General features: G+C 63.6%; 44 protein-coding genes and 2 pseudogenes (1 of these 46 running past the window's edge). 14 read left to right on the plus strand and 32 right to left on the minus strand.

Annotated features, from left to right (window positions below; genetic code table 11):
* The 8 genes from waaA to rfbB form a co-directional block, all read right to left on the minus strand.
* Positions 1–441, minus strand: the 5' end (the start) of a protein-coding gene (waaA, locus tag BMZ70_RS15040) for a lipid IV(A) 3-deoxy-D-manno-octulosonic acid transferase (RefSeq protein ID WP_092275749.1). It extends 840 nt beyond the left edge of the window; 441 of the gene's 1,281 nt are visible here — the first part of the coding sequence; it begins with the start codon at positions 439–441; the stop codon falls past the left edge of the window.
* 2 nt (positions 442–443) lie between these two features.
* Positions 444–1,430 (minus strand): lipopolysaccharide heptosyltransferase I, encoded by a 987-nt coding sequence (gene waaC, locus BMZ70_RS15045; RefSeq protein ID WP_092275752.1) that lies wholly within the window; start codon positions 1,428–1,430, stop codon positions 444–446.
* A 3-nt stretch (positions 1,431–1,433) separates the two neighbouring features.
* Complete coding sequence (locus BMZ70_RS15050; RefSeq protein ID WP_092275754.1) at positions 1,434–2,816, minus strand: phosphomannomutase/phosphoglucomutase; 1,383 nt, start codon at positions 2,814–2,816, stop codon at positions 1,434–1,436.
* A 54-nt stretch (positions 2,817–2,870) separates the two neighbouring features.
* On the minus strand, positions 2,871–3,965 hold the full coding sequence (locus BMZ70_RS15055) for a glycosyltransferase family 4 protein (protein WP_092275757.1): 1,095 nt from the start codon (positions 3,963–3,965) through the stop codon (positions 2,871–2,873).
* A gap of 111 nt (positions 3,966–4,076) precedes the next feature.
* Positions 4,077–4,934 carry a dTDP-4-dehydrorhamnose reductase gene (rfbD, locus tag BMZ70_RS15060; RefSeq protein WP_092275760.1) on the minus strand — a complete coding sequence of 286 codons (858 nt, stop codon included), beginning with the start codon at positions 4,932–4,934 and terminating at the stop codon, positions 4,077–4,079.
* Positions 4,931–5,479 (minus strand): dTDP-4-dehydrorhamnose 3,5-epimerase, encoded by a 549-nt coding sequence (rfbC, locus tag BMZ70_RS15065; RefSeq protein ID WP_092275763.1) that lies wholly within the window; start codon positions 5,477–5,479, stop codon positions 4,931–4,933. The genes rfbD and rfbC overlap by 4 nt, the downstream gene beginning before the upstream one ends.
* Entirely contained in the window at positions 5,476–6,369 is an 894-nt protein-coding gene (gene rfbA / locus BMZ70_RS15070; protein WP_092275766.1) for a glucose-1-phosphate thymidylyltransferase RfbA, read from the minus strand. The genes rfbC and rfbA overlap by 4 nt, the downstream gene beginning before the upstream one ends.
* A complete protein-coding gene (gene rfbB, locus BMZ70_RS15075) occupies positions 6,369–7,436 on the minus strand; it encodes a dTDP-glucose 4,6-dehydratase (protein WP_092275769.1) in 1,068 nt (355 codons plus the stop codon). Before rfbB ends, rfbA begins: the two co-directional genes overlap by 1 nt.
* Positions 7,437–7,556: 120 nt before the next feature.
* On the opposite strand from rfbB, the gene BMZ70_RS15080 reads away from it, so the two are divergent.
* Complete coding sequence (locus BMZ70_RS15080; RefSeq protein ID WP_092275772.1) at positions 7,557–8,414, plus strand: symmetrical bis(5'-nucleosyl)-tetraphosphatase; 858 nt, start codon at positions 7,557–7,559, stop codon at positions 8,412–8,414.
* On the opposite strand, the gene BMZ70_RS15085 is transcribed toward BMZ70_RS15080, so the two are convergent.
* Genes BMZ70_RS15085 through BMZ70_RS15110 form a run of 6 tightly spaced genes read right to left on the minus strand, consistent with a single transcriptional unit; the run spans position 8,411 to position 13,002 of the window.
* On the minus strand, positions 8,411–9,151 hold the full coding sequence (locus tag BMZ70_RS15085; RefSeq protein ID WP_092275775.1) for a lysophospholipid acyltransferase family protein: 741 nt from the start codon (positions 9,149–9,151) through the stop codon (positions 8,411–8,413). The genes BMZ70_RS15080 and BMZ70_RS15085 overlap by 4 nt on opposite strands.
* A gap of 9 nt (positions 9,152–9,160) precedes the next feature.
* Positions 9,161–10,465, minus strand: a complete 1,305-nt coding sequence (locus BMZ70_RS15090; RefSeq protein ID WP_092275778.1) for a dihydroorotase — start codon at positions 10,463–10,465, stop codon at positions 9,161–9,163.
* Positions 10,462–11,427, minus strand: coding sequence for an aspartate carbamoyltransferase catalytic subunit (locus BMZ70_RS15095; RefSeq protein ID WP_092275781.1), 966 nt, complete (start codon positions 11,425–11,427; stop codon positions 10,462–10,464). Before BMZ70_RS15095 ends, BMZ70_RS15090 begins: the two co-directional genes overlap by 4 nt.
* A gap of 16 nt (positions 11,428–11,443) precedes the next feature.
* A complete protein-coding gene (gene pyrR, locus BMZ70_RS15100) occupies positions 11,444–11,956 on the minus strand; it encodes a bifunctional pyr operon transcriptional regulator/uracil phosphoribosyltransferase PyrR (RefSeq protein WP_092275784.1) in 513 nt (170 codons plus the stop codon).
* Between the two features lie 2 nt (positions 11,957–11,958).
* Positions 11,959–12,348, minus strand: coding sequence for a Holliday junction resolvase RuvX (gene ruvX, locus BMZ70_RS15105; RefSeq protein WP_175500777.1), 390 nt, complete (start codon positions 12,346–12,348; stop codon positions 11,959–11,961).
* On the minus strand, positions 12,349–13,002 hold the full coding sequence (locus tag BMZ70_RS15110) for a YqgE/AlgH family protein (RefSeq protein WP_092275787.1): 654 nt from the start codon (positions 13,000–13,002) through the stop codon (positions 12,349–12,351). It abuts the gene before it with no gap.
* 152 nt (positions 13,003–13,154) lie between these two features.
* On the opposite strand from BMZ70_RS15110, the gene BMZ70_RS15115 reads away from it, so the two are divergent.
* Positions 13,155–14,591 (plus strand): cryptochrome/photolyase family protein, encoded by a 1,437-nt coding sequence (locus BMZ70_RS15115; RefSeq protein ID WP_092275790.1) that lies wholly within the window; start codon positions 13,155–13,157, stop codon positions 14,589–14,591.
* Here the strand turns inward: BMZ70_RS15115 and BMZ70_RS15120 are convergent.
* From BMZ70_RS15120 to BMZ70_RS15145, 6 genes are read right to left on the minus strand one after another with little or no spacing between them, the layout of a single operon-like run.
* A complete protein-coding gene (locus BMZ70_RS15120; RefSeq protein WP_092275793.1) occupies positions 14,575–20,001 on the minus strand; it encodes a hybrid sensor histidine kinase/response regulator in 5,427 nt (1,808 codons plus the stop codon). The two genes, BMZ70_RS15115 and BMZ70_RS15120, sit on opposite strands and share 17 nt — an antisense overlap.
* 14 nt (positions 20,002–20,015) lie before the next feature.
* Positions 20,016–22,334 carry a methyl-accepting chemotaxis protein gene (locus tag BMZ70_RS15125; RefSeq protein WP_092275796.1) on the minus strand — a complete coding sequence of 773 codons (2,319 nt, stop codon included), beginning with the start codon at positions 22,332–22,334 and terminating at the stop codon, positions 20,016–20,018.
* A gap of 35 nt (positions 22,335–22,369) precedes the next feature.
* Positions 22,370–22,876 (minus strand): chemotaxis protein CheW, encoded by a 507-nt coding sequence (locus BMZ70_RS15130; RefSeq protein ID WP_092275799.1) that lies wholly within the window; start codon positions 22,874–22,876, stop codon positions 22,370–22,372.
* 2 nt (positions 22,877–22,878) lie between these two features.
* Positions 22,879–23,244 carry a response regulator transcription factor gene (locus BMZ70_RS15135; protein WP_092275802.1) on the minus strand — a complete coding sequence of 122 codons (366 nt, stop codon included), beginning with the start codon at positions 23,242–23,244 and terminating at the stop codon, positions 22,879–22,881.
* Positions 23,245–23,262: 18 nt separating this feature from the next.
* Positions 23,263–23,658 carry a response regulator gene (locus tag BMZ70_RS15140; protein ID WP_092275805.1) on the minus strand — a complete coding sequence of 132 codons (396 nt, stop codon included), beginning with the start codon at positions 23,656–23,658 and terminating at the stop codon, positions 23,263–23,265.
* Between the two features lie 26 nt (positions 23,659–23,684).
* On the minus strand, positions 23,685–23,837 hold the full coding sequence (locus BMZ70_RS15145) for a rubredoxin (RefSeq protein WP_092275808.1): 153 nt from the start codon (positions 23,835–23,837) through the stop codon (positions 23,685–23,687).
* A gap of 95 nt (positions 23,838–23,932) precedes the next feature.
* On the opposite strand from BMZ70_RS15145, the gene BMZ70_RS15150 reads away from it, so the two are divergent.
* Positions 23,933–24,823: a bifunctional hydroxymethylpyrimidine kinase/phosphomethylpyrimidine kinase gene (locus BMZ70_RS15150; protein WP_092275811.1), complete on the plus strand. Its 891-nt coding sequence runs from the start codon at positions 23,933–23,935 to the stop codon at positions 24,821–24,823.
* Positions 24,820–26,106, plus strand: coding sequence for a glutamate-1-semialdehyde 2,1-aminomutase (gene hemL, locus BMZ70_RS15155; RefSeq protein WP_092275814.1), 1,287 nt, complete (start codon positions 24,820–24,822; stop codon positions 26,104–26,106). The genes BMZ70_RS15150 and hemL overlap by 4 nt, the downstream gene beginning before the upstream one ends.
* Positions 26,107–26,220: 114 nt before the next feature.
* Here hemL and BMZ70_RS15160 read toward each other — a convergent pair whose 3' ends face one another.
* Together BMZ70_RS15160 and BMZ70_RS15165 are read right to left on the minus strand one after the other, a co-directional pair.
* On the minus strand, positions 26,221–27,537 hold the full coding sequence (locus BMZ70_RS15160; protein ID WP_092275817.1) for an ABC transporter ATP-binding protein: 1,317 nt from the start codon (positions 27,535–27,537) through the stop codon (positions 26,221–26,223).
* Between the two features lie 10 nt (positions 27,538–27,547).
* A complete protein-coding gene (locus tag BMZ70_RS15165; RefSeq protein ID WP_092275820.1) occupies positions 27,548–29,278 on the minus strand; it encodes an ABC transporter permease in 1,731 nt (576 codons plus the stop codon).
* 137 nt (positions 29,279–29,415) lie between these two features.
* Between BMZ70_RS15165 and BMZ70_RS15170 the strand changes: the two genes are divergently transcribed.
* Positions 29,416–29,916: a hypothetical protein gene (locus BMZ70_RS15170; RefSeq protein WP_092275823.1), complete on the plus strand. Its 501-nt coding sequence runs from the start codon at positions 29,416–29,418 to the stop codon at positions 29,914–29,916.
* Here the strand turns inward: BMZ70_RS15170 and corA are convergent.
* The 8 genes from corA to mpl are packed head-to-tail and all read right to left on the minus strand — an operon-like array spanning position 29,909 to position 37,926.
* Positions 29,909–30,877, minus strand: a complete 969-nt coding sequence (corA, locus tag BMZ70_RS15175; protein ID WP_092275826.1) for a magnesium/cobalt transporter CorA — start codon at positions 30,875–30,877, stop codon at positions 29,909–29,911. The genes BMZ70_RS15170 and corA overlap by 8 nt on opposite strands.
* Positions 30,878–30,927: 50 nt before the next feature.
* On the minus strand, positions 30,928–31,641 hold the full coding sequence (mtgA, locus tag BMZ70_RS15180) for a monofunctional biosynthetic peptidoglycan transglycosylase (protein WP_092275829.1): 714 nt from the start codon (positions 31,639–31,641) through the stop codon (positions 30,928–30,930).
* Positions 31,638–32,456 (minus strand): shikimate dehydrogenase, encoded by an 819-nt coding sequence (gene aroE, locus BMZ70_RS15185; protein WP_092275832.1) that lies wholly within the window; start codon positions 32,454–32,456, stop codon positions 31,638–31,640. The genes mtgA and aroE overlap by 4 nt, the downstream gene beginning before the upstream one ends.
* Positions 32,457–32,461: 5 nt before the next feature.
* Positions 32,462–33,346, minus strand: coding sequence for a TonB family protein (locus tag BMZ70_RS15190; RefSeq protein WP_092275835.1), 885 nt, complete (start codon positions 33,344–33,346; stop codon positions 32,462–32,464).
* 17 nt (positions 33,347–33,363) lie between these two features.
* Positions 33,364–35,379, minus strand: coding sequence for an RNB domain-containing ribonuclease (locus BMZ70_RS15195; RefSeq protein WP_092275838.1), 2,016 nt, complete (start codon positions 35,377–35,379; stop codon positions 33,364–33,366).
* On the minus strand, positions 35,376–35,978 hold the full coding sequence (locus BMZ70_RS15200) for a chorismate--pyruvate lyase family protein (protein WP_092275841.1): 603 nt from the start codon (positions 35,976–35,978) through the stop codon (positions 35,376–35,378). The genes BMZ70_RS15195 and BMZ70_RS15200 overlap by 4 nt, the downstream gene beginning before the upstream one ends.
* Positions 35,975–36,553 (minus strand): YqiA/YcfP family alpha/beta fold hydrolase, encoded by a 579-nt coding sequence (locus BMZ70_RS15205; RefSeq protein WP_092275844.1) that lies wholly within the window; start codon positions 36,551–36,553, stop codon positions 35,975–35,977. Before BMZ70_RS15205 ends, BMZ70_RS15200 begins: the two co-directional genes overlap by 4 nt.
* Positions 36,553–37,926 (minus strand): UDP-N-acetylmuramate:L-alanyl-gamma-D-glutamyl-meso-diaminopimelate ligase, encoded by a 1,374-nt coding sequence (gene mpl / locus BMZ70_RS15210; protein ID WP_092275847.1) that lies wholly within the window; start codon positions 37,924–37,926, stop codon positions 36,553–36,555. The genes BMZ70_RS15205 and mpl overlap by 1 nt, the downstream gene beginning before the upstream one ends.
* Before the next feature lie 184 nt (positions 37,927–38,110).
* On the opposite strand from mpl, the gene BMZ70_RS15215 reads away from it, so the two are divergent.
* The 9 genes and pseudogenes from BMZ70_RS15215 (at position 38,111) to BMZ70_RS15255 (ending at position 45,391) form a co-directional block, all read left to right on the plus strand.
* Positions 38,111–38,749 (plus strand): hypothetical protein, encoded by a 639-nt coding sequence (locus tag BMZ70_RS15215; protein ID WP_092275850.1) that lies wholly within the window; start codon positions 38,111–38,113, stop codon positions 38,747–38,749.
* Positions 38,746–39,294, plus strand: coding sequence for a TlpA family protein disulfide reductase (locus tag BMZ70_RS15220; RefSeq protein ID WP_092275852.1), 549 nt, complete (start codon positions 38,746–38,748; stop codon positions 39,292–39,294). The genes BMZ70_RS15215 and BMZ70_RS15220 overlap by 4 nt, the downstream gene beginning before the upstream one ends.
* Positions 39,295–39,378: 84 nt before the next feature.
* Positions 39,379–39,816, plus strand: a complete 438-nt coding sequence (gene aroQ, locus BMZ70_RS15225) for a type II 3-dehydroquinate dehydratase (protein WP_092275855.1) — start codon at positions 39,379–39,381, stop codon at positions 39,814–39,816.
* A 53-nt stretch (positions 39,817–39,869) separates the two neighbouring features.
* Entirely contained in the window at positions 39,870–40,340 is a 471-nt protein-coding gene (accB, locus tag BMZ70_RS15230) for an acetyl-CoA carboxylase biotin carboxyl carrier protein (RefSeq protein ID WP_092275858.1), read from the plus strand.
* 108 nt (positions 40,341–40,448) lie between these two features.
* Complete coding sequence (gene accC / locus BMZ70_RS15235; protein ID WP_092275861.1) at positions 40,449–41,828, plus strand: acetyl-CoA carboxylase biotin carboxylase subunit; 1,380 nt, start codon at positions 40,449–40,451, stop codon at positions 41,826–41,828.
* 3 nt (positions 41,829–41,831) lie between these two features.
* Positions 41,832–42,764 carry a 50S ribosomal protein L11 methyltransferase gene (gene prmA, locus BMZ70_RS15240; protein WP_092275864.1) on the plus strand — a complete coding sequence of 311 codons (933 nt, stop codon included), beginning with the start codon at positions 41,832–41,834 and terminating at the stop codon, positions 42,762–42,764.
* 8 nt (positions 42,765–42,772) lie between these two features.
* A pseudogene (locus tag BMZ70_RS29110) lies at positions 42,773–42,841 on the plus strand (MJ0042-type zinc finger domain-containing protein); the annotation flags it as partial.
* A 108-nt stretch (positions 42,842–42,949) separates the two neighbouring features.
* Entirely contained in the window at positions 42,950–44,443 is a 1,494-nt protein-coding gene (locus BMZ70_RS15250) for a DUF3426 domain-containing protein (RefSeq protein ID WP_092277878.1), read from the plus strand.
* A 9-nt stretch (positions 44,444–44,452) separates the two neighbouring features.
* Positions 44,453–45,391, plus strand: a complete 939-nt coding sequence (locus BMZ70_RS15255; protein ID WP_092275867.1) for a carbohydrate kinase family protein — start codon at positions 44,453–44,455, stop codon at positions 45,389–45,391.
* Positions 45,392–45,428: 37 nt separating this feature from the next.
* On the opposite strand, the gene BMZ70_RS15260 is transcribed toward BMZ70_RS15255, so the two are convergent.
* Together BMZ70_RS15260 and BMZ70_RS28360 are read right to left on the minus strand one after the other, a co-directional pair.
* Complete coding sequence (locus BMZ70_RS15260) at positions 45,429–45,941, minus strand: YggT family protein (RefSeq protein ID WP_092275870.1); 513 nt, start codon at positions 45,939–45,941, stop codon at positions 45,429–45,431.
* A gap of 100 nt (positions 45,942–46,041) precedes the next feature.
* Positions 46,042–46,600 (minus strand): annotated as a pseudogene (locus BMZ70_RS28360) (transcriptional regulator); the annotation flags it as partial.

Consider the following 46,600-nt stretch of genomic DNA (forward strand, 5'->3'; position numbering starts at 1 on the left):
GCAGACGGCGATCAGGTTAGGCCACACCTCGGTCTCCATCAGAATGCAGACGCTTGGCTGGAAGTGGCGGATGAAGCGCGACACCATGCTGCCGGCGTCGTACGGCAGGTAAGATTGCACCAGCCGCTCGCCATGCCTGGCGAACAATGCTTTGCCGGTGGCGCGGCCGGTCGGCGTCATGTGGGTGAGGATGATGCGGCTTTGCGGATACTCGGCCAGCAAGGCGTCTACCAGAGGTTCGGCTGCGCGCGTTTCGCCGACGGAGACGGCGTGGACCCACAGCACCGGAGAGAACGACGATGTCGCCGTCGCGCGCGGATAGAAGCCGAGGCGCTCGGCCCAGTGCTGGCGGTAGCCCGGCTCTTTGCGGCCGCGCAGCCACAGGCGCGTAAGCACCAGCGGCAAGGCCAGCCACCACATCAGGGAATAAAACAGTCGCATGATCAGCCCAGCAGACTCCGGGCCGCCGTCAGCACGTCCGCCACCGAAGGCGGCGTGCCCTGGTCGCCCAGGTTGATAATGCGCGGCGACCAGTTGCCCTCGGTCTTCCAGCGCGGCGAATCCGCGTAGATCTCCACCGTCGGCCGCACGAAGGCCGCCGCGATGTGCACCAGTCCCGTGTCGACGCCAATCACCAGCGAGGCGCGGCGCGCCACCATGATGGCATCGGCCATCGACAGCTTGGGCAGCACACGTGCATTCGGCAGGCCGGCGGCGATCTGCTCCGCTTCGGCTTTTTCTTTCGGCGATCCCCAGGGCAGCAATATCGGCATCGGCGCCAGCTCGCGGCCGAGCGCGATCCAGTTTTCAATCGACCACTTCTTGGCGTCGCGCGCGGTGCCGTGGAAGTAGACCGCATACGACTCCGGCATCCACTCGGGACGCGGCGTATCGTCCGGCACCGCCGGCAAACCGAAATCGGCCGGGGTGTCGACCGCATAGCCCAGCGCCGCACCGGCGACGATGCGCCCGCGCGCCACCGCGTGCGTGCGCGGATCGGTCGGAATACTCAGGTTGTGGAAGATGCGCGAGATACCCTCGTAGCCGGAGCCCTCGCTGCCATTGGCCAGGCCCACTTTGCGACCGCCCTTCACCACGCGCGCAGCCCCCATGATGATGCCGGTCTTGAGCAAGCCCTGGGTGTCGAACACGTAGTCGTACTCCTGCTGGCGCAAGGTGCGGAAGAAGCCCTTGATCTCGGCCCGCGTCTCCGCCTTGCCGAGGCTCTTGCGCCAGCGCCGCAATGCGAACGGAATTACATTGCGCACGCGCGCGTTCATGCGCACCAGGCTGACAAAGCCCTCCTCCACCACCCAATCGATATTCGCATCGGGGAAGTGGCGGGCAATGTCGGCCACCATCGGCAGGTTATGCAGCACGTCTCCCATCGAGGAGACACGCACCAGCAGGATATTCAGCGGTCGCGCCATTACTTAGAACGGCAGTTCCGCGTCCGGCTTGGCGGCCAGGATGACGCTCTTGAACTGGCCCTGGATGCGCTCCAGCGCGGCAGGGGTTTCCGCTTCAAAGCGCATCACGATCACAGGCGTGGTGTTGGACGAACGCGCCAGGCCGAAGCCGTCGGCGTACTCCACGCGCAGGCCGTCGATGGTGATGATGCGCTCATTGCCAGGGAACTTGGCGTCGGCGCGCAGCTTGTCCATCACGGTGAAGTTCTCGCCTTCGCTCAGGTGCAGGTGCAGTTCCGGCGTGCTGTCCGACTGCGGCAGTGCGTTCAGCAGCGCCGATGGATCCTTCTCCTTGGTCAGGATCTCCAGCATGCGGGCGCCGGCGTACAGGCCGTCGTCGAAGCCGTACCAGCGGTCCTTGAAGAAGATATGGCCGCTCATTTCGCCGCCCAGCGGTGCGCCGGTTTCTTTCAGCTTGGCTTTCACCAGCGAGTGGCCGGTCTTGTACATCAGCGGCACGCCGCCCGATTTTTCGATGTACGGCGCCAGGTGGCGGGTGCACTTCACGTCGTAAAGGATTTGTTCGCCCGGATTGCGCGACAGGACGTCGGCCGCGAACAGCATCATCTGGCGGTCCGGATAAATGATCTGGCCATCCTTGGTCACCAGGCCGAGGCGGTCGCCGTCGCCGTCGAAGGCCAGGCCGATTTCAGCGTCGGTCTCCTGCAGGCAGCGGATCAGGTCTTGCAGGTTTTCCGGGTGCGCCGGATCCGGGTGGTGGTTAGGGAAATTGCCATCCACTTCGCAGAACAGCTCAATCACTTCGCAGCCCATGCCGCGATACAGGTCGCCCGCGAACGCGCCGGCCACACCGTTGCCGCAGTCGACGGCAATCTTGATCGGACGCGAAATTTTCACGTCCCCGATGATGCGCTGCAGGTACTCGGCGCGGATATCGTAGGTGCTGTAACCACCCTGCACTGCCGCCGGCGAACCGTCGTGCGCGAGGATGCTGTCATACAGGCCGGTAATCGCCTCGCCGTGAATCGCTTCGCCGGCCAGCACCATCTTGAAGCCGTTGTAGTCCGGCGGATTGTGGCTGCCGGTGACCATGATGCCGGACGCCGCGCCCAGCACATTGGTGCCGAAGTAGACCATCGGCGTGGCCACCACGCCCAGGTCGATCACGTCCACGCCGGCCGATTGCAGGCCTTCCGCCAGCGCCTTGATCAGCGATGGGCCGGACAGGCGGCCATCACGGCCGATCACTACTTTTTTCTCCCCCTTGGCCAGCGCGGCGCGGCCAAAGGCGGCGCCGATCTGGCGTGCCACGCCGGCGTCCAGGGTTTTATCGATAATGCCGCGAATGTCGTAAGCTTTGAAGATCGTTTTGGATAAGGTAACCATAATGTGGGATATCAGCGAGGAAAGGATGGGATAGTGTACATCATGACATCAAAATCAATGTTTCTTGTGACGGATCATCCAGCGCGGCGCCTTGAAGCGCACGATACGCACGTAAATCCAGATATAGCTGCCGATGAACAGAATGCAGGACAACATCAGTACCCAGGTGTGGCGCCAGAACACCGTGGCCGGAATCACGGCCATCAGCGAGAACAGCCACAGGTACGGGGACGTCAGCGAATTGCGGCGGATCAGCGCGCGCGCTTCCTTGCGGCCCACCGCCCACTGCACCACGCGGCGGAAGATCAGGCTGTGCAAGTGAATCCCGTCCGGCATGGCCGGCGACTTGCCGCGCACGAACATGCGGCGATACACCGAAAATAAGGTTTCAAACGCCGGATAGATCAGCAGCAGCAGCGCATACCAGGTCGACACCTGCGGATTGCGCATCACCAGCAGCAGCGCCAGCTCGCCCAGCATGAAGCCGATGAAGTAGGCGCCGCCGTCGCCGAGGAAGATCAGGCCGACCGGATAATTCCAGATCAGGAAGCCAGCAGTGGCGCCGGCCACCATCAGCGCGGCGATCAGCACGAACATATCGTTGACCTGCAGCGCCACGTAGCCGAGCGACAGCAGCATGCAAATCACCACCACGCTGGCCAGGCCGTTGAAACCGTCGATGATGTTGACCGCGTTGGCGATACCGGCCACCGCCAGCACCGTCAGCGGCAGCGTGACCCACATATACGGCAGCGCCCACACCGAGAACGCCCAGTCCAGGCGGTCGATGCGGGCATCGAGCAGGAAGTAGCCGAGGGTGGCGGCGGCCATCGTCAGCAGCAGGCGGCGCAGCGGGCTGACGCGGCCGGTATAGTCTTCGACGATGCCGCCGACAAAGGCCACGGCCGAGCAGAACAGCAGCGACAGCAGCCACTGGCTCATCACCGGCACGCGCCAGATGGATATGGCCGAACTGAGCGCCACCGCCAGGAAAATCGACAGGCCGCCGATGCGCGCCACATTATGCACGTGCACTTTTTGCACGCCGTCGAAATTGGAGTCCAGCGCGGGGCCGTGCAATCTCGCTTCTTTGATCACCAGCAGGGTCAGCAGCGCGGAAGCGATAAAGCTCAGTAGGAAGGAAAACATATTATTTTAAGTTCTGCGTTGTATCGCAACACGAAGCATTATCAGCATGCCAACTGCCGATTGTACCAGCACCGGCGCACGCCAGAGGGAATGCTTACCAATCGATACAACTCAGCGCATACAGAGATGCAATGCTTCTTTCCAGTCTGGCAAGCGACAGAAACGCGCCATCAGGCGTTCCGACGACATCACGGAGTATTGCGGACGCCGCGCCGGCGTCGGATAGTCCGCCGTGGTAATCGGCAGCACTTTGCACGACAAGCCCGCCTCCGCGATGATGGCCTCGGTGAATTCGTGCCAGGTAGTCTGGCCCTGCGCGCTCAGGTGGTAGACGCCGCTGTTCTGCATCCACCACTCGCGTCCACCCGCGTGGGCCTGCGACAGCACCTGCGCCGTGGTGTCGGCGATGGTGCGGCTCCAGGTCGGCGCGCCGTGCTGGTCGGCCACCACGCGCAGCTCGTCGCGCTCCTTGGCCAGGCGCAGCATGGTCAGCAGGAAGTTCTTGCCGCGCATGCCGTAGACCCAGCTGGTGCGGAAGATCAGGTGCGGAATGCCGGCCGCCGCGATGGCCTGCTCGCCGGCCAGCTTGCTGGCGCCGTAGACGTTGAGCGGGCCGAGCGGATCGTCCTCCACGCGCGGCGTGGCGTGCGCCCCGTCGAATACATAATCGGTGGAGTAATGCACCAGCGCCGCGCCCAAGGCCTTGGCCTCCTCGGCCATGACGCCCGGCGCTTCGGCGTTGATGCGGAACGCCAGTCCGGGCTCGCTCTCGGCCTTGTCGACCGCCGTGTAGGCGGCCGGATTGACGATCAGCTTGGGCTGGACGCGGCGGATCACCTCGCGCACCTGGTCGAGGTTGGACAAGTCCATTTCGCTGCGGTCCACCGCCACGACCTCGCCCACGCCCTGCAGGCTGCGCGCCAGTTCGTAGCCGACCTGGCCAGTGCTGCCGGTCAGCAGCACTTTCATGCAAACACCTCGGCGTCGGCCAACAGCAGCGCGGCCTGGTCCTTGCCCGACAACAGCGGCGCCGCGTCCAGCGCCGGCCATTGGATGCCGATGGCCGGATCGTTCCACAGGATGGCGCGCTCGTGCTCGGGCGCCCAGTAGTCGGTGGTCTTGTACAGGAATTCGGCGCTGTCGGACAAGGTCACGAAGCCGTGCGCGAAGCCGGCCGGAATCCACAACTGGCGCTTGTTCTCGGCCGACAGCTCGCAGCCATACCACTGGCCAAAAGTCGGCGAGCTTTTGCGGATATCGACCGCCACATCGAACACGCTGCCGGCGGTCGCGCGCACCAGCTTGCCCTGCGCTTGCTGGATCTGGTAGTGCAGGCCGCGCAGCACGCCTTTCGACGAGCGCGAGTGGTTATCCTGTACGAACTCGGCGCTGACGCCGGTCAGTTCGGCAAAGCGCTTGGCGTTGTAGCTCTCAAAGAAAAAACCGCGGTCGTCGCCGAACACGCGCGGCTCCAGCACCAGCAAGCCTTCCAGCGGCGTTTTAATCACGTTCATCGTGGCACAACCTTATCTTCCAAAATTTGCAGCAGGTACTGGCCGTACTGGTTTTTCTTCAGCGGCTCGGCCAGCTTGCGCAGTTGCTCGGCGTTGATGTAGCCCTTGCGGTAAGCGATCTCTTCCGGGCAGGCGACCTTCAGGCCCTGGCGTTTTTCAATGGTGGCGATGAACTGGCCCGCCTCCAGCAGCGATTCGTGGGTGCCGGTGTCGAGCCAGGCCATGCCGCGCCCCATCACTTCGACGTTGAGCTGGCCCTTGTCCAGATACACCTTGTTGACGTCGGTGATTTCCAGCTCGCCGCGCGCGGACGGCTTGATGCTGGCGGCGATGTCGCACACCTGGTTGTCGTAGAAATACAGGCCGGTGACGGCGTAGTTCGATTTCGGCTGCTGCGGCTTTTCCTCGATCGACACGGCGGTACGGTTGGCGTCGAACTCAACCACGCCGTAACGCTCGGGATCCTGCACGTGGTAGGCGAACACGGTGGCGCCGTCGGTCTGCTCGGTGGCGTGGCGCAGCAGCGCGTCGAGGTCGTTGCCGTAGTAGATGTTATCGCCCAGGATCAGCGCCGACGGCGAATCGCCAACGAATTCCTTGCCGATGATGAACGCTTGCGCCAGGCCGTCCGGCGAAGGCTGCACCGCGTAGCTGATGTTGATGCCCCACTGGCTGCCGTCGCCCAGCAGATCCTTGAAGCGCGGCGTGTCTTGCGGCGTCGAGATCAGCAGGATGTCGGTCATGCCGGCCAGCATCAGCACGGTCAGCGGATGGTAGATCATCGGCTTGTCGTAGATCGGCAGCAGTTGCTTGGAGACGCTCATCGTCACCGGATACAAACGGGTGCCGGAGCCGCCCGCCAGGATAATGCCTTTGCGCTTGTCGCTCATTACTGCCCCTCGCGATTGAAGTAATTGGTTTCGACCCACTTGGCGTAGCTGCCCGACTGCACGTCGGTGACCCAGGCCTGGTGATCCAGATACCACTGCACGGTCTTGGCGATGCCGGTCTGGAAGGTCTCGGCCGGTTTCCAGCCCAGTTCGCGTTCCAGCTTGCGCGCGTCGATGGCGTAGCGGCGGTCGTGGCCCGGACGGTCTTTGACGAAGGTGATCTGGTCGCGGTAGCTGCCGGCCGCTTTCGGCTTCAACTTGTCGAGCATGTCGCACAGGGTATGCACCACGTCCAGGTTGGCCATCTCGTTCCAGCCACCGACGTTGTAGGTCTCGCCCAGGCGGCCCGCTTCCAGCACGCGGCGGATGGCGGCGCAGTGATCGCTGACGTACAGCCAGTCGCGCACTTGCTGGCCGTCGCCGTAGATCGGCAGCGGCTTGCCCGCTTGCGCATTGGCGATGATCAGCGGGATCAGCTTTTCAGGGAAATGATACGGGCCGTAGTTGTTGGAGCAGTTGGTGGTCAGCACCGGCAGGCCGTAGGTATGGAAGTACGAGCGCACCAGGTGGTCCGAGGCCGCTTTCGATGCCGAATACGGGCTGTTCGGCGCGAACGCGGTGGTTTCGCTGAATGGCGCATCGTCCGGCCCCAGGGTGCCGTACACCTCGTCGGTGGACACGTGCAGGAAGCGGAACGCGGCCTTCTCGTCCTCAGGCAGGCCGGACCAGTAGGCGCGCGCGGCTTCCAGCAGGCTGAAGGTGCCGTTGATGTTGGTGTTGATGAATTCGCCGGGGCCGAGGATGGAGCGGTCGACGTGGCTTTCGGCCGCAAAGTGCACCACGGCGCGCGGCTTGTGCTGCTGGAACAGCGCCAGCACCTGGGCCTGGTCGCAGATGTCGCCGCGCACAAAGGTGTGGCGCGCATCGTTCTTGAGCGAGGCCAGGTTGTTCAGATTACCGGCATAGGTCAGCTTGTCGTAGTTGATGACAGGCTCATCCGACTGCGCCAGCCAGTCGAGGACAAAATTTGAGCCGATAAAACCAGCACCACCTGTTACAAAAATCATTTAGTATCCCGCAGCAAGAGTCAAATTAGTCGTATGCATGATTTTATGTGATGTGCCCCGTAACGGGGCAAAAATTCAGGGTAATTCAGCCCCTAAAGCAACGAACAAGTGAGTATCCATATGAAAACCTATGTAATCGGGGATTTACAGGGCTGCCATGAGCAGGCCGTGGCCCTCCTCGACCGCATACGCGCGCACGCGGCCGCCGACGGCGTGGCCGAGCCCGCCATCCTGCTCGCAGGCGACCTGATCAACCGTGGCCCCGATTCGCTGGCCACGCTGCGCCATGTGCGCCAGTTGGCCATCGCCAGCGGCGGGCTGGTCGATAGCGTGCTGGGCAACCATGATTTGCATCTGCTGGCGGTGGCCTATGGCATCCGGCCCGAGCACAAGTCCGATACGCTGGCCGAGATCCTGCATGCGCCGGACCGTGACGAGCTGATCGACTGGGTGCGGCAGCGGCCGCTGGCGATACGGGTGAAAGATCACGTACTGGTGCATGCGGGCCTGCTGCCGCAATGGAGCGGCGAGCAAGCGATGGCGCTGGCTGGCGAGGTGCAGGCCATGCTGCGCGGCGACGGCATCGCCGAGTTCTTGGCGGAGATGTATGGCAACCAGCCGGACCGCTGGTCGGATGACTTGCAAGGTGCGGACCGGCTGCGCTGCATCATCAATGCGATGACGCGGCTGCGGTTCTGCAATGCCGATGGCGTGATGGATTTCAAAATGAAGGAAAGCGGCACGGCAGATCCATCGACTGGCTTGATGCCGTGGTTCGAGGTGCCCGGCCGGCGCAGCGCGAAGCAGACGGTGGTGTTCGGCCACTGGTCGGCTTTAGGTTTGAAGCTTGAGCCGAACCTGATCGGCCTGGACAGCGGCTGCGTATGGGGCGGGCAGCTGTCCGCCGTGTGCCTGGAAGACCGCAGCCTGCTGCAAGTGCAGTGCCCGGAATTCCAGACGCCGGGCAAGAAAGCTTAAACCGTTACACCCAGCGCGGCGGCGACGGCTTTGTGAGACGCTTCCGCCAGCTCGCGACGGTGTGCGCCGATGGTGTCGATCGCCGGCAGGATCGCCAGTTTGGCTTTCACCGGCGGGCCGTTCAGGATCAGCATGATGCTCTCCGCGAAGCTGGTCTCACCGATGAAATCCACCGATGGATGTGAGCCGCCGTTCACGTCTTCATAGGTCAAGGCGAACGGCTGCACCGGCACCTTGGCGTCAATCGCCGCCTCAAACAGATTCGCATGGAACGGCAGCAAGCTGCCCTGCGCGGCCGTGGTGCCCTCCGGGAAGAAAGCCACACGCTCGCCCTGCTCCAGGCTGTGCACCAGCCCTTTGAAGATATGCCTTAAATCGCGCCGGTTGCCGCGTGCGATGAATACCGTACCGGCCTTCTCCGCCAGCCATCCCGCCAGCGGCCACGAACGAATCTCGGCCTTGGCCACGAAATGACTAGGATGCAGGCTATGCACTACGAAGATGTCCAGCCACGAAACGTGATTGGCCACCACCACGCAATGCTCCAGCGCCGGCACGCTGCCCGGCGCCTGCTCCACCGTCACGTTGCACATCGCCAGCAGTTTGGTGGACCAGCGGCGGATATGGCCGTTACGCTTTTCCTGACCGATCCACGGGAACACCGTGGCGCAGATCGCCATGCCCTTGAACACATGCAGCATCACCCGCACCAGGCGGAATATCGTCGACAGTTTCATGCAGGCGGATCAGCGTTGGTAGGCGACGTGGCCAGCCACGATGGTGGTTTGCACTTGCCCGGCCAGGTTGTAGCCGAGGAATGGCGTGTGCTTGCCCTGGCTGGCCAGCGCCGATCGCTCCACCGTCCAGTGCGCACCTGCGTCGAACAGCACCACGTCTGCCGTGGCGCCGACCGACAGCGTGCCGGCGTCCAGACCGGCCACACGCGCCGCTTCCGAGGTGATGCGGGACAGCGCGCGCGACAGCGGACGCTGCGAGCCAGTCTCCTGCGTTGCAGCGTAATCGTCGGCCCACTTCAGGGTCAGCGACAGCAGCAGTTCCAGGCCGGTCGCGCCCGGCGAAGCTTCGCCGAACGGCAGCAGTTTTTCATCATCGTCGACCGGCGTGTGATCCGAGCACAGCGCGTCGACCGTGCCGTCCAGCAGGCCAAGGCGGATCGCGTCGCGGTCGCGCTGGCTGCGGAATGGCGGGTCCATGCGCGCATTCGAATCGAAGAAGCCGATGTCGGCGTCGGTCATGTGCACGTGGTGCACGCCAACGTCGCACGTCAGCGGCAAACCTTCCGCCTTGGCCTTGCGGATCAGGTCCAGGCTGGCGGCGGCCGAAATGCGGCACAGGTGCACGCGCGCGCCGGTCGAACGCATCAGTTCAAAGATGGTGTGCAGGGCGATGGTTTCCGACATCACCGGCACGCCCGACAGGCCGAGGCGCGAGGCCAGCGGACCCGAGGCCGCCACGCCGCCACGGCCGATGTGCGCGTCCTGCGGACGCAGCCACACGGTGTAGCCGAAGGTCTTGGCGTACTGCATGGCGCGCAGCAGCACGTTGGTGTCTTCAATAGGCTGCTCGGCGTGCGAGAAGCCGATGCAGCCCGAGGCGGTCAGCGCCGACATTTCGGTCAGTGCCTGGCCTTTCAGGCCGACGGTCAGCGCGCCCAGCGGGTGCACGTGCGCCTGATTGAGTTTTTGTGCGCGGTGTTTCAGCATTTCCACCAGACCCGGCTCGTCCAGCACCGGATCGGTGTCCGGCGGGCACACCAGCGAGGTGACGCCGCCTTGCATGGCGGCCTGCATTTCCGATTCCAGCGTGGCCTTGTATTCAAAGCCCGGCTCGCGCAGGCGCGCCGACAGGTCGACAAAGCCCGGCGCCACGATCAGGCCGATGGCGTCGATGGTTTCGTCGGCGGTAAAACCGGCCGGCGCTGCGCCCACCGCCAGCACTTTACCGTCGGCGATGTAAAGGTCATTGAGGCCGTCGATGCCGTTGGCTGGATCGATGACGTGGCCGTTTTTAATGTGAATGTTCTTCTTCATGCTTGCGTTCCTGCCACGATACTCATCACCGCCATGCGGACTGCGATACCAAACGTCACCTGCGGCAGGATCACTGCCTGCGCGCCATCCGCCACGGCGGAGTCGATCTCGACGCCACGGTTCATCGGGCCCGGGTGCATCACGATGGCGTCCGGCTTGGCCAGCGCCAGGCGTTCCGGCGTCAGGCCGTAGCTCTTGAAGTATTCGCCGGCCGACGGCAGCAGCGCGCCGCTCATGCGCTCGTTCTGCAAGCGCAGCATGATGATCACGTCGACGTCCTTCAGGCCTTCATCCATATTGGTGAAGGTGCGCACGCCCATTTGCTCCAGGCCGCCCGGCAGCAGAGTGTGTGGGCCAATGGCGCGCACTTCCGGCACGCCCAGCGAGGTTAGCGCGTGGATGTCGGAACGGGCCACGCGGCTGTGCAGGATGTCGCCGACAATCGCCACGCGCAGGTTGGTGAAGTCCTTCTTGTAGTGGCGGATGGTGTACATATCCAGCAGGCCCTGGGTCGGGTGCGCATGGCGGCCATCGCCCGCGTTCACCACGTGCACGTGGTTCTGGCCGGTTTCCATCAGGTGCTTGGCGATCAGGTACGGTGCGCCCGATTGGGCGTGACGCACCACGAACATGTCCGCGTGCATGGCGGCCAGGTTGTCGATGGTGTCCAGCAGCGATTCGCCTTTGCTGGTGGAGGATGCCTGGATGTTCAGGTTGATCACGTCGGCCGACAGGCGCTTGGCGGCGATTTCAAACGTGGTGCGGGTGCGGGTCGAGTTCTCAAAGAACAGGTTGAACACCGATTTGCCGCGCATCAGCGGCACTTTCTTCACATCGCGGTCGGAGATGCCGACAAACGACGAGGCGGTGTCCAGGATGTGATTGAGGATGCCCTTCGGCAGGCCCTCGATCGACAGCAAGTGCTGAAGTTCGCCGTGTTTATTCAGTTGCGGATTAAGCATAGTTTTGGTCGAAGCGTTATTCGATAGTTAGCGTAAATTTTCCATCATCGGCGCGCTTTTGCAGCACCAGCGCCTGCCCCTTCGGCACGGCCACGTGGCCGGCGACGAAGTCCGCTGCCACCGGCAGCTGGCGTTCGCCGCGATCCACCAGCGCGGCCAGCATGATGCGCGCCGGACGGCCGTAGTCGAACAACTCGTTGATGGCGGCGCGCGTGGTGCGGCCGGTGTACAGCACGTCGTCCACCAGCAGGATGTTGGCGGCCGCCACATCGAAGGTGATGTTGGTCGGCTTCACTTCCGCCGGCAGGCCCTTCTTGGCGTAGTCGTCGCGGTAGAAGGACACGTCCAGCACGCCGCAGCGGGCCGACAGGCCGAGGTCGGCCGCAAGGCGCTCGGCGATCCAGGCGCCGCCGGAGTGGATGCCGACAATCGCGACATCGGGCACGCCGGCCAGGCCGGCTTTCACATCGGCCAACAGCGTTGCATACAGCGCTTCGGCATCGAGTTGGTTGGGATTGAGAGTAGACATGATCAAAGGGAGTCGAAGTATTGTTGCAGAATGATGGCGGCGGCACGGTCATCAATGACCTCGCCGCGCTTGGCCGAAATCACGGCCGAGGAATAGCGTTCGTCGACCAATTCCACCGGCAGGTTGAAGCGGCCATTCAATTGATTAGCAAAACGGCGCGCCCGCGCCGTCATTTCGTGTTCATTACCGTCCGGGTGCATCGGCAGGCCGACCACCAGCCTGGCCGGGGTCCACTCGTCGAGCAGCTTCTGGATATCGGCAAAACGGGTGGCGTTGTCCTCGGACTTGATGACCTTGAGCGGTTCCGCCTGCAACAACATGGTGTTACCGATCGCCACGCCAATTCGTTTAATGCCGAAATCGAAAGCAAGAATGGTGTCGATACTGCTCATTTAAGCGTGGCCCGCCTCGGAAGTGAGCATCAGCGGGTCGATGCCCAGCAGGCGCATGGCGGCGGTGTAGCGTTCTTCGATCGGCAGGTTGAACAGGATGTGCGGATCGGCGCCCACAGTCAGCCAGCCGTTGCGGCTGATCTCTTCTTCCAGCTGGCCCGGGCTCCAGCCCGAGTAGCCGATCGACACCAGCATCTGCGGCGGGCCTTCGCCGGCCGCCACGGCCTCCAGTACGTCGATGGAGGTGGTAAACGCCACGTCCTTGGTCACCGTCAGCGAGGACGAATAGCGGTGGCCGGGCGTGTGCAGCACGAAACCGCGATCATCCTGCACCGGGCCGCCGAACATGATCGGTTCGTCGTCATGGCCTTCGAGGCCGTGGTCGACCTTGAGGTCGATGCGCTCGAACAGGGTGTGCATGGTCATGTCGGTCGGCTTGTTGATCACCACCCCGAGCACGCCGTTTTCATTGTGTTCACAAACATACACCACCGTGCCGCCGAAGACCGGATCTTGCATGGATGGCATTGCAATAAGGAAATGATTCGCCAGGTTCAGCGTGCCGGTGGCGGCGCCGGTTGGCTCCAAAGGGTCGCCGGCGTCCTGCATCAGGCCGGGAACAGGTAGAGTTTTGCTTATTTTGCTCTTCTTCATACAAGTTGCTCTCTCTGCTGGGTGCGTGTTCTCTCTGTGCTGCTGACAATTACTGTAGTATCGCGCGGCTAGCAACTCTGTTTAGCCCATAGTTTACACTGAATTGAGGGGACAGCCACGATTGCATCCCCCACAAGCTTGATACAAACCGAATGAAACTAACTTCTTCCCTCGTTTGGCTGCGCCGCGACCTGCGCGTTTTCGACCATGCGGCCCTGCACCAGGCCTTGCTTGCAAGCGAAAAGGTATATTGTGTTTTTATCTACGACACCACCATCCTCGACGCCTTGCCGCGCCGTGATCGCCGGGTCGACTTCATCCACGCCAGCATCGCCGAGGTAGCGGCGGAACTGGCGCAACTGGGCGGCCATCTGATCGTGCGGCATGGCGACCCGGCCCACGAGATTCCGGCGCTGGCGGCGGAACTGGGCGTGCAGGCGGTATTCTGCAATCACGATTATGAACCGCAAGCGATGGAACGTGACGCCACGGTGGCCAGCACGCTGCAGGCGGCCGGGCGCAAGTTCCACAGCTACAAGGACCAGGTGATTTTCGAGCGCAGCGAAGTGCTGTCGCAGACCGGCGGCGTGTTCTCGGTGTTCACGCCGTACAAGAACGCCTGGCTGAAAAAGCTGGCGGCCGACCTGTCGGTGCTGGCGCCGTACAACATTGAGCCGCATGCGGCGCGCCTGGCGCCGCCGCCGGCCTCTTTGCCGCCGCTGCCGACGCTGGCCGATCTCGGCTTTGAGCCGAGCAACCTCGCCGAGTTGAAGATCCCGACCGGTATGTCCGGCGCGGCCCGACTGTTCGACGATTTCCTGTCGCGCATCGCCAACTACAACGTGGCGCGCGACTTCCCGGCCGTGAAAGGCCCGTCCTACCTGTCGATCCACTTCCGCTTTGGCACGCTGTCGGTGCGCCACATGGTGCGCACGGTGCTGGATTTGCAGGAGCGCGGCGCTGGCGGCGAAGGCGCGGCGGTATGGCTGTCGGAACTGATCTGGCGCGAGTTCTACGCCATGATTTTGTATCACCACCCGCACGTGGTGGGCGCTTCGTTCAAACCGGCCTACGATGCGATTGAATGGGAGACCGGGCCGGAAGCCGACGAGATGTTCACCGCGTGGTGCGAGGGCCGCACCGGCTACCCGCTGGTGGATGCGGCCATGCTGCAGCTGAACCAGACCGGCTATATGCACAACCGCCTGCGCATGGTGACGGCGTGCTTCCTGATCAAGGACCTCGGCATCGACTGGCGGCGCGGCGAGGCGTATTTCGCGCTGCATTTAAACGACTTCGATCTCGCCTCCAACAACGGCGGCTGGCAATGGGCTTCGTCGTCCGGCTGCGATGCGCAGCCCTACTTCCGCATCTTCAATCCGATTACGCAATCGGAGAAGTTCGATGGCGACGGCAAATTCATCCGCCGCTACCTGCCGCAGCTGGCGCAGCTGAGCGCGAAGGAAATCCATGCGCCGTGGCTGGCGCCGCGCATGCTGGCGCCGGACTATTGGCCACCGATCGTGATGCACGACGAAGCGCGCAAGCGTACGCTCGAGCGCTACGAGGTGGTCAAGAAGCAGGCTTGATCAAGCCTGCAATCGCCTCCAGCAGCACGTCTTCCTGGAACGGCTTGCCGAAGTAGGCGTTTACGCCCAGTTCCAGCGCCACGTTGCGGTGTTTATCCGCGCTGCGCGAGGTGATCATGATGATCGGGATCTCGCGGGTGCGCTCGTCACCGCGCACATTACGGGTGAGGTCGAAGCCATCCATGCGCGGCATCTCGATATCGACCAGCATTAACTCCGGCCGCGTTTCCTGCAACTGTTCCAGCGCATCCACGCCGTCCTTGGCCAGCAGCACGCGATAGCCCTCACGCTCCAGCAGGCGCTGGGTCACGCGGCGCACGGTCAACGAATCGTCCACCACCATGATGGTGCGGCCTTGCTGCGCTGGAGCAGCCGGGCTGTCGGCCGCCGCCTGCGCGTACAGCTGCTTCACTTCCGGGTGATGCGCCAGATGCTGCGCCAGCGCCACCGGGTTCAGGATCAGCACAATGTCGCCGGTGCCCAGCACCGTGGCGCCGGCGATGCCCACCATGCGCGACAACTGCGGGCCGATGTTCTTGATCACCACCTCGCGGTTGCCCAGCACTTCATCGACCTGCAAGGCCAGCTTGTCGTTGCCGTTCTTGAGCATCATCACCGGCGATGATCGCTGCACCGGCGGCTGCACGGGATCGCCCAGCAAGGTTGGCAGATACTGCATGCCGTTGTGGCGTGCTTCGGCCAGCGCGTGCTCTTTCATTTGCAGCACTTGCTCAACCAGGATAGCCGGCAGCGCGTAGGTCCTGCCGCCGGCGGCCAGCACCACCACCTGCGTGACGGCCAGCGTCAGCGGCAGGCGGATGGTGAAGCGCGAACCCTTGCCCGGCTCCGAGTACAGGTCGATGCGGCCGCCCAGCGACTGCGCTTCCGACTGCACCACGTCCATACCGACGCCGCGTCCCGACAGTTCGGTCAGCGCTTCGGCGGTGGAGAAGCCGGGTTCGAAAATCAGGTCGGCGATCTGGGCGTCGGTGACTTGTTCGTGTTCGTCCAGCAGGCCGACGCTGATGGCCTTGGCCTTGATGCGCGCCAGATCGAGGCCGCCGCCGTCATCGCTGAAAGCGATTACCACTTCATTGCCCTCTTGCGCCACTTGCACCAGCAGTTCGCCGGTTTCGCTCTTACCGGCAGCGGCGCGGACTTCGCGCGCTTCCACGCCGTGGGCGATGGCGTTGCGCAGCAGGTGTTCGAATGGCGCGGCCATACGCTCAAGGACGCTGCGGTCCAGTTCCACGTTGCTGCCGCGAATATCAAGGTTGACGCGCTTGTCGACGTCCTTGGCGCTTTGGCGGGCGACGCGGAACAGGCGCTCGGAGATGCTGGCGAATGGCACCATGCGCACCCGCATCAGGTCGCGTTGCAGGTCGCGCGTGAGGCGGGCTTGCTGCGTCAGGTCGCTGTGGGCGGTGTCGACGGAGCGGGTCAGGCTTTCGTGGAAGCTGGCGACGTCGTTGACGCTTTCGGCCATCATGCGGGTGAGTTCTTGCAGGCGCGTGAAGCGGTCGAATTCGAGCGGGTCGAATTCGCGTTCGCTGGAGACGGCCATGCGCGAGGCGATTTGCGATTCGGCTTGCATCTCGACTTCGCGCAACTGGCGGCGCAGGCGGGCCAGGTTGTCGGAGAAGTCGGCCAGCGAGTTGCGCAGGGTGTCGACTTCGTTCTCAAGGCGCGAGCGCGAGATCGAGACTTCGCCGGCCTGGGTGACCAGGCGGTCGAGGATGTCGGCGCGCACGCGAACCAGCGGCGCTTTGACGCCGGGCTGCGCATCGTCGCCAGTGGGCAGAGCAGCCGATGGCGTGGCTGCGGGGATTGCGTCCGTTGCTGCCTCCGCGTCAGCCTCCGCGTCAGCGTCAGCGATGGCGTCCGCATGCAGCGATTCCGGGTGCTGCAGCTGTTCAAACAGCAGCAGCGCGTGGTCGTAGTGGGCCAGCAATTCATCGAAAGCATGCGACGTGGCGGAGCCGGCGTGCACCATGTTTTCGATGTGGGTCTCGATTTCGTGGCAGTGCTGGCCGAGACGCATCGCGCCGGCCATGCGTGCGCTGCCCTTCACGGTGTGCAGGAGGCGCAGCAGGCTTTGAGCATGCGTGGTGTCGGTTGGTGTGTGCTGCCAGGCGCGCAACGCCTCGCCCACTTGCGGCAGCAGGTCCGCGCCTTCTTCCAGGAAGACCGGCAGCAGATCGGCATCCAGTTCGTCGTTGAAGATGGCGGGAGCGGCCGCCAGGATTTCCGGCTCGGCCGTCGCCAACGCGATCACTTCGGCCTCAGGTTCGTCAACCGGCTCAGGCTCCACCGGCGCGGCGTCGGGAGCCGGCGCGGGGGCGAGCGGCTCGGCGATTTCCAGCGGCGGGTCGGCGAAAGCGTCGTCGAAGGCGGCGTTGAACAGGTCGTCGATACCGTCGTCGACATGTACTTCCGGCTTCTTCTTCGACGGTGGCGCGGTCGGCGCTTCGGACTCCGGCACGGTACCGCTGATGGCGTTGAAGGTTTCGCGGAACAACTGATCCAGCGGCGACTCCTGCGCCGCCACCGGCGCATGCAACTCGTCCATCGTCTCGGCCACCAGGCTATCCAGGCGCGACTCGATGTCGTTGCTGGCAGCAGGTGGAGTCGTCATCAGCTCATCGCGCAAGCCGTTCAGCGCGGCGATCAGTTCCGGCTGCGCCGGCGACAGTTCGCCGGCCGCGAACCCTTGCAGCATCTGACGTATGCGCTGCATGGTGAAATCCAGCAGGTCGTGCTGCGCCTGATCCAGATGCGGCGCGGGCGGCAGCAGCAGTTCCAGCGTGCCTTCCAGCGCCAGCGCCAGTTCGCGCAACGCCTTGAAGCCGACCGTGCCCGAGGTGCCGGCCAGCGTGTGCGATGCGGCCAGCGCTTCCGGATTCACCGGACGGCGCGGCTCGTGACGCCATTCGCTGAAGTCAATTTCCAGCTTGCGCACAAGATCGTCGGATTCGTGCAGGTAGATGTTGTACAGCGGCAGAGGGATTTCCATGCCGCCGATGAGCTTCACGTTGTCGTCGCGCGGGACGGTCGGCGTGATGGTCGGGAATTCGATGACGTTGCCGTGCGAGACCAGCGGCGGCAAGGCTGGTGCGGCCGCTGGTGGCGCGATGGCTTCTTCGGCAGGGGTCTGCGCATCGTCGGCCGGCAGCGCAGCGGTGGATGGAGCGAGGTCTGGTTCGCCGCCATCCATCACACGCGCGGCGGCGGCGGTCAGGGCGTCTGCATTGCGGGCCGAGACGCCGCTGGCGACCAGCTCCGCCACCCAAGCACTCATTTCCTGCTCAGCGCCGTTCAGCAGTTCAAACAACGCATCCGTAGCCGCGCGCTGCTCCGCCAGCCACACATTCATCACCTTCTCGATCGCATAAGCCGCATCGGCAAACTGGTTCAAGCCCACCATGCGACCGCTGCCCTTCAGCGTATGGAAGGACCGGCGCAGCATGGTCAGATTCTCTTCGGTGCGCGCCAGCGGTAAGGTCTGGCCGACAAACATCAGCACTTCCTGCGCCTCGGAGATGAAGATCTCCAACAGCTCCTCCTCCACCGCCGCATCGCTGGATGCAGGCGGCGGCGCCTCGACCGGCATGGCCACCGGCGCAGGCGCAGGCACCTGCTCTTCCAGCACCGGTATCGACTCCGACGCGGGGATCTTCTTGAACGGCACCGAACGGAACGTCCCATGCTCCGCGTCGAACGCGAAGCGCTCGCGCGCGCCAGCCGCATTCTGCGCCAGCATGTCGACAAAGAATCCCAGCGCGCCCACATTCTGCGCAATATCGTCCAGCGCCTTCGGCTCATGCGACGGATCGCCATCGCCATGCGCCAAAGCCTGCACCGACGACTTCACATGACGCGCGGCTTGCATCGCATCGTTCTGGTCCAGCACCGCCAGTGCGCCCTGCAACTGGTACAGTACCGGATCCAGTTCCAGCAAGGCCGGGCGCTTGGACGGATCGGCGTAGTAATCATCCAGAACCTTCTCCACTTGCCGCAGGCCGGTCTTCATTTCCATCGCCAGCGCGACCACCGTATCGTCCTGCTGCATCTGGCGCGCCAGGCCTTTTTGCCATTGCGCCGGCTCCGGCGGCGTTTCGCCGGACACCAGCGCCAGCAAGCGCGCGCCGATGGTGTCGGCATGCGCGGCGAAATCGTCGGGCAGATGGCGGATGTGCTGCAGGCCATGTTCCGCGAACAGCAAGGCAGTGGCCATTTCCAGCGCCAGCTCTTCGCTGCGCCCTGCCGATACGGCCTTGCGCGCGACGTCGGCCAACTGGCGCAGCAGCGCGCCCAGTGCGGACAGATTCAATTTGTCGCACTCGCCCGCCGCTGCCTGCAGTGCGGCGTCGAAAGCGGCGTCAAGATCGGGATCGATTTCGGCGTTGGCCAGCCGGTCCCATTGTGCCTTGGCCTGCACGATGCCGGCCTTGGCGCGGTCCAGCGCTTCGGTGTCGACCTGGCCGTAGCGGCGGATTTCGCAATCGGCTGGCGCCAGGCCTTCAAGTGCGTAGGCCGCGCGCACTTGCTGCACCGTTGGCGATGCGGATTGTGCGCCGGCGGTGGCGACGAAGAACAAGGCATCACGCAGCATGGCTTCCGGCTGTGCGGCCTGGCCCTGACTCAGGCGGCGGATTTGCAGGTTGATGAGGCCAAACAGCTGCTTCACATACAGCCCGCCGGGCAGTTCGCCGCCGGCCACCAGTTCGGCGAAGGCCTGCATGGCGAGCCAGAAGGCGCGCGCTTGCCCATCCTGCTGCGCGTCCGCCACCAGCTTGATGGCGTCCAGCAGCGCGCCCGCATCGCCAGCGCCCTTCAGGTACGGCAGCAGCGCACGTTCGAAGCGCTGGCGGAAGGCGGCGTAGTCCGGCGCGGGGTCGGCGGCAACTTCGGCGACGGCTTCAGCCAGCGGCAGGCTGACGGGCTGCGACAAATCGGGATAGAACAAATCGGCCGGATGGATGCGCTCCACGCCCATCATCTCCTGCATGGCGCGGTAGTACGGGAACAGCCTTGCTGGCTGCGATGGCGCGCCTTCCAGCAATTCCTCCAGATACTCGACCAGCGCCTGATACAGCTGCGCCACCGTCTGCGCATGGTCGGTGCTGCACTTCAGCGTGCCCGCTTTGAAGCGGTCCAGCACCGCCTCGGCGACCTCGGTCATCAGGCTGACGCCATCCACATCCACCATCTGCAACGCACCGTGCGCCTGATGCAAATGCGACTTCGCATGCTGCAGCTGCGTGGCCTGATCTTCCGGCGCCCGTCCGCCCGCCTCGAACAGCGCGGTGCGCGAACGTGCCAGCGACTCGCGGATTTCCACCATCACCCACGACAAGGGGCCGGTGTCCAATTGCGGTTGCTGTGGAGTCGAAAAATCGTTTGTGGTCATGCTTGTCCCGGCCTTTAAGTGATGCGGAATCGCGCCACGGAGTTCTTCAACTCCTGCGCCAGCACCGATAACTTGTGAATCGATTGTGCGGTTTGCTGGGTGCCGTCCTGCGCCTGCTCGGTCACCGCGAGAATATGCTGGATGTTGTGCGCCACGCCGGACGCCGACGTGGCCTGCTGCCCGGTCGCCTGCGCGATCCCGGAAATCAGCTCGGCCAGGCGGTTGGACACCTGCGAAATATCATGCAGCGCCGCGCCGGCCGCATCGGACAGGCGCGCGCCTTCGACCACGCCCTGCGTCGACTTTTCCATCGCCGCCACCGCGTCGTGGGTGTCGGTCTGAATCGTGCGCACCAGCGCGCCGATCTGCTTGGCCGCTTCAGCCGACCGTTCCGCCAGCCGCTGCACCTCCTCCGCCACCACCGAGAAGCCGCGCCCCGCCTCGCCGGCCGATGCGGCCTGGATGGCGGCGTTCAGCGCCAGCACGTTGGTCTGCTCGGTAATGTCGGAAATCAGCTCGGTGATCTCGCCGATCTCCTGCGACGACTCGCCCAGCCGCTTGATGCGCTTGGAGGTGTCCTGAATCTGCTCGCGAATCTCGTGCATGCCCTTGATGGCATTCTCCACCGCCGTCGAGCCCTGGCGCGCCGCCGCCACCGACTGGCGCGCCACGTCGGCCGACTCGCTGGCCGAACGCGACACGTCGGTAATCTCGTTGGCCATCTTCACCACGGTCGACGACGCATCCTGGATCTCGCGCGACTGCTGCTGCGAGGCCGCCAGCAAATCGCTGGAAATGCTTTGTGCGTGGGTGGACGCCTTGGTCACCTGCTCGGCCGTCGCCGTCACCCGGCCCACCAGTCCGCGCAGCTCTTCCACCGTGTAGTTGACCGAGTCCGCGATGGCGCCGGTGATGTCCTCGGACACCGTGGCCTGCACCGTCAAGTCGCCGTCCGCCACTTCCTGCAATTCGTTCATCAGGCGCAGGATCGCCGCCTGATTCTGGTCGTTCATCGCCTTGGCTTCTTCTTCCTTCTGCTGCGCCTGTTGGCGCATGGCGTCCGCTTCCTGGCGGCGGCGTTCGGCGCCGCGCGTGCGATTGTGCGAATCCATCAGCAGCACACGGCCAATCGCGGCCGCCGACAACAGCGTCAGCATGCCGCCCGCGACCATCAGCCAGAAGGTGATATCGAGCGAGTCCTGATGCTCGCGGTAAGCCTGCTGCAGCACGCCCAGACGCTGGCGCAGCGCTTCGTTGTCGTTGAAGATCAGTTGTTCGGCCGCCTTGGCCGCAGTGAACTTGTCGAGCTTTTCCAGCATCGCCGTCACCAGCTTCTGGTATGCCTCGAACGCGCTTTGCAGCTCGGTGAACTTGGCGCGCAAGTCCGGCTCGCGCACGGCGGCCAGCCCTTGCTGCGGGCTGCCGTTGAGGAAGCCGTCGATGGTGTTGCGGAACACCGTGGTGTCGCGCCCGAGCTGGAACGCGGTTTCGGAGCTGATGCCGCCGGCGGTGAGGAATTCGCCGGCGCTGCGGCCCATGCGCTGGGTCAGCATGGTCAGCTTGCCCAGCGCCGCGATCTCGCGCGCCGAGGCGCCGCGCTGCACCTTCAGGTTGATGATGTCCTCGGTGCGCACCAGCAGGTCGGGCGACATTTCGTTCAGCTTTTGCAGCGTCTTGTCCATGCCGCTCAGGTCTGCCTTGAGCGTGAGGATGGTGCCGGCCGCGAGATCGGTCGCGGTCCATTGCTTGCGCGCGGACGCCACCACCTGCGCAATATCCGCCGACGGCTCGCCGATCGAGCGGCCCTGGTACTGGCCGCCGCGCGTCATCAGATTGATGTCCTTATTGAGTTCCTTGCGGCTTTCCTCCAGCTGGCGGAAGCCTTCGGCGCTGCCTTGCACCGCGTTGGGCGCAGCCTTGCCGATGCGCTGCGAGTGCATCAGCGCATCGCTGGCAACCTGCGTCTGCGCCGAACGGTTGGCGCTCTGGATGGTGTTGAGCGCGACGAACACCGCGCTCATGCCGAGGGAAACCGCCAGCGCGGTGGACAGCACGCTCAGTTGGCGCTGCGCCGGCAGGTGGCCGATCAAGGGCAGTTTGAAACCGGGGCCGGTATCGGCCGAAGCGGCGGCATGGCGGCGGCGGCCCAGCGCGTCGCGCAGGCGCAGCGGAGCGTCGCTGTCATCGGCGGCAGAAGACGATACTGGCGCAGGCGCGGGTGCGGGCGTACCGCCGACGGCGGTATGGAGAAACTGCGAATCGCCAAATTCTGAATTGGCTGCTGCATCTGGTGCGGCACTCCGGCTGCCGCGCGAGAAAATCTTAAACGCCATACACCCTCTCCGGATTAATGTTTGCTAAGTGCCTGCTATACCAGTCCTACCTGTACAAAACGCGGTTCCAGCACCAGTTGCGCCAGATCGATGCGCAGCCATTGTTGTCCTTCGCCGTCGCGGAATTCATCGCCCTCCACGGCTTCCATCTCGGCCAGCTTGCGCAGGCCCAGCACGCGTTCGACCAGCAGCGCGCAATTGAATCCCAGTCCCGGCGCGAACGTGATCAGGCGACGCTCGGCCGGCGCGGCATCGCCAGGGTTACGCTGCAAGTAGCGCGCCAGGTCGATCACGCCGGTCAGGTGGCCGCGGATATTGGCCAGCCCCAGATACCAGTCCTGCGTCAGCGGCACCGGCGTAGCCGTTTGCAGCGGCACGATCTCGCTGATCTGGGTCAGGTCCAGCAGGCACAAACGCCCGCCAATCATCACGCCCAGTTCACGCCCGCCTTCGGCGGCGCCGGTCTTGGCGGCCTGCATGCGCTCCAAAAGCTGCACCTGGTACTGGCGCAGGCGGCTGCGGCGTTCCGGGGTGGCGCTCATGGTCAGCCGAGCGCCGCGATCTTGGCCAGCAGTTCGGCCGGGTCGACCGGCTTGACCAGGTAATCTTTCGCGCCCTGGCGCAGCGCCCAGATGCGGTCCGTTTCCTGGCTCTTGCTGGAGCAGATGATGATCGGTACGTCCTTCAGTTCGGGGTCACGGGCGATCGAGCGCGTGACCTGAAAACCGTTCGCGCCCGGCATCACCACGTCCATCAGGATCAGTTCCGGCTTTTCGGCCTTGAGCTTTTCCAGCGCTTCCTCGCCGCTGACCGCGACCGACACAGTGTAGCCGCTGCGCGTCAGGATGTCGCTCAGGTAGTAGCGCTCCGTGGCCGAATCATCGACGATGAGAATTCTTTGTATGGCCATATATCCCCCTGCGGCTCTCTATTCTGGTGTAGCGACAGCGCCGCCGGTGTGCTCGCGCACCGCCGCCAGCAGGCTGTCCTTGGTAAATGGTTTGGTCAGGTAGGCGACGGCGCCCACCATGCTGCCGCGCGCGCGGTCGAACAGGCCGTCCTTGGAGGACAGCATCAACACCGGCGTGGCATGGAATTTTGCGCTTTTTTTAATCAGCGCGCAGGTTTGGTAGCCATCGAGGCGCGGCATCAGGATGTCGCAGAAGATCAGCGCCGGATGGTGGTCGTTGATCTTGGCCAGGGCGTCGAAGCCGTCTTCGGCCAGCACCACCTGGTAGCCGGCCTGGGTCAAAAAGATCTCGGCCGAGCGACGAATGGTGCTGCTGTCGTCGATCACCATGATTTTCAAAGCAGTTGTCGTCATAGTCGCAGGCCGGATCGGCGCCTTTATCAGATGGCTACCATCTCGAAATCGTCCTTGCGGGCGCCGCATTCAGGGCAGCTCCAGTTCATCGGGACGTCCGCCCAGCGCGTGCCCGGAGCGATGCCTTCGTCCGGCAGGCCGGCCTCTTCATCGTAAATCCAGCCGCAGATCAGGCACATCCAGGTCTGGAACTCCTGCGTTGTTTCGTTGCTACTCACGTTTTGCCACCCTCAATCTAGTAAAATGCCGAATTAGGTATCTTAATCTACCCGCCGTGCAAAACCAAACTTCTCCTCTTATATTGAGCTTCGGCGCTGCCGATCCGGCTGGCGCCACCGGCGTCCAGGCCGACCTGGCGGCTTTTTCGGCCCTGTCCTGTACCGGCCTGGCCGTCACCACCGCGTTGTTGATCGGCGACAGTGCCCGCGTCGAGGACATGCAGGATATCGACCCGGACTGGGTGGCCGACCAGGCCCGCCTGGTGCTGGAAGATATGACAATGGCCGCGTTCAAGGTCGGCGCCGTCACCAATCTTGAGCAGGTGGCGGCCATCGCCGAAATCCTGTCCGACTATCCCGATGCCCCGCTGATCCTCGATCCTTTCAGTTCGCGCCTGCCGGCCCTGCCCGACGACGACGCCGAGGACCTGATGACCGCCATCCGCCAGCTGCTGGTGCCGCAGGCCACGCTGCTGATGCTGTCGCAGGTGGAACTGGGCCGCATGGCTGAGACCTGGCGCGAAAGCGACAGCGACGGCAGCGAGCCTGCGTCCGATGAGCAGAGCGAGCAAAGTGATCAAGATGCGCAAGATGAACAAGATCTGCTGCAATCGGACGTCGAACACCTGCTGGCACTGGGCTGCGAATTCGTGCTGGTGACCGGCACCTCGTCCGGCAGCCAGGGCGACGGCACGCTGGCCAACACCCTGTTCGGCGCCGATGGCGTCATCAGCCACGACGCCTGGCAGCACCTTCCGGGGCCGTTCATCGGCGCCGGCGGCACGCTGTCGGCGGCGCTGACCGCCTTCATGGCACGCGGCGCCGAGGCACCGGAAGCCGTGGCGGCGGCGCAGGAGTACACTGTCGGCGCGCTGGCGCATGCGCAGCGCTACGGCATGGGCAAGTTCGTGCCGAACCGATTTTTCCATTTTGAGATGCCATCATGACCACGATTTCCAAAAACGATCAGTTGTTTGAACGCGCCCAGAAAACCACGCCGGGCGGCGTCAACTCGCCGGTGCGCGCCTTCCGTTCGGTGGGCGGCACGCCGCGCTTCATCACCCGCGCCGACGGCCCGTACTTCTGGGACGCGGACGGCAAGCGTTATATCGATTACATCGGTTCGTGGGGCCCGGCGATTGTCGGCCACGCCCATCCGGAAGTGGTGAAGGCGGTGCAGGAAGCGGCCACGCGCGGCCTGTCGTTCGGCGCGCCGACCGAAGGCGAGATCGAGATGGCGGAAGAACTGGTGCGGCTGGTGCCGTCGCTGGAACAGGTGCGTCTGGTGTCGTCCGGTACCGAGGCCACCATGAGCGCCCTGCGCCTGGCGCGAGGCGCCACGGGCCGCGACAAGATCGTCAAGTTCGAAGGCTGCTACCACGGCCACGCCGATTCGCTGCTGGTGAAAGCGGGCAGCGGCCTGCTCACGTTCGGCAATCCGACGTCGGCCGGCGTGCCGGAGGACTTCGTCAAGCACACGCTGGTGCTGGACTATAACAACGTGGCGCAGATCGAAGAAGCGTTCGCCAACTTCGGCAGCGAAATCGCCTGCGTGATCGTGGAGCCGGTAGCCGGCAATATGAACCTGATCAAGGGCACGCGCGAATTCCTGCAAGCGCTGCGCGACCTGTGCACCCAGCATGGCGCGCTGCTGATCTTCGATGAAGTGATGTGCGGCTTCCGCGTGGCGCTGGGCGGCGCGCAGGAACTGTACGGCATCAAGCCGGACCTGACGGCGCTGGGCAAAGTGATCGGCGGCGGTTTGCCGGTGGCGGCCTTCGGCGGCAGCACTGCGCTGATGAGCAAGATGTCGCCGGTGGGGGCGGTGTACCAGGCCGGCACGCTGTCGGGCAATCCGGTGGCGGTGGCGGCGGGCATGACCACGCTGAAGCTGATCCAGCAGCCGGGCTTCTACGACCAGCTGGCCGCATCGGCGGCCCGCCTCGCTGCGGGCCTCACCGCAGCGGCGAAAGATGCCGGCATTCCGTTCTGCGCCGATTCGGTGGGCGGCATGTTCGGCCTGTACTTCAGCGAGACGCCGCCGAACAACTACGCCGAAATGATGGCCGGGAACCGCGAGCGCTTCAACGTGTTCTTCCACCACATGCTGGACGAAGGCGTGTACTTCGCGCCGGCGGCGTTCGAGGCGGGCTTCGTCTCGGCGCAGCACACGGACGCGGTGATCGACGAAACCATCGCCGCCGCGCGCCGCGTGTTCGCCAAACTCTGATCCGTCATTCCGCCCATTGGGCGAAATGACTTCCGGCGGAGGCGGACAGTCCGCCGCTGCGGCCCAAGTTGAGCGCACGCTCCTTGGATCCCGGCCTTCGCCGGGATGACTGCGCTAGTCGGCTTCCTGCTCGTCCTCTTCGGAGCGCTGGATCACGCCGGTGTTGAAGTTGTACTCGAACAGGTCGCCGTAGCGGCCCCACTCGATGGCCATGCGCAGCGCGCGCTCGGCCTCTTCTTCGCTGAGCGTGAAGCGCAGCAGCTTGAGGAACAAGTCTTCCGGCAGATCGCCCGACTTGTCCTGCTCCAGGCCGTGGCAGATGTAGGCGATCAGCGGCACATGTTCCAGCAGCTGCTTGCCGAACATCTCCTGCCGCTCTTCCGATTTGACGTAGCGCCCGCCCAGCTCCGTCAGCAGGATGTCGCCGTTGGTCAGGTAGGCAAAGCCCAGCAACAGCAGGGCGTTCAGCACCTCCAGCAATTCCGCGTCGGTCAGCTCGGTCTCTTCGGCCAGCTTCGGCAGGTCGGCGCGGCCGTTGAACGGTTCCTCGGCCAGCAATTCCAGAATACCTTCCATGTGCGCGATGTCGGCTTGCGGCAGGCGGTCGCCCAGCTGCAGCTTGACTTCGCGCTCGCTGATCAAGCCACCGCCGCTACCGCGACGGCCGGAGCTGGCGGTCATCAACTCATACACCTTGTCGATCAACTGGCGCACCTCGGCGCTTTCCGCCTTGCGCGGCTGCGCCAGCGAAATCGGCAGCTCGGCGCGCACGCGGCCCGGGTCGCTGGCAAAAATCAGCACGCGATCGGCCATCATCACCGCTTCCTCGATATTGTGCGAGACCACGAGGATGGCCTTGGTCGGGATCTGGCCCGACTGCCACAGTTCGAGGATCTCCTCGCGCAGGCGTTCGCCGGTCAGCACATCCAGCGCGGAAAAGGCTTCATCCATCAGCAGCACTTCCGGCTCCATCACCAGCGCGCGGGCGATGCCGACCCTCTGGCGCATGCCGCCCGACAGCTCGCGCGGCAGCGCGCCTTCAAAGCCGGACAGGCCGATCAGGTCGATCACTTTTTCGGCGCGGCGCGCGCGCTCCTCGGCCGGCATACCTTGCGCTTCCAGTCCCAGTTCGACGTTCTTCTGCACCGTCAGCCACGGGAACAACGCGAACGACTGGAACACCATGCGGATCCCGCGCGCGGTGCCGTACAAGGGCATGCCGCGATACAGTACCTGGCCTTCATCGGCCTGGATCAGGCCCGCCATGATGCGCAGCATGGTCGACTTGCCGGAGCCGGATTGGCCCAGCAACGCCACGATCTCGCCTTCGCGCAGGGTGAAGTCGACGCCTTCCAGCACGGCGCGCGCGGAGCCGTCCGCGCTGCGGAAGTGTTTGCCGACGGCTTTCAGTTCAACGATAGGAGTGCTCATGATTCGATTCCTAGAAATGCAGCCGGCTTTCGGCCAGGGTGTACAAACGGCGCCAGACGAAGTGGTTAAAGCCCATCACGAAAATGCACATGATGCCGATGCCGAGCGCGATGCGCGGGAAGTCGCCGCTGGCGGTCATCTCGGCGATGTAGCTGCCGATGCCGTGCGCCTTCAAAGTGGTCGGTCCCCAGCTGACGAATTCCGCCACGATGGCGGCGTTCCATGAGCCGCCGGACGCGGTGATCGCCCCGGTCACGAAACTCGGGAAGATGGCCGGCAGCAGGTAGCGCCGCCATTTCAGCCAACCTGTGAGGCCGAAGTTCTTGGCCGCGTGACGCAACTCGGTCGGGATGGTGGAGGCGCCGGCGATCACGTTAAACAGCAAATACCACTGGGTGCCGAGGATCATCAGCGGTGACAGCCAGATGTCCGGGTTCAGGTGGTAGCGCACGATGATGATGACCGCCACCGGGAACACCAGATTGGCCGGGAAGGCCGCCAGGAACTGCGCCACCGCCTGCGTGCGCGAAGCCCAGCGCGGGTTCATACCGATCCAGATCCCGACCGGCACCCAGATCAAGGCTGCCAGCGCCAGCAGCACCACCACGCGGATCATGGTGTACACGCCCAGCATCAACACATGCCCTACTTCGCTCCAACCGACTTCGGTACGAATGAAATGCACCAAACTCCAAAGCGCGTAGAACACCACGGCGGCAATCACCGCGTCCCACACGCGCTGCGGCACCAGCGACGGCTGGTCCTTGCGCGCGCGGATCGAGGTGCCGTCGTGCGACAGGCGGAACACCGCGATCGAGCGCTCCAGCTGGTGCGCAAACCACGCCACGATTTGCTGCGTGCGTTCGGTGCGGCGCAGCCACGTGAGCAGCCACGAAGACTGCGCGGTATCGCCGCCGGTTTCCTCGAAGCGGAATTTGTCGGCCCACGCCAGCAGTGGGCGGAAGAACAGCTGGTCGTAAGCCAGCACCGCGATCAGCATGGCGAAGATGGCCCAGCCGATAGCTTGCAGGTTGCTTTGCTCGATCGCCAGCGCGATGTAGGAGCCCATGCCGGGCAGCTTGATGGTTTGGTTCGACACCATGATGGCTTCCGACGCCACCACGAAGAACCAGCCGCCGGACATGGACATCATCATGTTCCACAGCAGGCCGGGCATGGCGAACGGCAGTTCCAGCCGCCAGAAGCGCTGCCAGCCCGAGAGCTGGAACACCTGCGCCGCCTCCGACAATTCGGCCGGCACCGAGCGGAAGCCCTGGTAGGCCGAGAAAGCCATATTCCACGCCTGCGAGGTGAAGATCGCGAAGATGGCGGCGCACTCCACGCCCAGCAGGTTGCCGGGGAACAGCGCGATAAACGCCGTCACGGTAATCGACAGGAAGCCGAGGATGGGGATCGATTGCAGGATGTCGAGCATCGGCACCATCACCTTTTCGGCGACGCGGTACTTGGTGGTCAGCGCGGCGAACACGCAGCTGAAGATCACCGACGCGCCCATCGCGATGAACATGCGCAACGTGGTGCGCAGCAGGTAGTACGGCAGATAGCTCGGGTCGAGCGACATCGGCAGCGTCTGGCCGAGTTCATACGGACGCGCCATCTGCTGGCTGCCATAGGCCATCAGCACGAAGACCGCCAGCACGATGGGCAGCAAGGCCCAGTCCCAGCGGTTACCGCCGGCTTCCACCACCTGGCGGGGGAAAAATTGCCGTTTCTGTTTCATAGCTATTACTTTCTCTGGCGGCCAGAGCGGCCGGGAGGAGCGAAGGAGGGAGCGTTACCGCTGGCCGCCATTCTAATAGGTTAACGGCGACAAAATTATTACAGTCGTGAAAGTTACCTATTATATAATTGCCAGATATGAAACTGATTGCAGAGAAAAGGTCGAAGACCGACAAGTACGACGTGCTGCGTTTTGTCCGCAATAACGGCACATGCACCGACGCGCTGATGCCGCGCCAGGGCATCTTGCCGCATGATCTGGTGCACTACGTGGTGGAATCCGCCCTGCCCTTGCGGCACGGCTTCCTGAGCCTGCTGGCGCGCGGCGCCGACGCCCAGTTCGTGATGGAATCGGTGCACGACAAGGGCAATCCCAACGTGGAGACCGAAGCCGTGCAAGCGAAAGCCATCGTGGAAGGCCTGCAAGCGCAGCTATGGTCAGGCGCCTTCGACGAAGAAGCCTTCCTGGCCGGCGCCGCAGCAGCCTGCACCGCCCGCAACAAGCCGCCGTTCGACTTCAGCCAACTGGCGCTGGACCTGAAAACCGCTCTCTACGATCGCGCCCTCGCCCTGCACCAGCAATGGCACAGCGCGCCCTACTACAGCACCCTGTCGCTGGAATTCAGCCCGGTTATTTAAGCCAGCCGCGATGGCGGAAGTAGAGGAAGGGGGCGATGGCGCTGGTGACCATCAGGCCCAGCGCGAACGGGTAGCCCATCGACCATTCCAGCTCCGGGAACCAGCCTTTGAAGTTCATGCCGTAGATCGAGGCGATCAGGGTTGGCGGCAGGAAGGCGACGCTGGCCACCGAGAAGATCTTGATGATCTTATTCTGGTTAATGTTGATGAAACCGACCGTGGCGTCCATCAGGAAGTTGATCTTATCGAACAGGAAGGACGTGTGGCCGTCCAGCGATTCGATATCGCGCAGAATCTGGCGTGCTTCTTCGAACTGCTCGGAATTGAGCAGGCGGCCGCGCATCAGGAAGCTGACCGCGCGGCGGGTGTCCATCATGTTGCGGCGGATGCGGCCGTTCAAGTCTTCCTCGTGCGCGATGGCGTTCAGCGCGGCGGCTGCGTCCTGGTCGGTGAAGGTTTCTTGCAGCACGCGGCCGCTGACTTCTTCCAGCTGCTGGTAGATGCCTTCCAGCGCATCGGCCGAATATTCGGCGTCGGTGGCGTACAGGTCCAGCAGCACATCCATGTAGTCGGCAATCGAACCGGGACGCGAACGGGCGCGCATGCGTACCAGGCGGAACACCGGCAGGTCGTCGGTGTGGACCGAGAACAGGATTTTGCGCGCCAGGATAAACGCCACCGTCACGATGCGCGACGGGCCATCCTCTTCTTCCAGCAGGAAGTCGGTGCGCAGGTGCAGGTCGCCGTTTTCGGCTTCGTAGTAGCGGGCCGAGGCCTCAATGTCCTTGACTTCGTCCTCGCCCGGCAGGATCACGCCGTAGATAGTACGTACCCATGCGCGTTCTTCGTCCGTCGGGTCGGTCAGGTCGACCCAGACCGGTTCAGCTTTTTCCAGGTCTTCGCGCGTGTCGATAGGAACCTGGTTGAGCCGGCCATTCTGGAGAACGAAAACATTAATCATGAGTACACGCGCCTTCTGGAAACAGCGCAAGTGTACCTGCAAAGCCCGGATTAAGGTAGATCAGCTGAGCCCATCCGACGCAAAATCACGCCGGTGCGGCGGGCCAGATAGTTGGAATCGCGATGTTTGTCGAAATATCGCGGATTCGGCAGCATCACGGCCAGTTTTGCGGCCTGCACCGCGCTCAGGTTGGCCGCGCTGACGCCATAGTAATGCCGCGCCGCCGCCTCGGCGCCGAAGGTGCCGGTGCCGAATTCCACCACGTTCAGGTAGATCTCGAAGATGCGCTCCTTGTCCATCAGCGATTCCAGCATGAAGGTAATAATCAGCTCTTCGCCCTTGCGCAGGTAGCTGCGCGAACCGGACAGGAACAGGTTCTTGGCCAGCTGCTGGGTGATAGTGGAGCCGCCCGAGACCACCTTTTTCTTCTTGGTGTTCTTCTCGTAGGCCTTTTGCATGGCCTCCCAGTCGACGCCCTCGTGCTCGGAGAAGTTGGCGTCCTCGGAGGCGATGATGGCGCGCTTGAGGTTGTTCGAGATGCGGTTGTACGGCACCCACATTTGCTGGATATTGGCCTTGGGATTTTTCTCCTGCAGCGCCGCCTGCTGCTGGCGCATGAAGCTGGTCATGGACGGGTTATGCCCGACCCACCACCAGATCTGCAGGAAGAAGTAAAGCTGCACCACCAGGAACAGCAGGATAGGAAGGATGAAGATCCACTTCACCCAGCGCCACTTGCCAACTTTGCCGGAGGATTTGCTCATAGCTTGGCGCGCAGGCTGGTCAACACATCGGCCGTCGCCGGCTGCACGCCGCGCCACAGGTTGAACGCTTCGGCGGCCTGCTCGACCAGCATGCCCAAGCCGTCTCGCAACTGTGCGCCATGCTGGGCGGCGAACTGCAAGAATACGGTGGGGGAAGCTCCGTACATCATGTCCAAAGCAAGACAGCCCGGTGCAAATACCGATGGCGATACCGGCGGCAGTTCCGCGCTCAGGCTGGCGGCCGTGCCGTTGATGACGATGTCGTAGTCGCCCTCGATCTCCGCGAAGCCGCACGCAGATACCACGCCCTCGCCGCCCAGCGCGGCAAACTGCTCGACCAGTTCTTCAGCCTTGGCCACGGTGCGGTTGGCAATCACCAGTTTCGAAGGGCGATGTTCCAGAATCGGCAGCACCACGCCGCGTACCGCGCCGCCCGCGCCCAGCAATAGCACGCGCTTGCCGGTAATCGGCACGCCGGCATTCTGCACGATGTCCGCCACCAGGCCTGCGCCGTCGGTGTTGTCGCCGATGATGCCGTCTTCGCTGAACACCAGCGTGTTGACGGCGCCGGCCGCGCGGGCGCGGATCGTCAGCGCCTGCGCCAGCTTCACCGCTTCCAGTTTGAATGGCACGGTCACATTGGCGCCCTTGCCGCCCTCGGCCATGAAGGCGCGCACGGCGTCGGCAAAGCCGTCCAGCGGCGCCAAGCGGCGCTCGTATTGCAGGTCCTGGCCGGTTTGCGCCGCGAACGCGGCATGAATCTCGGGCGATTTGCTATGGGCAATCGGGTTGCCGAACACGCAGTAGCGGTCCATCTGTCTTATCTTCCTCCGCCGTTCATGTCGGCTTGCAGTTTGTCGTCGCGGGTGAATTTGAAGGTGGTGATGATGACCCACAGGTCATCCTTTTCGCTCGACAGCATGTTCGGCGGGAATTTACCGAACGGCGCCGAGCGGCGCACGATGCGCATCGCGGCTTCGTCCAGCGCCGGGTTGCCGGAGCTGCGTTCGACCTTGATGCCGCCTTCTTTTTCGTAGATGGTGCCGTCCTGGAACACCGGAATCGACAGCATCAGCTGGCCATACAGCTTGCGCCCGTTCACGTTCGGGAAATTCAGCGTGCCGAAGTCCTCGATGCGCTTCTGCATGGTCTTGTAATAGGTGGCGTAGCCCGCCTCACGCGTGCTTGGCGTGATCATGGTTTTCTTGGGCCGCTTGTTCTGGTCCTCGACGGTCTCGCTGATCTCGGCCACGCGGCGCGCGATGGCCTTGCTCGATTCGAGCAGGTCGGCGCCGGTCGGCAGCGGATCGGGCTTGGCCTGCTCCGTGATCGGCGGCGCCGCCACCGGCGAGGATGAGTTCACTTGCGTCAGCAGGTTCTTCTGGCGCTCTTCCAGTTCGCGGATGCGGCGCTTGCTGGCCTTGACGCTGTCGCCCATCTCGGTCTTGCGCATGTCCGGCATGGGCGACTTGGAGCGGCCCTGGTCCACCGTGCCGCCGCCGTCCAGATTGGCCTGCGCCACCGCGTCGGCCTTCAGCGGCGCCTTGTTGTGCTTGGCGTTGACGAGGATGACTTCCAGTCCCGGATCGGTGGCCTGCACCGGCGCCGGGGTCGGCGCCACGAAGCGCATCGCCAGCAAAGCACCGTGCGCCATCAAGGAGATGGCGAGGGCGGTGTAGAGCAGGCGATTTTCTCTGAAAGACATGAGTCAGATTCTACACGTCATTCCGCCGCTGGTTGCTCGGCGGCGACTTCCACCACCACTTCCGGTGCATCGGCCGCTTCTTCCGGCGCGTCTTCCACGTCGTCCTCGAAGTCGACATCAGTTGGCGCCGCGTCGCTCGGGATTTCGAGGATGCGGGCTTCGACGGTCAGGTCGACCTCGTCCCAGCGCAGGATGTCCAGCTTGACCTGCGCGCCGCGCGCCACCGACGGCATGCCCGGCAGGCGGATAATCAGCGGGATGTCGGTCAGGCGCAGTACCTCATCCTTGAGCACCACGGCTTCCACCTGGCGTGCATTTTCCTGGCCCAGCCAGCGCAGGCACCAGTAGCGTTCCATATTCGACTGGTGGTCGGCGTAGGCGCCATAGGCCGCATCGAACTGCGACACGATGGCGAACAACTCCGCATCCTTGTGCTTGAAGTGCGCGACCAGCGGCGCCATCACGCCCTTGTCGGCGCAGGCCAGGATCTGCCACTGGTTGACCAGGTCGGTGTAGCGGCGCAGCGGCGAGGTGCTCCACGCATACTGGTCCACACCCAGACCTTCGTGCGGCGCGGCGTGGGTCAGCATGCGCACCTGCATCTTGGCGTTCCAGCCGCCGACGCCACGGCCCTGGCTGCGGTAGATGCCCGGCACGCCGCAGTCGTGCATCATCTTGCCCCAGGTGCTGTTGGCGAAGATCATCAGCTCGGCGACGATCTTGTCCAGCGGCGCGCCGCGCTTGCGGCGGGTGACGCTGACCACGTCGTCCTCGACGTAGAAGTTGTAGTCCACGCGGTTGTTCTGTTCCGGCTTGAGGCCGAAGCCCTCGCGCTTGACCATGCGCGCCGCTTCCAGCACTTGCGCCCATTTCCAGATCAGGCACAGGTCGTCCTTGTGCGGATAGTCGCCCTCGCCGCTGGCCAGGGTTTCTTCGTTGACCAGATCGTCCAGATCGTTGTGGCGCAGGTTGTGCGCGATCGGCACCATCTCGGCGCGGGTCTCGCTCGACACCACCGACCAGTCGGCCGGGTCCAGCGTCGCGTACAGCGACAGCGCCGGGCAGGTCTTGCCCTCGGCCAGCGTGAACGCATTGACCACCGCATCCGGCAGCATGGTGATCTTATCGCCCGGCATGTAGACGGTGGACATACGGGTGCGCGCCAGCTTGTCGACCGCGTCGTCCGGCTTGATGCCGAGGCCCGGCGCGGCAATGTGGATGCCGACCTTGACCTTGCCGTCGGCCAGGTGCGTGACCGAGAACGCATCGTCGATCTCGGTGGTGGTCACGTCGTCGATGGAGAAGGCTTTCACGTCGGCCAGCGGCAGGCCCGACGGCGTAGCCGGTACTGGCACCTCCGGGAAGCCCGCGCCTTTGGGGAAATTCTCGAACAGGAACTTGGCCATGTGCAGCGCCTTGGCCGACTTCACACCGCCCACCGCCAGCATCAGGCGTTGCGGGTTGGTGTGCAGCTCGTTGCAGGCCGCTTCCAGCGCCTTGTATTCGATGCCGTTCTTGTCCGGCTTGAACAGCAGCTGCAGGACGATGTTCTGCATCGACTCCGGCAGCTTGTTGGCCTTCAATTCCTCGACATAGCCTGCTTGCACCAGCGCCTGCTGTTTCTTTTTCTCGATGCCGGCCAGCGCCGCGCGCAGCGACTGCTCGGGCGCAGCCTTGTAGCGGCCACGACCTTTTTTATAGAAGTAAATCGGCGACGAATGCAGGCTCAGGATCAGGCCGGCCGCTTCCGCCGGCTGCGGCGCATGGCCGAAGTACTCGGCGCCCAGCTCGGCAAAGCCGAACTCTTCCTCGCCCGCGACTTCCCACAGGAATTCGAGGTCGATGTCGGCGGAGATGGCCTTGGCCTGCTCCATCAGCTCGGCCGGCGACGGCTTGTCGAACTGCAGCAGCACGTCCTTGGTCTTGACCTTGGTGCGCTTGCCGCTGGCCATTTCGACCTGGTAGGCCTCGCCCGCTTGGGTCATTACGCTGCCGACCTTGAAATCGCCGGATTCTTCAAAAAATACATTCATCGTTTATTTTTACTCGTTTTAATCAGTTCCAGGACCGAAGGCAGAAACACTTCCGTCACCAGCAGGGTACCTTGCCGGCGCTGATATAGACAGCGCCGTGCATATAATATGTGTGCGTCCGGGACAGCCTGGCCATTTGCAGCCAGCGCGGCGCGCGTGCGCTGCGCCAAAGGATGCCCTTCCCGCAATCTTGCAAATTCCAACACACCGCGCCGCACCAGCGGATCGCCGAACAGCGTGGTGCCCAGCGAACGCTCGCCCAACGCGCTGAACAGCGGCCAATCGGCGGCCGTGGCCGACATCGGCACCACCGTGTGCGCGAACACCGCAGGCGTATTATCACATCTCAGCAGCACTTCCCTTTCCCAAACGCGGCCGCGATGATGCATGCCGATCGCCACCGCCTCGTCGCTCAGGCAAATCGCGGTGCGCTGGTGCAGGCACTGCACGCGAAAGCTGTCGCTGTGCGCTTTCAGGCGCGCGGTCAGCGAACCGTCTTCCGTCAGCCACGGCACGTAGCCTTGCGGTGCATTCAGCGCCAGCACGTGCGGCTGCCATTGCGCCTGCCGCAGCGAGGCGCTGCGCGGGCGCGCGTTCAAGCCTGCGCCCCGACGCCGCAAAAGGCCAGCACCGCGTCCACGTACTGCGGGAACTCGGAGATGGCGTGGTCGCTGCCTTCAATCACGTGCTGGCGCGCGCCTGCGTAGTGTGACAGCATGTCGCGGTAGTCCAGCACTTCGTCGCCGGTGGCGGCGATCAGGAAGTAGCGTTCCGGCTTGCTGATCTTCGGCACCGCCAGCGCGTGCAGCTCGGCGATGTATTCGCGCTTGAATTCAAACGGCTCGTCGGAGTGATATTGCGTGGTCACGCCGACATGCTTGTCGAGGTCGAGGCTGGGCACCACGGCTGGATTCAGCAGCACAGCCTTGCAGCCAAGGCGCTCGGCCAGCCAGGTCGCGTAGTAGCCGCCCAGCGAGGAGCCGACGATGCTCAGCTCATCGGCCGGGATGCCGTCAACCAGCGACAGCGCCAGCGCCATCGCCAGCCTGGGCGAGGCCGGCAGCTGCGGGCTGATCACTTGGTCGGCCAGCCCCAGCGCCGCCATGCGCTCGCCGACTACGCGCGCTTTCATCGAGCTCGGCGAGGAACGGAAGCCGTGCAGGTACAGAATCATCAGGCCAGCGCTTTCAGGATCTTGTCGTGGATGCCGCCGAAGCCGCCGTTGCTCATCACAATAATATGGTCGCCCGGCTGCGCGGCCTTGGCGATGGCGGCCACCAGCGTATCGATATCTTCGTAAGCGCTGGCGATCTCGCCCAGCGGCGACAGCGCCGCGCCGACGCTCCAGCCCAGCGTTTTTTCCACGCCATAGCCAAACACCAGGTCTGCCTGTTTCAGGCTGCCCGGCAGCGCATCCTTCATCGCCCCCAGCTTCATGGTATTGGAGCGCGGCTCCAGCACGGCCAGGATGCGGGTGTCCTTGCCGACTTTCTGGCGCAGGCCGCCGACCGTGGTCTCGATCGCGGTCGGATGGTGCGCGAAGTCGTCATAGACGGTGATGTTATTGACCACGCCGCGCACTTCCATGCGGCGCTTCACGCTTTCAAACGTCGCCAGCGACTGGGCCGCTTGCGCGACCGGCACGCCGACGTGGCGGGCGGCGGCAATCGCGGCCAGCGCGTTGGCGCGGTTGTGCGCGCCGGTCAGCTGCCATGCCACGTGGCCGGCCACTTCGCCTTGGAAGATCACATCGAACGTGCCGTCATCGTGCTCGTTCATCGCCCAATCCGTGCCCTCGCTGCGGCCGAAGCTTTCCTTCTCGCTCCAGCAGCCGCGCTTGAGCACGCGTTGCAGCGGAGCTTCGTCGCCGTTGAAGATGACGCGGCCGATGCCTGGCACGGTGCGCACCAGGTGGTGGAATTGCGTTTCGATCGCGCCCAGATCAGGGAAGATGTCGGCGTGATCGTATTCCAGGTTATTCAGGATGGCGGTCTTGGCGTGGTAGTGCACGAACTTGCTGCGCTTGTCGAAGAAGGCGGTATCGTACTCGTCCGCTTCGATCACGAAGAAGATCGAATCCCCTTTCTCTTGACTGCCTTGCAACCGCGCCGAAACGCCAAAGTTCATCGGCACGCCGCCGATCAGGAAGCCCGGCGCGTAGCCGGCATCTTCCAGGATCCAGGTCAGCATGGCCGAGGTGGTGGTCTTGCCATGCGTGCCGGCCACGGCCAGCACCCATTTGTCTCTTAATATATGGTCGCCGATCCACTGCGGTCCCGATACGAACGGCAGGCCGCGATTCATGATTTCCTCGATCAGCGGATTGCCGCGCGTGACCACATTGCCAATCACATACAGGTCCGGGTTGAGCGCGGTCTGCTCCGGGCCGAAGCCGGTGATCAGTTCGATGCCTTGCGCTTCGAGCTGGGTGCTCATCGGTGGATAGACGTTGGCGTCGCAGCCGGTGACGCGGTGGCCCGCCTCTTTGGCCAGCACGGCCAGGCCGCCCATGAAGGTGCCGCAAATACCGAGGATGTGAATATGCATATATAAAGTAAGACGAAGTATGAGCCGCCCACCGTCATTCCGGCGCAGGCCGGAATCCAAGCTAAGCCGCCCGGCCAGCGCTGATTGGATTCCGGCCTGCGCCGGAATGACACGCGCGGGCTAACGAATACAGGATTTTACCTGAGCTGACGCGCTTTTCCCGGTTCAGAGTATTATCTCGTCCATGACGCCGAATGTTAATGAAGAACTCCAGCTCCTGCGTGCCGAGATCGCGGCGGCCGCCGCACGCCTGATCGCCGAGGACGGAGCCGACTACAACACGGCCAAGCGCAAGGCAGCCAGGCAAATTCTCGGCGACACCCAGCCGCCGCTCAATCTGCTGCCCGATAACGCCCAGATCGAGGCGGAAGTACGTATTTACCAGTCGCTGTTCCACGCCGACAGCCAACCGGCGCGCCTGTTCCGCCTGCGCACGCTCGCGGTGGACATCATGGAAGGGCTGGAACGCTTTCAGCCTTATTTAACTGGCGCGGTATTAAATGGCACGGCCGGCCCGCATGACGATATCCACCTGCAGCTGTTTGCCGATAGCGCCAAGGAAGTGGAAATCTTCCTGCTCAACCGGAATTTGCAAATCGACATCTCGGAAACGCCGCACTTCAAGGGGCCACGCTACGGCATGGTCGAAACCGTCAGCTTCATGTGGCACAAGGAAGGCGTGCACGCTGCCATCTATGAGCTGGACGATTTGCGCGGCGCCGTCAAAACCCGTGGCGACGGCAAACTGGCCCGCGCCGACATTGCCGCCGTGCGCGCCCTATTAGTTAACAGTACTCATCCACAATCTCCATCCAAGCCATGAATAAAAAACATCTGGCGGCGTATGCCGTTGTCGCTTTGGCATTTGCCGCTTCCGGCGCCTATGTCGGTTCACAGAAAAAAGAATCCGCACCGCCGCTGACCGCCACCCAGCCCGCCGGCGTGACCGGCCCGGTCGACGAACTGTTTAAACAGACGCTGCCGGACGCGAAGGGCGCGTCCACGCCGCTGGCCCAATATAAAGGCAAGGCCATGCTGGTGAATTTCTGGGCGCCGTGGTGCGGTCCGTGCGTGCAGGAGATGCCGGAGCTGTCGGCGCTGGCCGCCGGAGAAGAAGGCAAGAAGCTGCAAGTTATCGGCATTGGTATTGATTCGCCAACAAATATCGCGGAATTTAGCGACAAATTCAAGATCAGCTACCCGGTGCTGGTGGCTGGCATGAGCGGCACCGAGCTGTCGCGCCAGTTCGGCAACAGCGGCGGCGGCCTGCCCTTCACGGTCCTGATCGGCGCCGATGGCCAGGTCAAGAAAACCTACCTCGGCCGACTGAAATTCGACGAGCTGCGCAAAGATTTAGCAAGTCTGTAAATAAATTCATAAGTTTTTTTCTCTTGCCAAATGTCAGCAGTTGGCGTCAAAATGCGGATCTTTCGCGGAGAAGGCTCAAGAATCATGGCAAAAAACCTCCTACTGCTCAACGGCCCCAACCTGAATTTGCTGGGCACCCGAGAGCCTGAGGTCTACGGCGCAAGCACTTTGGCCGACATCGAACACGCTGCCCAGGCACAGGCCCAGGCAGCGGGTGCGAGCTTGTCCTGCTTCCAGAGCAACCACGAAGGTGCACTGATCGACCGCATCCACGCCGCCAGAGCGGAAGGCGTGGACGCCATCGTTATCAATCCGGGCGGACTGACCCATACCAGCGTGGCCTTGCGCGACGCCCTGGCTGGGGTGGCCATCCCGTTTGTGGAAGTGCACATTTCGAATATTTATCAGCGCGAGTCGTTTCGCCACCACTCATTCCTGAGCGCGATCGCAATAGGCACCATCTGCGGACTGGGTATCGAAGGATATCGGTTTGCCATCGACTTCGCCCTTAAAAAGCGATAACCTACGCGATCTGCGCGCATTTTTTTACACATAAGACAATTCCTGGGGGTTACATGGATCTACGCAAGCTGAAGACCTTGATTGATTTGGTCGCAGAATCGGACATCGCCGAGCTCGAAGTGACCGAAGGCGAAAGCAAAGTTCGCATCGTCAAGTCGTCCGCCGTCGCGCAAAACCAAATGGTGATGATGCAGCCGCAAGCTATTCCTCAGTACCATGCTCCAGCCGCCGGCGCCGCCGCGCCAGCCGCCGCTGCCCCAGTGGCCGCCGCCGCACCCGCCGAGCCGACCGGCCACGTCGTCAAATCGCCGATGGTCGGCACCTTCTACCGCTCGTCGGCGCCAGGCGCGGCAGCGTTCGTGGAAGTTGGTGCTGTCGTCAAAGAAGGCGACACCCTGTGCATCATCGAAGCGATGAAGCTGCTGAACGAAATCGATGCCGACAAGTCCGGCACCATCACCCAGATCCTGGTCGAGAACGGCCAACCGGTCGAATTCGGCCAACCGCTGTTTGTGATCGGCTAAGACAGGTCCGCGCCCTCCCCGTCGGCGACGGGCGCACCTGCCTGGTCCGCAATCCCTCCTCACCTGAAGCAGCCCATCATCGGCGCTCACAGACATAGCGAACCTATCATGTTTGAAAAAATCCTTATTGCTAACCGTGGCGAAATCGCCCTCCGTATCCAGCGCGCCTGCCGCGAACTGGGCATCAAGACGGTCGTGGTCCACTCGGAAGCAGACAAAGACGCCAAATACGTGAAGCTGGCCGATGAGTCGGTCTGTATCGGCCCGGCGCCATCGACGCTCAGCTACCTGAACATGCCGGCCATCATCAGCGCCGCCGAAGTCACCGACGCCGAGGCGATCCACCCTGGCTACGGCTTCCTGTCGGAAAACGCCGACTTCGCCGAGCGCGTGGAAAAATCGGGCTTCGTGTTCATCGGCCCGCGTTCGGAATCGATCCGCATCATGGGCGACAAGGTCACCGCCAAGCAGACCATGATCAAGGCCGGCGTGCCATGCGTGCCGGGCTCGGAAGGCGCGCTGCCGGACGATCCGAAAGCCATCGTGCAGATCGCCCGCAAGGTCGGCTACCCGGTCATCATTAAAGCGGCCGGCGGCGGCGGCGGTCGCGGCATGCGCGTGGTACACACCGAAGCGGCGCTGATCAACGCGGTGCAAATGACCAAGACGGAAGCCGGTACCGCCTTCGGCAATCCGGAAGTCTACATGGAGAAGTACCTGGAAAATCCACGCCATGTGGAAATCCAGATCCTCGCCGACGAACACAAGAACGCCGTCTGGCTGGGCGAACGCGACTGCTCGATGCAGCGCCGCCACCAGAAGGTGATCGAGGAAGCACCGGCGCCGGGCATCCCGCGCAAGCTGATCGAAAAGGTCGGCGAGCGTTGCGCTGAAGCCTGCCGCAAGATCGGCTACCGTGGCGCCGGCACCTTTGAATTCCTGTACGAGAACGGCGAGTTCTACTTCATCGAGATGAACACCCGCGTGCAGGTGGAGCACCCGGTCACCGAAATGATCACCGGCATCGACATCGTGCAGGAGCAGATCCGCATCGCCGCCGGCGAGAAGCTGCGCTTCCGCCAGCGCGACGTGATGCTGTCCGGTCACGCCATCGAGTGCCGCATCAATGCGGAAGACCCGTTCAAATTCACGCCGTCGCCTGGACGCATCACTTCCTGGCACGTGCCGGGCGGTCCGGGCGTCCGTGTCGACTCGCACTCGTATGCGGGTTATTATGTGCCACCGCACTATGATTCGATGATCGGCAAGGTCATTACCTACGGCGCCACCCGCGAGCAGGCAATTCGCCGCATGCAGATCGCGCTGTCGGAAATGGTCGTTGAAGGCATCTCGACCAACATCCCGCTGCACCGCGAGCTGATGGTCGATGCCCGCTTCATCGAGGGCGGCACCAATATTCACTACCTCGAGCAGAAGCTGGCCGACATGCCGGACCTGCACAAACTGAGCTTGAGCAACAAAGGGTAACAAATGAGCTGGACTGAAATCGTCATCGAAATCGCGCGTGACCACGCCGAAGCCCTCTCCGAGGCGCTGATGGATGTGGGCGCCCTGTCGGTTTCCGTGGAAGACGCGGACGAAGGCACCGACGCGGAAAAACCGCTGTTCGGCGAGCCGGGCATGGAACCTACCGAAGCTGCGTGGGACCACAGCCGCGTCGTCGCGCTGACCGACGAGGATGACGATCAGGCCGTGATCGTTGCGGCGGCGGCCGGCCAGATCGGCCTCGCCACCCTGCCGAAGTTCACCACCCGCAAGGTGGAGGAACAGGACTGGGTGCGTTTGACCCAATCGCAGTTCGCGCCTATCCCGATCGGCAAGAACATCTGGGTGGTGCCGTCGTGGCACGAGGCACCGAATCCGGACGCGCTGATCCTGGAACTGGATCCGGGCCTGGCCTTCGGCACCGGCAGCCATCCGACCACCCGTTTGTGCATGGAATGGCTGGAAGCCAATCCGGCGCCGGGCAAGACCGTGCTCGACTACGGCTGCGGTTCCGGCATCCTGGCGATGGTGGCCAAGAAGGTCGGCGCCGGTGAAGTGGTGGGCGTGGACATCGATCCGCAGGCGATCGAGTCGGCGGCAGACAATGCGGTGCGCAACAACTGCGAAATCACCTACTTCCTGCCGGATAGCTTCGCCGAGTCCAAGCATGCGACCCAGCGTTTCGATATCGTGGTGGCCAACATCCTGTCCAGCCCGCTGAAGCTGATGGCGCCGATGCTGTCGGGCCGCGTGGCCGACGGCGGTTCGCTGATCCTGTCGGGCGTGCTGGCGCGCCAGGCCGAAGAAGTGGCGGCTGCGTATGCACCGTTCATCAAGCTGGGCGTATGGGCCGAGCAAGACGGCTGGGTGGCGCTGCATGGCCGCCTCGGTAGCGACACTGTTCCGGCTGCGCGTTAAGCCCGGCAATGGCGCTCGCCACCAAATGCCCCCACTGCAACACGGTATTTCGGGTCGCTCATGACCAGTTGAAATTACGTGGGGGCATAGTCCGCTGTGGCTCCTGTAATGAAGTCTTTGATGGCAACGCGGCCCTGCTGGAGCCGCCTGCCACCCTCCCTCCGCCGCTTCCCTTCGACCAGAAAATGGCCGCGCTCGACACGCGCGCTGCCGAAGTATTGACCGTCGATGAGCCGGAGCCAGTGCTGGAACTCGACGATGTCATCGATGAGCAGCCAGCCGACGAGCCGCCAGCCGCTGACTCGCCCGCAGTCAGCGCCGCTGACGATGACGCAGCCCTCGCCGAGCCTGCGCTCGACATCGACCTGAGCGACGACGAGCCGGTCGCCGACGCGCCGTCCTCGCCATCCCCCCCGATTCCGCTGCCAGCCGAGCCGGCCATCCTGCCGGTCAACACCGACGCCCTGTTCGACCTCGACCTGAACATCGAATCCGAGCCGGACCGCGAAGCCAGCAGCGAGCCGGAAATCAGCGCCGCGCCGCTGGATGACATCCTGAGCGCCGAAGCAATGAACGACGACGAGCTTGAAGCCGCGCTCGAAGCCGAACTGTCCGCAATGGAGCAGACGCTGGCCGACGTGCAGCACGACGCCGACGGCCTGCCGAGCGCCGACGACGCCTACGCCGACATGTCCGGCGGCCGCATCGAGCCGACCTGGGGCGAGCCGTCGCTGGACGACGAACCGCAAGCCGGCGCCGGTCCCGGCCTGGGCACCGCCCTCGCCGCCGCCGCCGATGCCATCGACGCCGCCGAAGCCGGGCAGCCTGCCGCCACGCCAGCACCCGCCGCCATCGACGACGACCTCGCCAGCTTCGACGACGCTGGCGACGACATCCCGGCCCCGGCTGCGGCCATCGAAGCCAGCGCTGACGCCACCAATGCCGATGCCGATGCCGACCTTACCACCAACGCCGACATCGATGCGCTGCTCGCCGCGACTGACAATATCGCCGATGACGACGCCGACGAAGAGGCGCTGGTCCAGCTCTCCAGCAACGGCCTGGCCGAAGCCCAGGCCATGCGCGGCCACGCCTACCTGCACGCGCAGGGCGACCTGGACGACCTGGCGCCGGCCAACGAAGAACAAGCCGCGCCGGAAGAACCGGGCTTCGTCAAACGCGACCGCCAGCGCCAGAAATACGGCAAAGCCGCCACCATCTTCATGAGCCTCGGCTCGGTGCTGCTGGTGGCCGCCCTGCTGGCGCAAGCCGTGACCACCTTCCGCAACTCGATCGCCGCCACCGTGCCGGCGCTGAAACCGGCGCTGACCGCCGCCTGCCAGACGCTGGGCTGCAAAATCGAACTGCCGACCCACATCGACGACCTCACCATCGAACAGGGCGAACTGCAAACCCTGAGCGACACCGCGTTCTCCTTCACCACCCTGCTGCGCAACCAGAGCGCCACCGCGCAAGCCTGGCCGTCGATAGAACTGGTGCTGGACGACGACAAAGACAAGCCGGTGCTGCGCCGCGTGTTTACTCCGCGCGACTATCTGCACGCCGATGTCGCAACCGAGCACGGATTTGCCCCACACACCGAACAAGCCGTTAAACTGTACTTTGAACTCCACGATCTGAAAGCATCGGGCTATCACATCGCAGTCTTCTATCCATAAAGACCTATCATGACCCAGACCTCCCTGATTTGCGGTTCGATCGCGATCGACACCATCCTGCAATTCCCTAACCGCTTCGACAGCATCCTGCTGCCGGACCAGCTGCACAAGGTGAACGTATCGTTCCTGGCGCCGACCATGCGCACTGAATTTGGTGGCTGCGCGCCCAACATCGCCTACAACCTGATGCTGCTGGGCGGTTCGCCGCGCATCGTCGGCGTGATGGGCCAGGACAACGCCGCCTACATGGCGCGCTTCCGCAAACTGGGCCTGGCCACCGACAACATCCTGATCAAGGAAGACGCCTACAACGCCCAGTGCTTCGTCACCGCCGACCAGGATAACAACCAGATCAACGCCTTCCACCCTGGCGCCATGTCGTACGCGCACGAGAACGAAGTCGCCAAGGCCGGCCCGGCGCGCATCGCCATCATCTCGCCGGATGGCCATTTGGGCATGAAAAAGCACGCCACCGACCTGGCCGCGCTGAACATCCCGTTCATCTTCGATCCGGGCCAGCAGCTGCCGATGTTCAACGGTGAAGAACTGATTGAGTTCATCGACAAAGCCACCTACGTCACCACCAACGACTACGAGATCGAACTGCTGATCGAGCGCACCGGCCTGACGCTGGACGCCATCGCCAGCCGCGTGGAAGCGCTGATCGTCACGCGCGGCGAGCAGGGTTCGGAGATTTATACCAAGGGCCAGAAGATTGAGATCCCGGCCGTGAAGGTCGAGGCAGCGCTGGATCCGACCGGCTGCGGCGACGCCTACCGCGCCGGCCTGCTGTTTGGTATCACCAACGGCTGGAGCTGGGAAACCACCGGCCGCCTGGCCAGCCTGCTGGGCGCCATCAAGATCGCCCACAAGGGTGCGCAGAACCACCGCTTCACTGCGGCGGAAATCGCCGACAAGTTCGAAGCAGCCTTCAGCTACCGCTTCTAAGCCTCAAAAAGAAAAAGCCCCGCAAGGGGCTTTTTAATTAGCGGCCGCTAAAGGCCATCCCTAACAACAGCTGCGCAATCTGCAGCAGGATCAGCGCCACCAGCAGCGACAGATCCAGGCTCCCCACCAGCGGCACCACCCGGCGTATCGGACGCAGGATAGGCTCGTTCAGCGCGCGCACGAACGGCGCCAGCGGCGCATGCGGATTCACCCAGCTGAAGATCGCCTCGACCACCAGCAAGGCCATGAAGCCGTACAAAATCCACTCCAGGAAGCGCTGGAACGCCATCAGCAGCACCGCAGGCCACGGCCAGCCGGCAAAGAACAGCACCGAGGTCGCCGCCAGCACGATCAGGAACGCACCGATCAGGCTGGCCCAGTCATAACCGCCCACGCCCGGCACAATGCGGCGCAAGGGGCGCACCAGCCAGTCCGACAACTGGAACGTGAACTGCGCGACCGATGACGGCGGCCGTACGCGTATCGCCTGCATCCAGAAACGCAGTAGCAAAGCCCCGCCCAACAGTGTGGCGATGGCGTCGACAATCAACTTAAGAATACTGAGCACGAAACCCCTCCAATAAAAAAGCCGCTGTGTGATTGTCTCACACAGCGGCCATTGCCTCAGCAGGCTTCTAAGCGTTTAAGACTTAGGAAGGACGGGTGCTGGTTGGGAACGGCCATGCGGCGGCCGGAGCCAGTACGGTTTTAGCTGCTGGCGCGGCGGCTGGAGCGGCCGGTGCTGCTGCTGGAGCGGCGGCGGCTGGAGCTGCTGGCTTAGCGGCTTCCTTCTTCGGAGCTGCTTTTTTAGGAGCGGCTTTTTTGGCAGCTGGCTTGGCGGCTGGAGCGGCGGCTACTGGAGCTGCTGCTGGCGCGGCGGCGACCGGAGCGGCCGCTGGCTTGGCGGCTGGCTTAGCGGCTTTTTTTGCTGCTGGCTTCTTCGCGGCTGGTTTCGCTGCGGCTGGCTTTTTAGCAGCTGCTGGCTTCGCAGCTGCTTTAACCGGCTTTTTTGCTGCTGGCTTAGCCGCTACCTTTGCAGCCGGTTTGGCTGCCGTTTTCGCTGCTGGTTTCTTGGCAGCTGCTACTTTCTTGGCGGCTGGCTTGGCGGCTGCTTTCTTGGCAGCTGGTTTGGCGGCTGCTTTAGGAGCGGCTTTTTTCGCTGCTGGTTTAGCGGCTACTTTTTTCGCTGCTGGCTTGGCGGCTGCTTTT

Source organism: Duganella sp. CF402, from assembly GCF_900109645.1.
In the GTDB taxonomy this organism is placed as follows: domain Bacteria; phylum Pseudomonadota; class Gammaproteobacteria; order Burkholderiales; family Burkholderiaceae_D; genus Rugamonas.

Bases quoted from the DNA above. Each gene is read 5' to 3' on its own strand.
- waaC (WP_092275752.1), bottom strand. From the start codon at position 1,430: ATGGCGCGACCGCTGAATATCCTGCTGGTGCGTGTCTCCTCGATGGGA.
- BMZ70_RS15050 (WP_092275754.1), bottom strand. From the start codon at position 2,816: ATGGTTACCTTATCCAAAACGATCTTCAAAGCTTACGACATTCGCGGC.
- BMZ70_RS15055 (WP_092275757.1), bottom strand. From the start codon at position 3,965: ATGTTTTCCTTCCTACTGAGCTTTATCGCTTCCGCGCTGCTGACCCTG.
- rfbD (WP_092275760.1), bottom strand. From the start codon at position 4,934: ATGAAAGTGCTGCTGACCGGCAGCACTGGCCAGGTCGGCTACGAACTG.
- rfbC (WP_092275763.1), bottom strand. From the start codon at position 5,479: ATGAACGTGATTAAAACGCCGCTGGAAGGCTTGCTGGTGCTGGAGCCG.
- rfbA (WP_092275766.1), bottom strand. From the start codon at position 6,369: ATGAGCGACAAGCGCAAAGGCATTATCCTGGCGGGCGGCTCCGGCACC.
- rfbB (WP_092275769.1), bottom strand. From the start codon at position 7,436: ATGATTTTTGTAACAGGTGGTGCTGGTTTTATCGGCTCAAATTTTGTC.
- BMZ70_RS15080 (WP_092275772.1), top strand. From the start codon at position 7,557: ATGAAAACCTATGTAATCGGGGATTTACAGGGCTGCCATGAGCAGGCC.
- BMZ70_RS15085 (WP_092275775.1), bottom strand. From the start codon at position 9,151: ATGAAACTGTCGACGATATTCCGCCTGGTGCGGGTGATGCTGCATGTG.
- BMZ70_RS15090 (WP_092275778.1), bottom strand. From the start codon at position 10,465: ATGAAGAAGAACATTCACATTAAAAACGGCCACGTCATCGATCCAGCC.
- BMZ70_RS15095 (WP_092275781.1), bottom strand. From the start codon at position 11,427: ATGCTTAATCCGCAACTGAATAAACACGGCGAACTTCAGCACTTGCTG.
- pyrR (WP_092275784.1), bottom strand. From the start codon at position 11,956: ATGTCTACTCTCAATCCCAACCAACTCGATGCCGAAGCGCTGTATGCA.
- ruvX (WP_175500777.1), bottom strand. From the start codon at position 12,348: ATGAGCAGTATCGACACCATTCTTGCTTTCGATTTCGGCATTAAACGA.
- BMZ70_RS15110 (WP_092275787.1), bottom strand. From the start codon at position 13,002: ATGAAGAAGAGCAAAATAAGCAAAACTCTACCTGTTCCCGGCCTGATG.
- BMZ70_RS15115 (WP_092275790.1), top strand. From the start codon at position 13,155: ATGAAACTAACTTCTTCCCTCGTTTGGCTGCGCCGCGACCTGCGCGTT.
- BMZ70_RS15120 (WP_092275793.1), bottom strand. From the start codon at position 20,001: ATGACCACAAACGATTTTTCGACTCCACAGCAACCGCAATTGGACACC.
- BMZ70_RS15125 (WP_092275796.1), bottom strand. From the start codon at position 22,334: ATGGCGTTTAAGATTTTCTCGCGCGGCAGCCGGAGTGCCGCACCAGAT.
- BMZ70_RS15130 (WP_092275799.1), bottom strand. From the start codon at position 22,876: ATGAGCGCCACCCCGGAACGCCGCAGCCGCCTGCGCCAGTACCAGGTG.
- BMZ70_RS15135 (WP_092275802.1), bottom strand. From the start codon at position 23,244: ATGGCCATACAAAGAATTCTCATCGTCGATGATTCGGCCACGGAGCGC.
- BMZ70_RS15140 (WP_092275805.1), bottom strand. From the start codon at position 23,658: ATGACGACAACTGCTTTGAAAATCATGGTGATCGACGACAGCAGCACC.
- BMZ70_RS15145 (WP_092275808.1), bottom strand. From the start codon at position 23,837: ATGTGCCTGATCTGCGGCTGGATTTACGATGAAGAGGCCGGCCTGCCG.
- hemL (WP_092275814.1), top strand. From the start codon at position 24,820: ATGACCACGATTTCCAAAAACGATCAGTTGTTTGAACGCGCCCAGAAA.
- BMZ70_RS15160 (WP_092275817.1), bottom strand. From the start codon at position 27,537: ATGAGCACTCCTATCGTTGAACTGAAAGCCGTCGGCAAACACTTCCGC.
- BMZ70_RS15165 (WP_092275820.1), bottom strand. From the start codon at position 29,278: ATGAAACAGAAACGGCAATTTTTCCCCCGCCAGGTGGTGGAAGCCGGC.
- BMZ70_RS15170 (WP_092275823.1), top strand. From the start codon at position 29,416: ATGAAACTGATTGCAGAGAAAAGGTCGAAGACCGACAAGTACGACGTG.
- corA (WP_092275826.1), bottom strand. From the start codon at position 30,877: ATGATTAATGTTTTCGTTCTCCAGAATGGCCGGCTCAACCAGGTTCCT.
- mtgA (WP_092275829.1), bottom strand. From the start codon at position 31,641: ATGAGCAAATCCTCCGGCAAAGTTGGCAAGTGGCGCTGGGTGAAGTGG.
- aroE (WP_092275832.1), bottom strand. From the start codon at position 32,456: ATGGACCGCTACTGCGTGTTCGGCAACCCGATTGCCCATAGCAAATCG.
- BMZ70_RS15190 (WP_092275835.1), bottom strand. From the start codon at position 33,346: ATGTCTTTCAGAGAAAATCGCCTGCTCTACACCGCCCTCGCCATCTCC.
- BMZ70_RS15195 (WP_092275838.1), bottom strand. From the start codon at position 35,379: ATGAATGTATTTTTTGAAGAATCCGGCGATTTCAAGGTCGGCAGCGTA.
- BMZ70_RS15205 (WP_092275844.1), bottom strand. From the start codon at position 36,553: ATGATTCTGTACCTGCACGGCTTCCGTTCCTCGCCGAGCTCGATGAAA.
- mpl (WP_092275847.1), bottom strand. From the start codon at position 37,926: ATGCATATTCACATCCTCGGTATTTGCGGCACCTTCATGGGCGGCCTG.
- BMZ70_RS15215 (WP_092275850.1), top strand. From the start codon at position 38,111: ATGACGCCGAATGTTAATGAAGAACTCCAGCTCCTGCGTGCCGAGATC.
- BMZ70_RS15220 (WP_092275852.1), top strand. From the start codon at position 38,746: ATGAATAAAAAACATCTGGCGGCGTATGCCGTTGTCGCTTTGGCATTT.
- aroQ (WP_092275855.1), top strand. From the start codon at position 39,379: ATGGCAAAAAACCTCCTACTGCTCAACGGCCCCAACCTGAATTTGCTG.
- accB (WP_092275858.1), top strand. From the start codon at position 39,870: ATGGATCTACGCAAGCTGAAGACCTTGATTGATTTGGTCGCAGAATCG.
- accC (WP_092275861.1), top strand. From the start codon at position 40,449: ATGTTTGAAAAAATCCTTATTGCTAACCGTGGCGAAATCGCCCTCCGT.
- prmA (WP_092275864.1), top strand. From the start codon at position 41,832: ATGAGCTGGACTGAAATCGTCATCGAAATCGCGCGTGACCACGCCGAA.
- BMZ70_RS15250 (WP_092277878.1), top strand. From the start codon at position 42,950: ATGGCCGCGCTCGACACGCGCGCTGCCGAAGTATTGACCGTCGATGAG.
- BMZ70_RS15255 (WP_092275867.1), top strand. From the start codon at position 44,453: ATGACCCAGACCTCCCTGATTTGCGGTTCGATCGCGATCGACACCATC.